At 48.7% G+C, this 56875-nt stretch carries 51 protein-coding genes, 1 tRNA gene and 13 pseudogenes (1 of these 65 cut by a window edge); 10 read left to right on the top strand and 55 right to left on the bottom strand.

Annotated elements, in window-relative coordinates; all coding sequences use genetic code 11:
• The 3 genes and pseudogenes from DWZ60_RS06795 to DWZ60_RS06785 all read right to left on the bottom strand — a co-directional run.
• Positions 1-1605, bottom strand: a pseudogene (locus DWZ60_RS06795) (ABC-F family ATP-binding cassette domain-containing protein); it reaches 25 nt to the left of the window's first position.
• A gap of 121 nt (positions 1606-1726) precedes the next feature.
• Positions 1727-3796 (bottom strand): LTA synthase family protein, encoded by a 2070-nt coding sequence (locus DWZ60_RS06790; RefSeq protein ID WP_118594690.1) that lies wholly within the window; start codon positions 3794-3796, stop codon positions 1727-1729.
• 31 nt (positions 3797-3827) lie between these two features.
• Positions 3828-4601, bottom strand: coding sequence for a DUF6062 family protein (locus DWZ60_RS06785; protein ID WP_117509116.1), 774 nt, complete (start codon positions 4599-4601; stop codon positions 3828-3830).
• Positions 4602-4838: 237 nt separating this feature from the next.
• Here DWZ60_RS06785 and DWZ60_RS06780 point away from each other — a divergent pair, with 237 nt between their 5' ends.
• Positions 4839-5072, top strand: a complete 234-nt coding sequence (locus tag DWZ60_RS06780) for a helix-turn-helix domain-containing protein (RefSeq protein WP_022462523.1) — start codon at positions 4839-4841, stop codon at positions 5070-5072.
• A gap of 88 nt (positions 5073-5160) precedes the next feature.
• Here the strand turns inward: DWZ60_RS06780 and metA are convergent.
• The 12 genes and pseudogenes from metA to nrdR all read right to left on the bottom strand — a co-directional run bounded on the left by metA (position 5161) and on the right by nrdR (position 16196).
• A pseudogene (gene metA / locus DWZ60_RS06775) lies at positions 5161-6091 on the bottom strand (homoserine O-acetyltransferase MetA).
• Between the two features lie 151 nt (positions 6092-6242).
• Positions 6243-8197 (bottom strand): annotated as a pseudogene (gene ligA, locus DWZ60_RS20685) (NAD-dependent DNA ligase LigA).
• A pseudogene (locus DWZ60_RS20680) lies at positions 8194-8924 on the bottom strand (pseudouridine synthase). The pseudogenes ligA and DWZ60_RS20680 overlap by 4 nt, the downstream one beginning before the upstream one ends.
• 45 nt (positions 8925-8969) lie before the next feature.
• Positions 8970-9848 carry a hypothetical protein gene (locus tag DWZ60_RS06760; RefSeq protein WP_119221424.1) on the bottom strand — a complete coding sequence of 293 codons (879 nt, stop codon included), beginning with the start codon at positions 9846-9848 and terminating at the stop codon, positions 8970-8972.
• A gap of 144 nt (positions 9849-9992) precedes the next feature.
• Positions 9993-10065, bottom strand: a tRNA-Arg gene (locus DWZ60_RS06755).
• A gap of 127 nt (positions 10066-10192) precedes the next feature.
• On the bottom strand, positions 10193-11104 hold the full coding sequence (locus DWZ60_RS06750; RefSeq protein WP_147397730.1) for a DUF5688 family protein: 912 nt from the start codon (positions 11102-11104) through the stop codon (positions 10193-10195).
• A gap of 269 nt (positions 11105-11373) precedes the next feature.
• A complete protein-coding gene (gene efp / locus DWZ60_RS06745) occupies positions 11374-11931 on the bottom strand; it encodes an elongation factor P (RefSeq protein WP_022462517.1) in 558 nt (185 codons plus the stop codon).
• An 84-nt stretch (positions 11932-12015) separates the two neighbouring features.
• Positions 12016-12539, bottom strand: a pseudogene (locus DWZ60_RS06740) (YqeG family HAD IIIA-type phosphatase).
• Between the two features lie 74 nt (positions 12540-12613).
• Positions 12614-13501 (bottom strand): patatin-like phospholipase family protein, encoded by an 888-nt coding sequence (locus DWZ60_RS06735; protein ID WP_055218274.1) that lies wholly within the window; start codon positions 13499-13501, stop codon positions 12614-12616.
• 104 nt (positions 13502-13605) lie between these two features.
• A pseudogene (locus tag DWZ60_RS06730) lies at positions 13606-14963 on the bottom strand (citrate/2-methylcitrate synthase).
• A 130-nt stretch (positions 14964-15093) separates the two neighbouring features.
• On the bottom strand, positions 15094-15729 hold the full coding sequence (locus DWZ60_RS06725) for a DUF3786 domain-containing protein (protein WP_117509119.1): 636 nt from the start codon (positions 15727-15729) through the stop codon (positions 15094-15096).
• A 14-nt stretch (positions 15730-15743) separates the two neighbouring features.
• A complete protein-coding gene (gene nrdR, locus DWZ60_RS06720; RefSeq protein WP_022462512.1) occupies positions 15744-16196 on the bottom strand; it encodes a transcriptional regulator NrdR in 453 nt (150 codons plus the stop codon).
• A gap of 142 nt (positions 16197-16338) precedes the next feature.
• Between nrdR and DWZ60_RS06715 the strand changes: the two genes are divergently transcribed.
• Positions 16339-16590: a YlmC/YmxH family sporulation protein gene (locus tag DWZ60_RS06715; protein ID WP_022462511.1), complete on the top strand. Its 252-nt coding sequence runs from the start codon at positions 16339-16341 to the stop codon at positions 16588-16590.
• Here DWZ60_RS06715 and DWZ60_RS06710 read toward each other — a convergent pair whose 3' ends face one another.
• The 3 genes from DWZ60_RS06710 to DWZ60_RS06700 all read right to left on the bottom strand — a co-directional run bounded on the left by DWZ60_RS06710 (position 16591) and on the right by DWZ60_RS06700 (position 20824).
• Positions 16591-16896 carry an acylphosphatase gene (locus tag DWZ60_RS06710; protein ID WP_022462510.1) on the bottom strand — a complete coding sequence of 102 codons (306 nt, stop codon included), beginning with the start codon at positions 16894-16896 and terminating at the stop codon, positions 16591-16593.
• 27 nt (positions 16897-16923) lie between these two features.
• Positions 16924-18090, bottom strand: coding sequence for a GNAT family N-acetyltransferase (locus tag DWZ60_RS06705; protein ID WP_119221422.1), 1167 nt, complete (start codon positions 18088-18090; stop codon positions 16924-16926).
• A gap of 193 nt (positions 18091-18283) precedes the next feature.
• Entirely contained in the window at positions 18284-20824 is a 2541-nt protein-coding gene (locus DWZ60_RS06700; protein ID WP_119221421.1) for a heavy metal translocating P-type ATPase, read from the bottom strand.
• Positions 20825-21077: 253 nt separating this feature from the next.
• On the opposite strand from DWZ60_RS06700, the gene DWZ60_RS06695 reads away from it, so the two are divergent.
• Entirely contained in the window at positions 21078-21965 is an 888-nt protein-coding gene (locus DWZ60_RS06695; RefSeq protein WP_117509122.1) for a LysR family transcriptional regulator, read from the top strand.
• A gap of 100 nt (positions 21966-22065) precedes the next feature.
• On the opposite strand, the gene DWZ60_RS06690 is transcribed toward DWZ60_RS06695, so the two are convergent.
• From DWZ60_RS06690 to DWZ60_RS06610, 17 genes and pseudogenes are all read right to left on the bottom strand, one after another.
• Complete coding sequence (locus tag DWZ60_RS06690) at positions 22066-22347, bottom strand: hypothetical protein (RefSeq protein ID WP_117760421.1); 282 nt, start codon at positions 22345-22347, stop codon at positions 22066-22068.
• 35 nt (positions 22348-22382) lie between these two features.
• Positions 22383-23002 (bottom strand): annotated as a pseudogene (locus DWZ60_RS06685) (YoaK family protein).
• A 322-nt stretch (positions 23003-23324) separates the two neighbouring features.
• Complete coding sequence (locus tag DWZ60_RS17470; RefSeq protein WP_199669405.1) at positions 23325-23528, bottom strand: hypothetical protein; 204 nt, start codon at positions 23526-23528, stop codon at positions 23325-23327.
• Positions 23525-25222: an ABC transporter ATP-binding protein gene (locus DWZ60_RS06680; protein WP_199669404.1), complete on the bottom strand. Its 1698-nt coding sequence runs from the start codon at positions 25220-25222 to the stop codon at positions 23525-23527. The genes DWZ60_RS17470 and DWZ60_RS06680 overlap by 4 nt, the downstream gene beginning before the upstream one ends.
• A 2-nt stretch (positions 25223-25224) precedes the next feature.
• On the bottom strand, positions 25225-26310 hold the full coding sequence (locus DWZ60_RS06675; protein WP_119221420.1) for an ABC transporter ATP-binding protein: 1086 nt from the start codon (positions 26308-26310) through the stop codon (positions 25225-25227).
• Positions 26310-26996, bottom strand: coding sequence for an ABC transporter transmembrane domain-containing protein (locus tag DWZ60_RS06670; RefSeq protein WP_158576339.1), 687 nt, complete (start codon positions 26994-26996; stop codon positions 26310-26312). The genes DWZ60_RS06675 and DWZ60_RS06670 overlap by 1 nt, the downstream gene beginning before the upstream one ends.
• 388 nt (positions 26997-27384) lie before the next feature.
• Positions 27385-28851: a Na+/H+ antiporter NhaC family protein gene (locus DWZ60_RS06665; protein ID WP_119221418.1), complete on the bottom strand. Its 1467-nt coding sequence runs from the start codon at positions 28849-28851 to the stop codon at positions 27385-27387.
• Between the two features lie 34 nt (positions 28852-28885).
• A pseudogene (locus DWZ60_RS06660) lies at positions 28886-30132 on the bottom strand (3-isopropylmalate dehydratase large subunit).
• 18 nt (positions 30133-30150) lie between these two features.
• A complete protein-coding gene (locus DWZ60_RS06655; RefSeq protein WP_118659113.1) occupies positions 30151-30642 on the bottom strand; it encodes a LeuD/DmdB family oxidoreductase small subunit in 492 nt (163 codons plus the stop codon).
• A 45-nt stretch (positions 30643-30687) separates the two neighbouring features.
• Positions 30688-31938, bottom strand: a complete 1251-nt coding sequence (locus DWZ60_RS06650; RefSeq protein ID WP_055218299.1) for a 3-isopropylmalate dehydratase large subunit — start codon at positions 31936-31938, stop codon at positions 30688-30690.
• Positions 31939-31943: 5 nt separating this feature from the next.
• The gene (locus DWZ60_RS06645) at positions 31944-32426 is read right to left on the bottom strand and encodes a LeuD/DmdB family oxidoreductase small subunit (protein ID WP_055218301.1); all 483 of its coding nucleotides are present in this window, start codon (positions 32424-32426) and stop codon (positions 31944-31946) included.
• A gap of 134 nt (positions 32427-32560) precedes the next feature.
• Positions 32561-33204, bottom strand: a pseudogene (gene pcp / locus DWZ60_RS06640) (pyroglutamyl-peptidase I).
• 48 nt (positions 33205-33252) lie between these two features.
• Positions 33253-33525 carry a hypothetical protein gene (locus tag DWZ60_RS06635; protein ID WP_191892600.1) on the bottom strand — a complete coding sequence of 91 codons (273 nt, stop codon included), beginning with the start codon at positions 33523-33525 and terminating at the stop codon, positions 33253-33255.
• 333 nt (positions 33526-33858) lie between these two features.
• Positions 33859-34854, bottom strand: coding sequence for an asparaginase (locus DWZ60_RS06630; protein WP_117509129.1), 996 nt, complete (start codon positions 34852-34854; stop codon positions 33859-33861).
• 416 nt (positions 34855-35270) lie between these two features.
• Positions 35271-35486, bottom strand: coding sequence for a hypothetical protein (locus DWZ60_RS06620; protein ID WP_022462490.1), 216 nt, complete (start codon positions 35484-35486; stop codon positions 35271-35273).
• 211 nt (positions 35487-35697) lie between these two features.
• Positions 35698-35844, bottom strand: coding sequence for a hypothetical protein (locus DWZ60_RS17250; RefSeq protein ID WP_158576337.1), 147 nt, complete (start codon positions 35842-35844; stop codon positions 35698-35700).
• A 174-nt stretch (positions 35845-36018) separates the two neighbouring features.
• Positions 36019-37320 carry an MFS transporter gene (locus DWZ60_RS06610; protein ID WP_119221417.1) on the bottom strand — a complete coding sequence of 434 codons (1302 nt, stop codon included), beginning with the start codon at positions 37318-37320 and terminating at the stop codon, positions 36019-36021.
• A 631-nt stretch (positions 37321-37951) separates the two neighbouring features.
• On the opposite strand from DWZ60_RS06610, the pseudogene DWZ60_RS20675 reads away from it, so the two are divergent.
• Positions 37952-38787: pseudogene (locus tag DWZ60_RS20675) on the top strand (4Fe-4S binding protein).
• Positions 38788-38836: 49 nt separating this feature from the next.
• Here the strand turns inward: DWZ60_RS20675 and DWZ60_RS06600 are convergent.
• The 11 genes from DWZ60_RS06600 to DWZ60_RS17975 all read right to left on the bottom strand — a co-directional run bounded on the left by DWZ60_RS06600 (position 38837) and on the right by DWZ60_RS17975 (position 47375).
• Entirely contained in the window at positions 38837-39016 is a 180-nt protein-coding gene (locus tag DWZ60_RS06600; protein WP_119188740.1) for a hypothetical protein, read from the bottom strand.
• 153 nt (positions 39017-39169) lie between these two features.
• Positions 39170-40204, bottom strand: a complete 1035-nt coding sequence (locus tag DWZ60_RS06595; RefSeq protein ID WP_055228476.1) for an alcohol dehydrogenase — start codon at positions 40202-40204, stop codon at positions 39170-39172.
• A gap of 4 nt (positions 40205-40208) precedes the next feature.
• Complete coding sequence (locus DWZ60_RS06590; RefSeq protein WP_055228477.1) at positions 40209-40859, bottom strand: vWA domain-containing protein; 651 nt, start codon at positions 40857-40859, stop codon at positions 40209-40211.
• 189 nt (positions 40860-41048) lie between these two features.
• The gene (locus tag DWZ60_RS06585; protein WP_055228478.1) at positions 41049-42065 is read right to left on the bottom strand and encodes an O-acetyl-ADP-ribose deacetylase; all 1017 of its coding nucleotides are present in this window, start codon (positions 42063-42065) and stop codon (positions 41049-41051) included.
• Between the two features lie 467 nt (positions 42066-42532).
• Positions 42533-42697, bottom strand: a complete 165-nt coding sequence (locus DWZ60_RS19425; RefSeq protein WP_022462483.1) for an oxidoreductase Fe-dependent alcohol dehydrogenase family — start codon at positions 42695-42697, stop codon at positions 42533-42535.
• A 138-nt stretch (positions 42698-42835) separates the two neighbouring features.
• A complete protein-coding gene (locus tag DWZ60_RS06575; protein ID WP_117760428.1) occupies positions 42836-44179 on the bottom strand; it encodes an MATE family efflux transporter in 1344 nt (447 codons plus the stop codon).
• A gap of 20 nt (positions 44180-44199) precedes the next feature.
• Positions 44200-44394 carry a DUF4224 domain-containing protein gene (locus tag DWZ60_RS06570; protein ID WP_022462481.1) on the bottom strand — a complete coding sequence of 65 codons (195 nt, stop codon included), beginning with the start codon at positions 44392-44394 and terminating at the stop codon, positions 44200-44202.
• A 113-nt stretch (positions 44395-44507) separates the two neighbouring features.
• Positions 44508-45398, bottom strand: a complete 891-nt coding sequence (locus tag DWZ60_RS06565) for a LysR family transcriptional regulator (RefSeq protein WP_022462480.1) — start codon at positions 45396-45398, stop codon at positions 44508-44510.
• 302 nt (positions 45399-45700) lie between these two features.
• On the bottom strand, positions 45701-46618 hold the full coding sequence (locus DWZ60_RS06560) for a radical SAM mobile pair protein B (RefSeq protein ID WP_118594679.1): 918 nt from the start codon (positions 46616-46618) through the stop codon (positions 45701-45703).
• Between the two features lie 254 nt (positions 46619-46872).
• Positions 46873-47193, bottom strand: coding sequence for a flavin reductase (locus DWZ60_RS17980; RefSeq protein ID WP_243038238.1), 321 nt, complete (start codon positions 47191-47193; stop codon positions 46873-46875).
• Positions 47133-47375: a hypothetical protein gene (locus tag DWZ60_RS17975; protein WP_242998468.1), complete on the bottom strand. Its 243-nt coding sequence runs from the start codon at positions 47373-47375 to the stop codon at positions 47133-47135. The genes DWZ60_RS17980 and DWZ60_RS17975 overlap by 61 nt, the downstream gene beginning before the upstream one ends.
• 154 nt (positions 47376-47529) lie before the next feature.
• Here DWZ60_RS17975 and DWZ60_RS06545 point away from each other — a divergent pair, with 154 nt between their 5' ends.
• Positions 47530-47883 carry a winged helix-turn-helix transcriptional regulator gene (locus DWZ60_RS06545; protein ID WP_055187091.1) on the top strand — a complete coding sequence of 118 codons (354 nt, stop codon included), beginning with the start codon at positions 47530-47532 and terminating at the stop codon, positions 47881-47883.
• A gap of 167 nt (positions 47884-48050) precedes the next feature.
• On the opposite strand, the gene DWZ60_RS06540 is transcribed toward DWZ60_RS06545, so the two are convergent.
• Genes DWZ60_RS06540 through DWZ60_RS06530 form a run of 4 tightly spaced genes read right to left on the bottom strand, consistent with a single transcriptional unit; the run spans position 48051 to position 50761 of the window.
• Positions 48051-48887, bottom strand: coding sequence for an NAD-dependent protein deacetylase, SIR2 family (locus tag DWZ60_RS06540; RefSeq protein ID WP_117509141.1), 837 nt, complete (start codon positions 48885-48887; stop codon positions 48051-48053).
• Between the two features lie 16 nt (positions 48888-48903).
• Positions 48904-49326, bottom strand: coding sequence for a hypothetical protein (locus DWZ60_RS17970; protein WP_243038237.1), 423 nt, complete (start codon positions 49324-49326; stop codon positions 48904-48906).
• The gene (locus DWZ60_RS17965) at positions 49323-49784 is read right to left on the bottom strand and encodes a hypothetical protein (RefSeq protein WP_243038236.1); all 462 of its coding nucleotides are present in this window, start codon (positions 49782-49784) and stop codon (positions 49323-49325) included. The genes DWZ60_RS17970 and DWZ60_RS17965 overlap by 4 nt, the downstream gene beginning before the upstream one ends.
• The gene (locus tag DWZ60_RS06530; protein ID WP_173841546.1) at positions 49781-50761 is read right to left on the bottom strand and encodes an NAD-dependent protein deacetylase; all 981 of its coding nucleotides are present in this window, start codon (positions 50759-50761) and stop codon (positions 49781-49783) included. The genes DWZ60_RS17965 and DWZ60_RS06530 overlap by 4 nt, the downstream gene beginning before the upstream one ends.
• A gap of 127 nt (positions 50762-50888) precedes the next feature.
• On the opposite strand from DWZ60_RS06530, the gene DWZ60_RS06525 reads away from it, so the two are divergent.
• Genes DWZ60_RS06525 through DWZ60_RS06515 form a run of 3 tightly spaced genes read left to right on the top strand, consistent with a single transcriptional unit; the run spans position 50889 to position 52893 of the window.
• Complete coding sequence (locus tag DWZ60_RS06525; protein ID WP_243002012.1) at positions 50889-51431, top strand: Rrf2 family transcriptional regulator; 543 nt, start codon at positions 50889-50891, stop codon at positions 51429-51431.
• Between the two features lie 53 nt (positions 51432-51484).
• Entirely contained in the window at positions 51485-51871 is a 387-nt protein-coding gene (locus tag DWZ60_RS06520) for an ArsR/SmtB family transcription factor (RefSeq protein WP_055228485.1), read from the top strand.
• Positions 51868-52893 (top strand): helix-turn-helix domain-containing protein, encoded by a 1026-nt coding sequence (locus DWZ60_RS06515; protein WP_117804004.1) that lies wholly within the window; start codon positions 51868-51870, stop codon positions 52891-52893. The genes DWZ60_RS06520 and DWZ60_RS06515 overlap by 4 nt, the downstream gene beginning before the upstream one ends.
• 95 nt (positions 52894-52988) lie before the next feature.
• Here the strand turns inward: DWZ60_RS06515 and DWZ60_RS06510 are convergent, their stop codons facing one another.
• Positions 52989-53111 (bottom strand): hypothetical protein, encoded by a 123-nt coding sequence (locus DWZ60_RS06510; RefSeq protein ID WP_442857796.1) that lies wholly within the window; start codon positions 53109-53111, stop codon positions 52989-52991.
• A 288-nt stretch (positions 53112-53399) separates the two neighbouring features.
• Between DWZ60_RS06510 and DWZ60_RS06500 the strand changes: the two are divergent.
• Positions 53400-53555 (top strand): annotated as a pseudogene (locus DWZ60_RS06500) (winged helix-turn-helix transcriptional regulator); the annotation flags it as partial.
• A 177-nt stretch (positions 53556-53732) separates the two neighbouring features.
• A pseudogene (locus DWZ60_RS18625) lies at positions 53733-53930 on the top strand (transposase); the annotation flags it as partial.
• 261 nt (positions 53931-54191) lie between these two features.
• Here DWZ60_RS18625 and DWZ60_RS06485 read toward each other — a convergent pair.
• From DWZ60_RS06485 to DWZ60_RS06470, 4 genes and pseudogenes are all read right to left on the bottom strand, one after another.
• Positions 54192-54607 (bottom strand): annotated as a pseudogene (locus tag DWZ60_RS06485) (AAA family ATPase); the annotation flags it as partial.
• Positions 54604-56100, bottom strand: a complete 1497-nt coding sequence (mobQ, locus tag DWZ60_RS06480) for a MobQ family relaxase (protein ID WP_119221416.1) — start codon at positions 56098-56100, stop codon at positions 54604-54606. The gene mobQ and the pseudogene DWZ60_RS06485, both read right to left, overlap by 4 nt.
• Positions 56066-56410, bottom strand: a complete 345-nt coding sequence (locus tag DWZ60_RS06475; protein WP_117814639.1) for a DUF3847 domain-containing protein — start codon at positions 56408-56410, stop codon at positions 56066-56068. The genes mobQ and DWZ60_RS06475 overlap by 35 nt, the downstream gene beginning before the upstream one ends.
• A 250-nt stretch (positions 56411-56660) precedes the next feature.
• A partial coding sequence (locus DWZ60_RS06470; protein ID WP_147397729.1) for a tyrosine-type recombinase/integrase occupies positions 56661-56875 on the bottom strand: 215 nt, incomplete at its 5' end.

The following is a 56875-nucleotide window of genomic DNA, read 5'->3' as shown; positions in this document are numbered from 1 at the left end:
TAGACATGACGTTTTCTTGCCATCTCATCGCTTGCAAGATACTCGTCGTAGGTGGTCATCTTATCGATCAGCGCGCCGTTCGGAAGGATCTCCATGATACGGTTTGCTGTAGTCTGTACAAACTGATGGTCGTGGCAGGTGAACAGCAGCACGCCCGGGAATTTGATCAGACCGTTGTTCAGTGCAGTGATGGACTCCATATCCAGATGGTTGGTCGGCTCGTCAAGAACGAGAACGTTTGCACCGGAAATCATCATCTTGGAGAGCAGGCAGCGCACTTTCTCTCCTCCGGAAAGGACTCTGACACGTTTCACGCCGTCCTCACCGGCAAAAAGCATTCTTCCGAGGAATCCGCGGACATACGTTACGTCCTTGATCTCGGAATACTGGGTCAGCCAGTCTGCGATCGTCAGGTCGCAGTCGAATTCTGCGGTGTTGTCCTTCGGGAAGTAAGCCTGTGTAGTGGTTACGCCCCATTTGTAGTAACCGGAATCCGGCTCTTCTTCTCCGGTCAGAATCTTGAACAGCATGGTGATCGCCTGCTCGTTGCTTCCGACGAAAGCAACTTTATCTTCTCTTCCGAGGGTGAAGCTTAAGTTATCCAGGATTTTCACGCCGTCTACGGTTTTGGTCAGTCCCTCTACCTGCAGAACGTCGTTTCCGATCTCACGGTTCGGACGGAAATCGATGTAAGGATATTTCCGGCTGGACGGTTTGATATCGTCGAGCTGGATTTTCTCCAGGGCTTTCTTACGGGAAGTAGCCTGTTTACTCTTCGATGCGTTGGCGCTGAATCTAGAGATGAAGTCCTGTAACTCTTTGATCTTCTCCTCTTTCTTCTTGTTCGCCTCTTTCATCTGTTTTACCAGCAGCTGGCTGGACTCAAACCAGAAGTCGTAGTTTCCGGCATAGAGCTGGATTTTTCCGTAATCTATATCTGCGATCTGGGTGCAGACTTTATTCAGGAAGTAACGGTCGTGGGATACGACGATAACGGTATTCTCGAAGTTGATCAGGAACTCCTCAAGCCACTCGATCGCATCGAGGTCCAGGTGGTTGGTCGGCTCGTCGAGAAGAAGGATGTCCGGGTTTCCGAACAGGGCTCTTGCAAGAAGAACTTTGACCTTCTGGCTGCCGGTCAGGTCTGCCATCTGTGCGTAGTGCAGTTCCGGCTCAATGCCAAGGCGTTTAAGAGCTGCTCTGCATCGGTCTCTGCCTCCCAGCCGTTCATCTCTGCAAACTCACCCTCGAGCTCGCTCGCTTTGATACCGTCCTCATCGGTGAGTCTTCTTTTGCGTACAGCGCCTCTTTCTCTTTCATGATCTCATAGAGACGGGCATTTCCCATGATAACGGTGTCGAGTACCGGATAGCTGTCGTATTTGAAGTGGTCCTGCTCGAGGAAGGAAAGACGCTGGCCCGGTGTGATGGTTACGTCTCCGTTTGTCGGTTCAAGCTGGCCGGACAAGATTTTCAGAAAGGTTGATTTTCCCGCTCCGTTGGCACCGATCATGCCGTAGCAGTTTCCCTCGGTGAATTTGATATTGACATCTTCAAACAACGCTTTTTTTCCGACACGAAGTGTCACATTATTTGCTGCAATCATACTTTTTAAAACCTCATTTTCTTATTCTTAATTGTAAACGTGAAGTTACCGCCGGGGTTTCCCGGTCATACGGAGTATAGTCTACCATAGGTTTCCGTTTTCTGGCAAGTAGGGAAAGCCCTTATTCTTCGTCTTTTTCACCGGAAATTGTAAAAAAGCTGTCATCCCGGTCTTTTTTGTCGATCAGTTCATTGTACTGCAGGCATTCATACTGCCGTTCGTACTCGAGATCCTCCTCCGGCGCATCGCTGTCGTTCCAGCGGTACCAGGTTCCGTCACTTGCTAAAAAGCCGAGGTGATTGAGCGCCGGCATCTTCTCGCGCAGATCAAGCAGATACTCGTTGTACGGCGTCAGTTCCAGGCCGGTAAGGCTTAACGCATAGCTTGAGAGATAGTTTGTGCTGATCCAGACATTGCTCTCGGATTTCATGCTGTAGTTGGTCCAGATGAAGAACGGGGTTCCATAGAACTTCTCCTGATCCTCGACCGAAAGATTCTGATAGGCGTCTCCGGCAATCCATGTTTCAAACGCATCCGGCAGTTTCGGGGAATGATCGCCGAACATAATGATCATCGTCGGCTCGTCCACCTGCTGGAAATACCGGATCAGATAGGAAATTGCCTCATCGGAAAGCTTTAACAGGGAGAAATACTGATCGGCCTCATCACTGTCGTAGCCGTTGCAGTTGATATCCGCCTGGAAATAACGGTTCGTGTAGCCGCTGTGGTTCTGCATCGTCACATCAAAGAGGAAGAACGGGCTGCCCGGCTCCTTGTTCTCGTAGGTTTCCACGATCTTCTCATAGTTCGCCTGATCGCTGATCATGCCGCGGTACCGCTTGGCCGTATCGGAGAACTGATCAATCGAGATGAAATCATCAAAATCAAGGAAACGGTATGCCGTGCTCCGCTTCCAGTTTGTCGCCTTGTTCGGATGCATCGCAATTGCCTGATAACCCTGGTCTTTTAACGTCGTGACAAGGGAATACTGGCTGTGCGTAAAGTAGCTGACGTACGGCACCATGCCCGGGAACCGCTTGCAGGAGTTTCCGGTCAGGAACTCATACTCCGTTTTTGCTGTTCCGCCGCCCTTGGTACACGTCAGCGTGTGCCCTTTGATGATATTTTCGGTCAGCGAATCGAGGAACGGCATGTAGCTCTCGCTCGTCTGCGGATCGCCGACGGAACGGTAGTCAAACCACGACTCGTTCATGATCGCGATGATGTTGACGGGTGTCACGCTATCCGCATTATCTTTTCGAAGATCTTCTGTTTTCGTCTCTTTCTCGCTCGTATCGGCAATCGCTGTCACTTCGTCTTTCGAATAGCCGTCCGGCGGTGTCAGGCGCATGTATTTGGCGACCGCGGTAAAACCGACTGTCGTTCCGTACTGGCGGTATGTCTTCGCCGGATTCCAGAGGTCACTGATGACACCGAACTCGGCGTTCCAGTTCAGATTCATATACGCCAGGTATGTTCCGAGCGTCAGCGCAGCAGCAGCCACGCGGAGCAGAATTTTATTCCTCGTTTTCCGTGCAAAACGGTATTCCCGGCTCTGCAGCCAGAGGCGCACAACGAGCATCATCGTGATAAACGAAGTCACGATTTCACCTGTGATCTCGAATTTGTAGCCGCCGACTACGTCCGCCGCCGTCGCAATGCTGTACAGGTCGATGAGCTGGAACGCTTCTCCGCGGAACAGATAAACATAGTAGAATACCAGACTCATGCAGAAATAAAAGATGTTCATGAAAATCATCGCGCGGCGGATGGAGTTCAGAAAGAGGGAAACGAGAATGGAAAGTACGAAAATGACACCGATATTCAACAACGCATAATACCATTTCATCTCCCGGAACTGGCTGTTTGTGACAAATTCCAGTGTGGCAAACAGATAGGCTGCGTTTGCCAGCATCAGAATCGGCTGTTTCCATCCCACATAGCGCGGTTTTGGTTTCTGGTCCGGCTTTGCAGCAAACCGGCAGAAACTGACAACTGTCGTCAGTATGATACACGCCAGCAGGCACGGGAACAGAAAGTGAATACTCCACTCCCGGTCTGCCGCCGTCGTATCCAGCAGCGGGCGCGCCAGAAACAGCAGCACCGCCAGCACGCCGAAATACAAAACAAGAAACGCGCACCGGGCGCGCTCCTTTTGATTCTCTTTTAATCTCTGATAAAACTTCTGCATCGAAACTTTATGCTCCTTTTATAAACAAGAATTATAATCCTTCCGTAAACGGCTCGTCCGCCGGATAGCCGCCGCCTAATTTTTGCATACAGCGCTGGATGGAATCTTTTGAATTTCCCCAGTCCTTATCCTTGTTGCGGTAATCGAATTTGTCAGTAAACCATGTTACCTCTTCCTGCAGCCGCTGGTAATTTTCTTTCATGATTTTGAACAGAGTCGGGTAAAATTCCGCTTTCTGTTTATCATTCAGCTTTTTCTCCGCCGTTTCTACCAGATCCGCAAAATGCGGCAGACAGAAGCCTTTTCCCTCGCGGAACAGTCTTGCAAACTCCTCGTCTTTTTTGTAGAGATCAAAGAACGTATCAAGATAGCGGTTATAGTTTGCCTTGAAGTGATCGCAGACGTAGCACGAATGCGTCTTCTCATCAATCCACTGGCCGATCGCAGTCTCACGGCCCTGTTTGTCGAGGGATGTCTTCTGCATCCGCTTGAACACCGAGGATTTTCCCGGTGCAAACAGATCCATCTGTGCGGCAAGCTCCTGGTTCAGTTTTTTCAGATGGGTGGATAAAATCAGACCGCTTCCGAGACGGTTTCCGTAATCGTACATCATTTTATAGTGGTGGCGGCAGAATCCCATCGCGTCTGTTTCCGCACGCACATCATCCTCCATGTAGGATGCGCCGGAACCAAGCGCAAACGAAATCGCATGCTGCTCTGCTTCCCGCTCCAGATAGCAGAACGGGCACTCATCTTCCGCCTTAAATGCATCCATCAGCGGAATGGTATGGATCGACTCTTTCATATGCAAAAACCTCCGATTTTATTTGTTGGTGCTTTCTACAGCATACACAAAAACCTCTCATTTGTCAAAAGAACTCTTTTTCCTGTTTTTCTATTATTCTGATGGATAATTTCTATATTTTGCACAATTTACATGTGCATTATAAAAATTTAAAGTTGTTTCTTTTTGGTATTTAATCGTTTAAGATAAATATTATATAAGTCTTTGTATCACTCTGTTCAGAAAGGAGCCGCAGCAATGGGAGAACGTCATACGGAGGAGATGCGCCTCCTCGGTCTTACCATCGCTTTTTATCGCAGAGCACGCGGATTAACGCAAAGTGAGCTTGCCGAAGCTGTCCAGATCAGCCGTACACATATGAGCAACATCGAAGCGCCAAACAGTCATACCTCTCTGTCTCTAAACAAGCTGATGGATATTGCGGAAGCACTCGAAATTCCGCTGAAAACATTATTTGATTTCAAACGGTAAGCCCGGAAAGCTTTCCGTTTTTTATAGCAGATTTTTACAGCAACCCCCCGCAGCCGGTGTGCGCCCGGTGCGGGGGGCTTTTTCTCTCTTATTTTCCCGAAAAATCCGGAGTTCCGTCAAGATTATACGGGGTCACCTGGTATACATAGTAGTTCAGCCAGTTCGTGTACAGATTGTTCGCATGTGACCGCCATAAAAGCACTGGTTTTGTATTTGGATCGTCGTTTTTATAATAGTTCTTCGGAATCTCAATCGGGAGTCCTTTGTCTTTATCGCGGTGGTACTCGCCGTCGAGCGTCATACGGTCGTACTCCGGATGACCCATCACAAAAATCTTTCTTCCCTCTTCCGCCATGCCAAGATAGAATCCGGCTTCGTCGGACTCTGCGAGAATCGTGACATCTTTGCAGGCACGGATATCGTCGATCGGTACTTCTGTGTGGCGGGAATGCGGTGCCAGAAATTCGTCATCGAAGCCTCGCACAAGCGGGATCTTGCGGTTGTTGACTTTGTGCCAGAACAGCCCGAATTTCTTCTCCGGAAGCATCCGTTTCTTCAGTCCGTAGAAATGATACAGACTCGCCTGGGCTCCCCAGCAGAGGAACATCGTGGAGGTAACATGTGTGTTCGTCCAGTCCATGATCTTTGTCAGTTCATCCCAGTAGTCAACTTCTTCAAATTCCATCTGCTCGACCGGTGCACCGTGATGATCATACCGTCGTAATAATTTTTCCGCACATCCTCAAATTTCACATAGAACGTGTTCAGATGGCTGGTCGATGTATTTTTCGCCTCGTGGCTTGCCACCATCAGAAAGGTGACATCAACCTGCAGGGAGGTGTTGGAAAGGGAGCGCAGAAGCTGCAGCTCGGTATCTTCTTTGAGCGGCATCAGATTCAGGATCATAATCTTCAGCGGACGGATGTCTGATGAACCGCTCTTGTCTCGTCCATGACGAATATATTTTCGCTTTCGAGTATTTCTTTTACAGGTAAATCTGCCTGAACTTTAACCGGCATATTCTTTTTCCTCGTTTCTATTCTTCTTGATCTGCCGCGCTTTTCTCTGCGCAGACAGGCGGTTTGCTTTTTCCGGCAGGAATTTCTGCCGTCTGCTTCCGATTATAGCAGATTCCGCGCGGGATGGCAAACCGCCTTTGCAGATATTTCGTTATTCTTCTGTCATCTTCAGAAATTCCTCTTCTGAGATCACCGGCACGCCGAGTTCGCGCGCTTTCCGGTTTTTGGAGGAACTGGATGTCGTGTCGTTGTTGATCAGATAGCTCGTCTTTCCCGTTACACTTCCGGTGGCTTTTCCGCCGAGCTCCTCGATTCTTGCCTTTAATGCATTCCGGTTCGGGAAATGTTCCACACTTCCGGTGATGACGAAGGTAAGACCGGCTAATTTCTGTTCTTCCTGGCTTGCCTGCGGCTTCTCAATCGTCAGATACGACAGAAGGCGCTCAAGGCGTTCTTTATTTTCCTCATCCGCAAAGTAATCCACGATGCTTTTTGCAATCACTTCTCCGACACCGTCGATCTGCGCGAAATCCTCCGCCGATGCATTCCGGATCCGGTCGAGATCGAAATCGAAGGCTTTGCAGATCATTCTCGCGTTTGCAAGACCGATATTTAAGATGCCAAGTCCGAAAATCAGACGGGGCAGCGTTGTGTTTTTCGCGCGCTCGATGCTGTCGATCAGATTCTGGTATGATTTTTCACCGAAACCGTCCATCTCCACAATCTCGTCGCGGTAGCGGTCGAGACGGAAAATATCGGCAAACTCACGGATGAAGCCGTGGCCCACGAATTTTTCGAGCGTTGCCTCCGACATGCCGTCGATGTTCATCGCGTCGCGGCTTACAAACAGGGTGAATGCCTCATGAATTTTGCCGGGCACTCCGGATTCGTACAGTAGAGGGTCTCGACATTGTTCATCATCTGAATCCGGGTGGCACCGCCGCAGGCAGGACACGTTTCCGGAATATCGCGCACACCGCTTCTCGTCAGATTCTCTGAGATCTGTGGAATGATCATGTTTGCTTTGTAGACAAGGATTTTATCACCCACACCGAGATCCAGCGAACGCATGATACTGATGTTGTGGACGCTTGCGCGGGAAACCGAAGTTCCTTCCAGCTCGACCGGCTCAAAAACCGCAACCGGATTGATGAGACCGGTTCTCGACGGGCTCCACTCAATTTCAAGCAGAGTGGTCTCCTTCTGTTCATCCGCCCATTTGAAGGCGAAAGCGTTCCGCGGGAATTTCGCGGTTGTGCCGAGTGATTCTCCGTAGGCGATATCGTCATACAACGCGACAAGGCCATCGGACGGGAAATCGTTTGTCTCGATTTTCGTGGAGAAATATTGCATCGCCTCGTCGAGGTTATCTTTGGTGACAACCTTGTATTCCACCACCTCGAAGCCCTGCTCTTTCAGCCACTCCATCTGACGGATTCTGGAATTTTCGAAATCCTGTTCCGGAGCGCTCACAAGCGCAAATGCCATAAAATGAACGTGGCGTTTTGCCGTAATCTCATTGTTCAGCTGGCGCACAGAACCGCTGCAGAGGTTCCTCGGATTCTTGTATTTCGCATCGACATCCTCAATCTCCTCGTTGATCTTCTCAAAATCGGAATAGCGGATGATCGCCTCGCCGCGCAGAACCAGCTCTCCCTGGTACGGGATTTTTAAGGGAATATTTTCAAACACTTTTGCATTGTTCGTGACAACCTCTCCGATCACGCCGTTTCCACGGGTGACGGCCTTTGCGAGGGTACCGCCGCGGTACGTCAGAACGACGGTCAGACCGTCCATCTTCCAGGATAGCAGCGTTTTGTGATCCCCGATGAAGCTGCGGAGCACTTCCACATCTTTCGTTTTATCAAGGGAAAGCATCGGCGACTCGTGCGCTTCTTTCGGCAGTTCGTCCATCGCCTCGTAGCCGACTTTTGTGGTCGGGCTTCCGGCGAGTGTTACGCCTGTTTTTTCCTCTAATACCTGCAGTTCGTCATACAGCGTGTCGTACTCCAGGTTGCTCATGATCTCCCGGTCTTCCTGGTAATAGGCTTTTGCCGCTTCGTTCAGCTTTTTGACCAGTTCCTTCATCCGTTCTGTCTCGTTCATCGCTTTTCCTCCCCGATCTGCTTTTTCAGTTCTGCTAATTCTTTTTCCGTTAAAGGGCGGTACTCCCCTGTTTTCAGGTCTTTCAAGTGAATATTCATGATCCGCACACGTTTCAGCTTTGTGACACGATATCCTAATGCTTCGCACATCCGCCGGATCTGACGGTTCAGCCCTTGCGTCAGAATAATCGTAAAGCTGCGCTCTCCCGTTTTCTGGATCCGGCACGAGCGCGTCACGGTATCGAGAATCGGCACGCCGGATGCCATTTCTTTCAGAAATTCCGGTGTAATCTCTTTGTTTACCTCGACCTGGTATTCTTTTTCGTGGCGGTTTCTGGCACGCATGATACCGTTTACGATCGCACCGTCGTTCGTCATCAGAAGGAGGCCTCGGAATCTTTATCGAGTCTTCCCACCGGGTAAATCCGCACCGGGTAGGACAGATAATCGATGACGTTGTTTTTCTCCCGTTTTTCCGCAGTACAGACGATGCCGCGCGGTTTGTTGAAGGCGAGATAGACTTTTTTCTCCTCCGGGACAACGGTTTTGCCTTTCACGACAACAACGTCGCCAGACTCCACCTGCATGCCGGTTTCCGCGCGTTTTCCGTTTACCGTAATCTCGCCCGCTTCTGTCAGACGGTCCGCCTCCCGCCGCGAGCAGACGCCCGCATCACTTAAGTATTTGTTTAAGCGCATGGTTTTATCCTTCCAAAAAAGCAGTTTCATAAAAACCAGAAACTGCTTTTTTTGTTTTGTATTATTCTATTGTTCCTACTGAATGCTCTCTACATATACTCTCAGGGAAGCATCTGCATCGAGTGCATTCCGATAATCGTTCTGAACCTGTTCGATCAGATTTTTGACTTCTTCGTTTTCGAGCGCCGCTTTCATAGCCTCGGTTACGGCCGCATCGCTGTCGGTATCATCCATGATTTTCAGGCTGCCGTCTTCTGTCGTGTAGAGATAATACTCCGAAAGCATCGGCAGGGTCTGGTTGATTCCCAGATATTTGCATCTGCTGCTGACAAACGCGATGTACGTTCCGTCATTTGGAGCGCTGATCGTGTAGGCCTTTACATCTCCGTATGACTCCACATCGCTTTCTGCCTCAATCTGCGCCTGCTCCTCCGCGGTCAGATTATCTGTTACTGCAAAAAGACCGTTGATATCCCTTGCACCGAGCGCGGTGTAATACTGCTCCAGCACGGTGCTTACTTCCGGGACATTGTCCGCGGCAAAGGAGACAGCCGTATTATCGGTATTCTCTGTATTACTGGTATCGTCTGCCGCTTCCGGCTCACTTGTCGGCTCAGCCTCTGCATCCGGCGCGCTGGCAGTATCGGTACTGGAAGCATCTGCACTGGAATCATTCGCGGAATCCGAAACGTCCGATGAAATGCCTGTGCTGTCCTCAGAATCTGCTTTGCTGTCTGCTTTTACCTGTGTCTTTTTATCCGGCACATTGTTTCCGGTGCTGCTGCTTGTTACGGTTCCGCCGCTCGATTTTCCATCGTTTTTTGGTGATACCAGATGAACGATGAGAAGAACCGCTGCCACAATCAGGAGAATTGCTCCGATCAGAAGCATGTAGCGCAGATTATCGGAAATCCATTCCCGGATTTTATCTTTTGTTGTCATTGGTTTTGCCATATTTTTCCTCCTTCATCAAAACTGATCCGCCGGATCAGTTATTGATATGCTCAGTAAGCAAAAAAACCTCTACTTCACACCGAAGCAGGGGCTTTCCTTGTCCTGCGCCGGTCCTGCCCGCCGCAGTATGCCATGTAGCAAAAACGCGTCTGGAGGGATTCGAACCCCCGACACACGGTACCGGAAACCGTTGCTCTATCCCCTGAGCTACAGACGCTGATGTGATCTGTTTTCTCAACCACACTATGATAGTTTACCACAGACTCCTGCAATTGTAAAGTATTTTTCCCACCCAGCCGCCCATTTTTTTCTTAAATTATTCGCAGACTATTCTGCCACACAGCTTACGTTTCTTCCTCACACAGCGTCAGTTCCCCGCTTTCCCGGTGGTAATAATAAACGTGATCCGACAGAATCTCCTGCGGCTTGACCGTCTTTTCATTCACGTCCCGTACCATGTCGGAAAGACACTCCTCCGGGAACACATCATAATCCGGAATCACCATGCACTCGTGGATACTGCTCGGAATCACATAAAGACTTGCCTCAAAGCGCTGCGAAAGACTCTCCAGCACGCCGGGATAGCACATGCAGATTGCACCCAGCTTTCCTCTGCGGTTGCTGACCAGGTAAAACTGTTCCGCCAGCGGACCAAGCTCGAACCGGGGAAACGTTACTCCGTACTCCTCTTTCAAATACACCATAAGGCTGTCTGTGCGCACCGGCAGATCCCGCAGGGTGTTCTCCCAGGCACGGGCATCCAGCTCCTCCGCCGAAATTCCCCACAGCTCCCGGTGCGTCTCGTGGATCAGAATTGTCGCATCCGGCACGCGGTTTCCCCGCATCTGGTAATAGTACACGACCGCGAGATCGAGAAATTTTCTGTGCGGAACTTCGGAGAGCAGCGTACGGTTTTTCTCCGCATGAATGAGCTCGCAGTAGATCTGCGGCGCAGCATTTTTCCAGTTGGTAAAAAAGGCAGCTTTCTCCGGTCTTCTCGCCTCCGCTTCCACTTTCCGGTACTGCTCCAGTACCTTTTCTGCAATCTGAGAAAGCGGCACGCCCTGCAGACAGCATTCATACAGAAGCTCCACGTAGATCGTCGGTGCAATCCAGTCCTTCTTTCTGCTGATGACAAACGCCTCTTTTTCGATACCGTTCAGCTTCTGCACCGATTCTATCTTCACCTCAAAATCATCGCCGGCTTTTCTTTTCAGCAGCGCGGCAAGCTGCTCTTTGAACATCTGATAGTCCATTTTTTCCCACCTTTCCTGTTTGATTGCCTTTTGTATTTTTGCTTTACGGAACAAAAAAAGCTCCGAAAAACACAACTTAAAAACCTCTGTACAGATCTGTATATGCCAGAGATTCGTTGGTTCGCGGAACTTCGAACGATGAGAAAAACGGGCCCGGACTGCTTCCGACAGCCTTTATCAGCCATTTTTCAGACGAATATTCTATTTATTTAGAAAACCGTGTCCGCCACAAAGAAAGTTGTGACGGACAACGGCGGGAACAGTCTTACTTATACACGGGACAGATATTCACCTGTTCTGGTATCAATTTTGATTTTGTCTCCCTGGTTTACGAACAGCGGAACGCTTACGGTAGCACCAGTCTCAACGGTAGCCGGTTTGGAAGCACCCTGTGCGGTATCTCCCTTGAAGCCTGGCTCAGTCTCGGTGATCTCAAGCTCTACAAACAGAGGCGGTTCGATTGCGAATACATTTCCGTTGTAGGAACATACTTTAACCATTTCGTTTTCTTTTACAAATTTCAGAGCATCTCCGATGGTCTCTTCGTTCAGAGCGATCTGCTCATAGTTTTCTACGTTCATGAAGTAGAATAAATCACCATCGCTGTACAGATACTGCATGTCTACACGCTCGATACGAGCCTGCGGGAATTTCTCAGTCGGACGGAAGGTACGCTCTACCACACCACCGTTGATGACATTTTTTAATTTTGTTCTTACGAATGCAGCTCCTTTACCAGGTTTTACATGCTGAAATTCAAGAATCTGAACGACCTGACCATCGATCTCGAGGGTAACGCCGTTTCTAAAATCTCCTGCTGAAATCATTCTGATTTTTCCTCCTTAACATAGTACGATGCGCCAAATGCGCACCATAGGCTTATCTTATAATATAATATTTTTCCCGATTTTTCAACTGTTTTTTTTCGTAATCCTGCCGCGGGCCAGATCACGCTCATAAAAGAACAGTACAATGTGCTCCAGATACCGTTTCAGAACGATCTGAATTTCCTCTTTCGGATTGATCGGCTCGGTCAGAATATTGTAAAGTCCGGTCCGTTTTGCACCGTACACATCGGTGAAAAGCTGATCCCCGACAAAGACCGCCTGCTCCTCTTTGATCCCCATTCTCCGGCATGCTCCTGGTAGTTTTTCACCGAAGGCTTGTGCGCATTTTCGATATAGATAGAACCGACCGCATCGGCAAACGGAGCCACACGCGGTTTCTGATTGTTGGAAAGCAGACAGGTGGAAAAACCAGTCTCCCGAAGAGACGCAAAGAACGCAGCCGCCTCCTTCGTTGCCGGCGCACCGTGCGGAACAAGCGTATTATCGATATCAAAAATCACGCCCCGGTATCCTTTCCGGTACAGATCCGCGTAATCGATCGTATAGGCACTTTTTTCTCTCCGGTCCGGGTAAAACATCCGCATCAGTATAGTTCCCCGGTTCTTCTGGTTTTTTCCACTCATCTTCTTTCTCCAATCCTCTTTTCGTTTATACAGTAACTTTATTCTTCTTTCAGAAACTCCTGCAGAGCCTCAAAATTTGCTTTCATCTGGTCATAGCCGTGCTGGTAAAATTCCCGCAGCTTCTCCTCGTCCTTTTCGAGACGCGATACCGCCGGTATCTCCGGGCGGATCACAAAGACGGAGCCTTCTTCTTCCCATTTTTCGATGCATTCGAGTACCTGGTTATAATGTTTCGCGCGGTTTACAAGCGCACGCACGAGATTCGGGTATTTGCGGAATGCCGCCACATACAGCTCCCAGCCTCTCGTTCCCTCTTTTTTGCGGTAACCGAAATTCCGTGTCAGAATAATGACATTTTTTCGGTGTCCCGTCTTTAAGGAACGGATAATCGGGATCGAATCGGCAACACCGCCGTCGACGTACTCGTTTCCGTCGATCTCCACCATCGGGCAGGCGATCGGCATGCTCGATGATGCACGGCCAATTGCAAGCAGACGTTCTTTATTTTCGCGGTCATCCAGATATTCCGCGCGTCCCGTCTCACAGTTTGTCACAACCAGCTCACACGTCTGCGGCGATGCAAAATACGTATCAAAATCAAATGGAAAAATCTCATACGGATACCGTTCGAACACCATATCCATGTCGAGCAGTGCTTTTTTCTCAACGATTGTCTTGATATTCTTATTGACGTAGCGGTTTTTCTCATCCGTGACAATCATACAGTCCCTCGTTCTGCCAATCTGGCGCGATACATAGTCCAGCGCATTGCAGGCTCCGGCGGAAACGCCGATCACATGAGGGATATAATACTCCTGCTCCATCAGAAAGTCCAGCGCTCCTGCTGTAAAGACGCCGCGATTGGCCCCTCCTTCCAATATGACTGCTCCGGATTTTGTTATGCTGTAATTTTTTGTCTCATTCATTCTCCTGCACTCTCCTATTTTTCACAATGACACATTACTTCCTGCACAGAGCAATGCCGGAGCAGATCGGAAAATCCCGACACGCTCCGGCCCTTCTGCCTGTTTTATCTGTTTTCCAGCGGAACATAGTCCACTTCATCTTTGACACTCTTGTACGCCGGGCGGATGATCTTGTCGGTGTTGATCAGTTCCTCCATCCGGTGTGCACTCCAGCCGACGATACGCGCGCAGGCGAACATCGGGGTGTAGAGCTCCAGCGGAAGATCCAGCATGCTGTAAACGAAGCCGCTGTAGAAGTCGACGTTTGCGGATACACCTTTGTAAATATGGCGCTCCTCGCCGATGATCTTCGGAGCCAGTTCCTCGACCATAGCGTACAGCCGGTAATCTTTCTCTCTGTGTTTTTCTTTTGCCAGCTGCTCAACGAAGGTCTTGAAGATGCGCGCACGCGGGTCGGAAATGGAGTAAACCGCATGGCCCATACCGTAAATCAGACCTTTCTGGTCGAACGCCTCTTTGTGCAGCAGCTTTCTTAAGTAATTCGATACTTCTTCCTCATCCGTCCAGTCTTTGACGTGTGACTTCATATCGTCGAACATCCGCACAACCTTGATGTTTGCACCGCCGTGCTTCGGTCCCTTTAAGGAGCCGAGCGCCGCTGCAATTGCGGAGTACGTATCGGTTCCGGAAGAAGAAACAACATGTGTTGTAAAGGTTGAGTTGTTACCGCCGCCGTGCTCCATGTGGAGGACGAGGGCAAGATCGAGGATCTTCGCCTCCAGCGGGGTGTATTTCTGATCCGGGCGGAGCATCAGCAGAATGTTTTCTGCGGTGGAAAGCTTCTTCGACGGATTGTGGATATATAAACTTTTTCCCTTGATATAATGGTTGTACGCCTGATAGCCATAGACGGACAGCATCGGGAAAACAGAAATCAGGTTAATGCACTGGCGAAGCACATTCGGAAGGGAGGTATCATCTGCGTGGTTGTCGTACGCGTACAGGGTCAGAACGCTTCGGGACAGAGTGTTCATCATGTCCTTGGTCGGCGCTTTCATAACAACGTCACGCACAAAGTTCTTCGGCAGGGACTGCTGCTGTTTTAAAATCGTCTTAAAATGCTTAAGCTGCTCTTCATTCGGCAGATTTCCAAACAGGAGCAGATAAGCGACTTCTTCAAATCCCATACGGTTTTCACTCAAAAATCCCTGGGTCAGTTTTCCACGTTGATGCCGCGGTAGTACAGACGTCCGTCACACGGTGTTTTGACGCCGTCAATGATATCCGAAGACACAACGTTTGAAATCTGTGTCAGTCCCGCAAGGACGCCAACGCCGTTGACATCGCGCAGTCCGCGTTTTACATCGTATTGCCCATACAGCGAAACATCCATTTTGGAGTTATCCAGACAGATGTTTGTCAGTTCCTCTATTTCCGGTGTTACTTTCATGCTAAAAGCCATATGCATTCCCCTTTCTCTTCTCTTTTTTTACTCACTTTCGCTCATTATAGCATTAAACCAAGGGATTCGTATACTGAAATTTTTATAAACATTCGAAAAATTTTCGTAAGATTTTGTCTCACAAAAGGTATCAGGCTTCTGTTTTACATGCATCGAAGGCTTGATCCAGTGCGTCCAGGAAATCTCCCATCACGTAATACAGCGTCTCAAACCGCAGATAATCGAGGACGTTTTCATCCCACATAAACTTCAGCACCGGCGGGAATTCCTCATCGGACTCCCAGAACTGGAAGACGAGCGGCAGAAACGGAAAGACATGAAAAACAAAAGCAGCGTCTCCCGGGAAATATGGTTTTCCGCCAAGGGAAACGCATGCTTTTTTCAGCTGTTCCACATGCCCGTCATACCGTGCGGCGCGGCTGTCGTGAACGCCGGACGCAATCGTGCGGCCTTTGATCGTTCCCTTTAAGGAATTGGTACGCGCATACGTGCCGGCGAGCACAATCTCCTTCTTTCCGCAGCAGAGCAGGTCGAAAATCGTCAGCGTCTCATTGAAACTGCCCTGATGTACATGAAGAAAATGGTCTTTTGATCCCTCTACAACGCCGGTATGGCGGTTCACTCTCCATTCTTCAAAAAGATACGGCACATAGAAATAATCGCCATCAAACGCAAAGCCATACTTTCCTTCGATCTCCTTCTGATCGTATGTCAGAAAACGTTCCTGCATCTGATCACGCATTTTAATATAGTTCGACACTTCCATTTTTTTGCCTCCCGCTATTTGTCGAGCATCTTTTTCAGCTCGTCCATGAACGTGTTGACGTCCTTGAACTCACGGTAAATCGACGCAAAGCGGACGTACGCCACCTGATCCAGGTCTTTTAAGTAATGCATGACCTTCTCTCCGATCACAGAGCTTGGAATCTCGCGTTCCTCGCCGTTGAAAAGCTCCGTCTCCACCTTGTTGACCATCTCGTTGATCTTCTCGGCGGACACCGGCCGTTTGTGGCAGGCGCGCAGGATACCGGTCTCGATTTTCGAGCGGTCATACTGCTCGCGGTTCATATCTTTTTTGATGACGATCAAAGGGATCGTCTCCACTTTTTCGTATGTCGTAAAGCGTCTGCCGCAGACATCGCACATCCGGCGGCGGCGGATCGCATTGCTGTCTTCAATCGGGCGTGAATCCACAACCCGGGTATTATCCTGATTACAAAATGGACATCTCATATCTTTCGTCCTCGTTTCTAAATAAGTATTTCGGAAAGTTTTCTACTTTTACAGTATACGCATTTTTCCGTGAAATTCAAGTCAACTGCAGCAACATTTTCGCATATGTTTTTCCATAGGAATCAGTAAAAAGGAGCACCGCATGCGCGTTGTAGATCTCCGCCAGAAAGAAGTTATCAATATCTGCACCTGCAAAACGCTCGGCTGTCCGATTGATGTGGAATTCAATCCAAAAACGGGACATCTTACCGGACTCGTTCTTCCGGGTCCTGTGAAATTCTGCGGCTTTTTCTGCCACGGCGAGGATTTTGTGATCCCATGGGACCGCATCTGCCAGATCGGCAACGATATCATTCTCGTCGAAATTCCGGAAAAAGAGAAAAAACAGCCCTGATCAACGGATATGAAAACCGAATTCCGATTCCAGCGGAATCTTCGTCCATTTTGCATCCGTGATTTCGATGTAGCTGGAGGTGCGGATCCTTTTGATCATCTCCGTGATCGTCTCCTCATCACCCTGCACCTCCATCTCCACCGTCTCATCCCAGCAGTTTCTCACCCAGCCTGTCAGTCCGAGCTGGTAGGCAGCATAATACGCCCGGTAACGGAACCCCACGCCCTGCACCTGGCCGTAGAAAATCACATGGTACCGGATTTCTTCTTTTTCGTCTCTTCTGTCTCGTTTCGCTGTCTCGTTCATATTTCTCTGCCTCCCAACAGTCATTGCCTAAAATTCGTCTGCCGTCGCACAGTACAGCGGAAGCGGGAACCAGTCGGATGGAATGTTCTTCCAGATTTCAGATGGAACCTTGCTTCCCTTACTTGCCAGCGGTGAAAGAAGCAGTTCCTGCGCCTGCTCCCGGTTGAGTACATCTGCCCTCGGATGGGCTTCCCGTGTCACGGTCACAGTTCCATCTTTTACCGTCACGGTCACCGGCTGTCCCTCCAGTACGGCAGACCACGTTCCATCGCTGATGCCCATCGTCTCTGCTTTCATGGTCAGCATTGCCTCGATGACGTCTGCAAATTGGAAAATACGGTACATCGCGGAACCGCAGCGCTCTTTTGTGAAGCTTTCGCAGACTTCCGATAACGCTGCTGCTTTTCCGGTCTCATACACCGGAATGGAAATGAAAAGAGAGTCAAGCGCATTTTCTTTTAAATAAGCGGCAAGTACAGGAACGAAATCCTGTTCCTCCAACACTTCTGCTTCCACAACCTGGTTTCCGCCGCAAAGTGCCAGATATCCGATCCGCTCACCGTTTTTCCAGATTGCAATTGCCTGCTCGCCGAACGTTTTCAGGCAGGCTTTCACATCCTCTCTTACCACGTAAAGCGGTTTTTCCTCATTCAGCTTCTTTGCAAAGGCTGCCGCCTCTTCGTCCGCTTCGCCGTTTTCCGGAAACAGCGGCGCAAAGGTGTAAGCGGAGAGTTCCCCGTTTTTCCAGGTATGGCGCACATTTGCCACATCCAGGTAAAACGTGTATTTTTCACTTCCCGGCGTAAAGCCAAAGTAGGCATACCGCTGTCTCTGGCCGTCCAGTGCCAGAAGATCACACGTTCCTTCCAGATCCGTAATCCAGTCGCCAAGAAGACGCTTCATGTGGCCTTCGCCCCTTGCCTTTGGATGCACGGAAACGCTTCCCACATATCCTGCGCGGAGCAGCTTACCCCCTGCTGCCATTTGCTGCGGAAGCACCGCAATCTCGGCCCGGAGTCTGCCGTTTTCCGCAACAGCGACGCGGTGGATCCGTGCCATTTCCGGTCCTGCCTGATAAACCCTTGGAATTAACTGCTCAAAGTCGTGCGGACGGTGTGCCGTGCTGAACACGTAGTTTGCAAGTTCGATGCAGTCCTCCCACTCTTCCGGCTTTGCAAGTCTGTACTCTGTCATAATGTAAAAACCTCCTGATCCTAAAAACCCTTTTGTTTTTGCTCTTCTTTTTCTCTATCCTAACGGATTTTTGTCCTTTTGTCACGAAAATTCCGAACAAATTGCAATATTTTTGCTATATCTGGTAAAAAAAAGAAACGCGCCCGGAAATTTTCATTCCAGGCGCGTTTCCCTTTTCTCAACGTTTCCTGTTTTACTGGATTCCTTTTACGGTGTAATCCTGTGCCTCTACGGCTGTTTTCAGCACATCGTCTGATACCGGAGCTGTCAGTGTTACAACGGCTGTTCCTTTTTCATGGCTTACTTCTGCGGATGCAACACCCTCGATTGCCTCAAGTGTTTTCTTCACTCTTGCCTCGCAGTGGCCGCACATCATGCCCTCGATTGTCATGGTTTTTACCATTCCCTGTTCTGTTGTCATGTTCAGATCCTCCTTTAGAATTTCGTTTTTGATTCTTTTATCTTTTGACGCGTCGTGCATCCGAAACAGATTCAGACGCAGGGCGTTTGTCACAACGCAGAAGCTCGAAAGGCTCATCGCCGCCGCACCGAACATCGGGTTCAGCTTCCAGCCGAACAGCGGGATCCATACGCCCGCAGCCAGCGGAATACCGATGATATTGTAAATGAAGGCCCAGAACAAATTCTCGTGAATGTTCCTGAGGGTCGCACGGCTTAAGCGGATCGCTGCCGGTACATCGGAGAGGCGGCTCTTCATCAGGACAACGTCTGCCGCATCGATCGCGATATCGGTTCCTGCTCCGATGGCAATACCGATATCCGCACTGGTCAGAGCCGGTGCATCGTTGATGCCGTCTCCTACCATCGCTACTTTTCCTTTTTCTTTCAGGCGGCTGATGACCGCTTCTTTTCCATCCGGCAGAACGCCTGCGATGACTTCGTCCACACCTGCCTCAGCGCCGATGGCACGCGCGGTGCGCTCATTGTCTCCGGTCAGCATCACGACACGGATTCCCATATTCTGCAGCTCTTTCACCGCACGCGGGCTGTCCTCTTTGATGACATCCGCAACCGCGATCATACCGAGCATCTTTCCGTCTTCACTGAAGAACAGCGGTGTCTTTCCTTCTTCGGAAAGTTTTGCTGCCTGCTCTTCCATCTGTTTCGAGAGAACCGCTTTTTTCGTAATCAGTGCGCGGTTGCCTCCGCAGAGCTCTTTTCCGTTCCGTTTTGCCACAAGGCCGTTTCCAGGAAGCGCAGAGAAATCACTGACTTCTTCGCGGGCCAGGCCTTTTTCCTCTGCAAGTGCAAGAATCGCACGGGCCAGCGGATGCTCACTTTTCTGCTCCAGTGCAAAGGCACCTTTTAAAAGCTCCTCCTCACTTACACCGTCCGCCGGGACAAGATCGGTTACCTGCGGCTCTCCGCTTGTGATGGTTCCAGTCTTATCGAGTGCAACGATCTGTGTTTTTCCTGTCTCCTCGAGAGAAACTGCGGTTTTGAACATCGTTCCGTGTTTTGCTCCCATTCCGTTTCCGACCATGATCGCAACCGGTGTTGCAAGGCCGAGCGCACACGGGCAGCTGATAACGAGAACGGAAATACCTCTTGCAAGAGCAAAGCCGACGCTCTCTCCTGCAAACAGCCAGATCACAATCGTAGCAAGTGCAATGCAGATAACGGCCGGCACAAAAATACCGGAAACTTTATCGGCCACTTTGGCGATCGGCGCTTTTGTCGCTGCCGCATCGCTGACCATCTGAATGATCTGGGAGAGTGTTGTGTCTTCTCCGACTCTCGTCGCCTCACAGGTCAGGAAACCGGACTGGTTTAAGGTCGCCGCCGATACGCGGTCGCCGGCCTCTTTATCCACCGGAATACTCTCGCCAGTCAGCGCGGATTCGTTGACGGCACTCGTTCCCTCCAGGACAACGCCGTCCACCGGAATATTTTCGCCCGGGCGGACGATGAAATGATCGCCCTTTTTCACCTGATCAATGCCGACTTCCACTTCTTTTCCGTCTCTTAAGAGAACGGCGGTCTTCGGAGCCAGCTTCATCAGACTCTTTAACGCATCGGTCGTTTTTCCTTTGGAAATCGACTCCAGCATTTTTCCGACGGTAATCAGGGTCAGAATCATGGCTGCGGACTCGAAGTAAAATTCATGCATATAGCTCATGACTGCATCCATGTCCCCCTGTACCTGCGCTCCCGTCATGGCAAACAGGGCGTAGACGCTGTATACAAACGATGCGGTAGAACCAAGCGCTACCAGCGTGTCCATGTTCGGTGCTTTATGCCAGAGACTCTTGAAACCGCTGATAAAGAATTTCTGGTTGATGACCATGACCGCAATGGTAAGCAGGAGCTGTACCAGTCCCATTGCGATGTGATTTCCTTCAAAGAATTTCGGCAGCGGCCATCCCCACATCATATGGCCCATGGAGAAATACATGAGCGGAATCAAAAGAAGAACGGAGCTCACCAGACGGCGTTTCATGACCGGTGTTTCCTTGTCTTTCAGCATCTCTTCGTATTCTGCTGTGGAAGCCGACTGTGATGTGCTTCCCTTCTCGCCTTTTTTCGACGCACCGTAGCCTGCATTTTCCACGGCGGCAATAATCTCTGCCGGGGAGGCCGTTCCCTCCACGCCCATGGAATTTGTCAGAAGGCTGACTGCGCAGGATGTGACACCGGGTACCTTTGACACGGCTTTTTCGACACGGCTCTGGCAGGCGGCGCAGCTCATGCCGGTTACATTGTACTGTTCCATCGTATGTCTTCCTTTCTGTAGTTCTGGATTTTCTATTTCATATACCCTAATGGGGTATCTTGTTTTCTTCTACACTATATACCCTGTCCGGGTATTTTGCAAGTGTTTTTTCAAAAAATTTCCACTTCTCTTCTGCCATCCCCCGCACAATCCGGCCGGACCATCCTCAGAAATCCCTTGACAACCCGGCGCATGTATTTTATATTGAAGCAATCATGGATGATTTTTTCTTCTTCATCCTTCGGAGGTTTTTATGATTACATATGATTATTATCGCATTTTTTACTTCGTAGCACAATATCACAGCTTTACAAAAGCCGCGGAAATTCTGAAAAACAACCAGCCCAACATCACACGGTGCATGAACAATCTGGAAAGTGAGCTTGGCTGCAAACTTTTTATCCGTTCCCACCAGGGTGTCACACTGACAGCGGAGGGCGAAAAGGTGTATGAGCGTGTGGCCGTTGCCTACGAACAGCTCCGCACGGTTGAGGAGGAGCTGGCTCTTGAGCGGTCTCTTGAGAGCGGCCTTATCACAATCGGTGCGAGCGAGACGGCACTTCGTCTGATGCTGCTCTCCCGCCTGGAGCACTTCCACACCCGCTATCCGCACGTCCGCCTGCGCATCTCCAACCACTCGACGCCGCAGGCCATCCAGGCGCTCGAAAACGGTCTGGTCGACTTCGCAGTCGTCACAAGCCCGGTGGAAATCCGCAAACCGCTGCACAAGATCCCGATTTTCCCATTCCAGGAAATTCTGATCGGCGGATCGAAATATGCATCCCTTTCCGCAGAGCCGCATCATCTCGGCGAATTGTCAGAATATCCTTTTATCTCGCTTGCCAAAGACACCGGCACGCGGGAGCTGTACGCCGAGTACTTTCTGAATCACAACCTCGCCTTCCACCCCGATATGGAGGCGGCGACGACGGATCAGATTCTTCCTATGGTCGAGTATAACCTCGGCATCGGATTTTATCCGGAGGAGCTGGCACGCGATGCCTTAAAGAGCCGTACCGTCTGTCGGATTCCGCTCATCGAGGAGGCCCCCAAACGTGAAATCTGTCTTATCATCAACCCGCGGCAGCACCAGAACGCGGCGGCAAAAGAGCTGATCGAGGAGCTTCTGGAACGCGTATAAGATTTTATGGACTTTTGTTTGAAACAGAAAAAGACCCTGTCTACCGGCGGACGGAACATTGCTGCTCCATCCTTCCCGTACACAGGGTCTTCTTTTTCGTTTATGCCTGCTGTCCGGCAATCTGCTCTTTTTTATGCGGCATGGCAAAGACCATCGCCGTATAGGAAAGCATTGCGCCTGTGATGTAGAAGAACATCAGAAATCCGCTCCGGTTCAGCACAGCGATGCGGACGATTCCAATCCAGAAACCGACGTTGGACGCCAGGGAGAACACACGCGCAAACATCATGTTTTTCTCCTCACCCTTTGCCAGGCGGACGATCATCAGCAGCATGGCCGCTGAAAAGAATAGTGTCATACAGCACTCCAGAAATACTTCCATTTTTTCAGCCTTCTTTCTTCACTCTCTCTTATTTCTCAGCGGTACTTTTCCAGTGACATCAGAAGGAAGCTCACCAGAAGAAGTCCGCAGGAAATCCAGATTACATGGATTCCATACAGCATGGAGAACACGCCTCCGATTCCGGCGCCGATGGCGAAAGCCAGAATCACGCCGAAATAGTATCCGGCCTGACGGAGCTGTTCTTTTTTCTTATCCCGCATATACATAGACAGCGCTGCGGTTCCGCTTCGCAGGTTTCCGATGCACATGGTGCTTGCATACGAATAACCGCCGACCTTGCGGAAGGTCTGTACCTGAATCGCGCACGCAAACGATACAAGCATCGCCGCGAGCATATTATAAGAAGACGGAATAAATCCGACGATCGCAAGGATCACAATTTCCGCCGCGAGAAGTACCTGCGCCAGTGCAGCCTCTTTGCATACCGGTAATGCTCCTGGAAATTTTCTGCCAGAAATACACCCATCGCAAAAAAGAGGATCGGGAAGAGATACCGAAGACCTGCCGTAAAGTTTCCTTCCAGAAAGTTCTGGCTCATCAGCACAACGTTTCCCGTCTGGGCATTTGAGAATACTTCATCTCTGCAATTGTACGTGTAGGCATCCTGAAAACCGCCGGACAGCGCCAGAAACATACTGTTGATAAATGCTTCCGACATCTGATTTTCCGAGAGCAGGCGTCCTACAAGGCTTGCTTTCTTTTCCATAAATTTTCCCTTTCTTTCAACAGACGGCCCGGCTTTTTGGTGCCTGCCGTTTTGCTTCCCTTATTATAACCGCCCGCTTTTTGAGATGGAAAAACGGATATCGTATTATGCTCATATTTTTTTCATATGACTATATTGATTTAAAATCATTTTAATATGATACACCGTAAAAAAAAGGAGAAATTTTGTCACTTTGCACAAACAAAATTTCTCCCTTTTTGTAAATTTTCTTTATTGTTCTAAAATTTTCTTACTTTCTTCCTCTCTGTTTCTCACTCTGCTCGCGGTGGTACTGCAGCGTGTAGAGCTGGTAATATCTTCCCTGCGCTGCTAAAAGCTCCTGATGCGTTCCATGCTCCACGATTTTTCCGTGGGACAGTACGATAATCTCATCCGCATGCTGGATCGTCGAAAGACGGTGCGCTACGATCAGCATCGTTCCGATGTTCTTCATCTTTTCCATGGATCCTGGATCAGAAGCTCGGTTTCGGTGTCGATGTTCGCCGTCGCCTCGTCAAGGATCATGACCGAAGGCTTATGGATGATGGTACGCGCAAACGAGAGAAGCTGGCGCTGTCCGGCGGAGAAGTTGTTTCCTCTCTCCCGCACCGGCTCGTCGAGGCCGTGATCCAGCTTGTTGATAAACTGGTCAGCATTCACGTAATGGCAGACGTCCATGATCTCTTCATCGGAAATCCCCTCCTCGCGGAGAATAATGTTACTGCGGATCGTTCCCGAGAACAGGAAGACATCCTGCAGCATCTGGCCGAATTTTTTCCGCAGGGAATCGATTTTGATCTTTCGGATGTCGATGCCGTCGATCAGAATCTCACCCTTCTGAAACTCGTAGTTCCGGCAGATCAGGGAAAGAATCGTCGATTTTCCGGAACCGGTGGAACCCACAAATGCGATTGTCTCTTTCGGATTGACGTGGAACGAAACGCCTTTTAACACCCACTCGCCCGGGATATAGGAAAACCATACGTCGCGGAACTCAATTTCGCCCCTGATGCCGGTAAGCTCGATCGCATCCGGCGCATCCTGCATTTTTGGCTCAAGATCCAGAATCGAGAATACTTTCTCGGCGGATGCAAATGCAGACTGCAGCCAGTTGAACTGCTCCGCCAGGTTCTGGATCGGGTTGAAGAATTTTGAAATATACATGTAAAAGCTGACGATCATACCGCTGGTAAGCGTCTGGCCGAGGAACGACATTCCCTCCAGATAGCCCTTGCCGCCTAAATACAAAAGGCAGAGCACGGAGCTGATATACAGCATGTAGACGAGCGGACGGAAAATACCAAACACGAAAATCTGCTCCTGCTGTGCGCGGCCGAGTGCGTTGCTCTTGTCGGTAAACTCGCGCATCTTGGCATCCTCGCGGTTGAAGATCTGTGTGATTTTCATACCGGAAAGGTTCTCCGACAGATACGTATTGATGTCCGTAGTACAGTCTTTTACTTTTCGGTGTGCTCTTCGCGAGAATTTGCGGAAAATAATCGAGAACAGCACGATAAACGGCACGAAGCAGAGCACCATCAGCGTTAGCTCATAGTTCAGAAACAGCATCGCAATCAGAATACCGATGATCACGAAGAAGTTCTTCAGAAGATTGACCAGAAGGTTGGTGAACATCAGTGAAATCGCGTTCGTATCGTTTGTCGTTCTCGTGACAAGCTTTCCGACCGGAATCTCATTTAACTGCTCGTGGGAAAGGCGCTCGATGTGGACGAACAGATCCTCCCTCATATTGGAAATAATTTTCTGACCCGTCTTCTGCAGAATCACGGCCTGGAAATACGTGCACGCCATCGAGACAAGAAGGATTGCCGCATAGCCCGCTACCCACAGAAACAGGGTATTCAGCGCGAATTTTCCAACGACGAGCTCCTCAATTTTGCCGACGATCAGCGGCGAAATGATATCGTACGCGATCGAAAACAGCATCAGAAAACCAACAACGATAAACTGGCGGTAAAACGGCTTTGCGTAATCCATCAGACGCTGCATGATTTCACTGTCTTTCATGTTCCGCTCAAAGCCGGTTTCTTTTTCTCCATCTTTCACTACAAACGCGGCCACAATCAGCAGGGTGGAAATCACGCCGATGATCGCGCCGACCCAGAGAATCGGATAATAATTGTGCATTTCTACTCCTCCCCCGCTTCCTCTTCAAGTTTCTGCAGATCGACCATCTTGCGGTACGCCGTGCAGGTCCGGTACAGATCCTCGTGTTTTCCGACTGCATGGACTTCTCCGTCCTCGACGAACACGATCTTGTCCATCTGCTCCACCGTTGAAATCCGGTGTGCGATCAGAATTGTCGTCAGTCCCTCACGTTTTTTGAGATTGTCGAGAATCGTGCGCTCTGTTCTGGTATCGACCGCAGAGACGGAATCATCGAGAATCAGAATCGGTGCGTGTTTCATCAGCGCACGCGCAATCGAGATTCGCTGCTTCTGTCCGCCGGAAACCGTCACACCGCGCTCGCCAAGAACGGTGCGGTAGCCCTCTTTGAACTCTGCGATATTGTCATGGACATCGGACATCATCGCCGCATCCTCAATGGCCTCCTGGTTTTCGTCATCAAAGGCGAAAGAAATATTGCCGGAAATCGTGTCGGAGAACAGGAAGTTGTCCTGCGGCACGTAGGCACAGCCCTCACGCACGGTGTGGATGGAAACGGTGTTGACATCGTGGTCATCAATAAACAGCGTTCCGTCCGGCACGTTGTAGGTGCGGAGCAGCAGATCGACGATGGTCGTTTTTCCGGAACCGGTCTTTCCGACGATGCCGACACTCTCGCCTGGCTCAATGGTAAACGATACGTTTTTCAGCACATCGTACTCCCCGTCCGGATAGCGGAAGGTCAGATTGCGGAACTCGATTTTTCCATGGATGGACGGCAGATCCTGCACACCGCCGCGGTCCTTCACATCGACTTTTGCGTCAAGCAGTTCCGTAATACGATTTAAGGACGCTTTTCCACGGGATGTCTTCTCAATCAGCATGGAGACCGCCATGATCGGCCATACAACGGCCGAGAAATAGCCGATATACTCGACAAGCTGGCCGGCGTCGAAGCTTCCGCAGTAAACGAGATAGCCGCCGTAGCCTAAGATTACACAGATGACGGACTCGACGAACAGCGTTACCATAATATTCAGCAGTGTGGAAATTTTGGTATATTCTACGTTGATGTCCTCGTTCTCGCGGTTCAGTCTACGGAACATCATCAGCTCTTTCGTCTCTTTGACGAATGCTTGATGACAGCAAGACCGGAATAGTTTTCCTGCGCGAAATCGGACAGCTCGGAAAAGGCCGCCTGGCGCTCTTCCCACTTTTTCATCAGGTATTTGCCGAGCGTTGTGCCGGCGGCCATCAGAAATGCCATCGGGATCATGGAAAGGCCGGTCAGGAAGTGGTTCATGCGCCACATTTTGATCACGGCAAGCAGGCCTAAAAACAGCGCATCGCAGAACATCAGAATACCGTCGCCGAAGCACTCCTGCACGGTATCGAGATCGTTCGTGTAAAGACTCATCAGGTTTCCGACTTTGTTGTCCTGATAATACTCCTGGGACAGCTCCTTGCTGTGCGCGAACATGCAGGTACGAAGATCGGTCACCACGCGGATCGCGGAGCCGAAAAAGCAGACTCGCCACAGGAAACGGCCGACTACCATGACGATAATGGTAATAATCATGGGCCGGCAGACCTGATCCAGCAGAAATTCCATATCAAACACCGCCGCCTGGCCGTTGACCAGAACAGGGTCGCCGTTCATGCCGTTGATGACCATGCGGTACAGCTCCGGTATGAAAAGCTGGAAATAATCTACGAGAATCAGCGCTGCAAGACCGAGAATCAGAATGGGCGCATTCTTCAGGTAGTATTTGTTAATGTACTTTCCAAATATCATATATTTTCTCCCTCTTTTTGTTTTTGCCATTGTCTGCTATGATCTTTCTGACCATAACAGTCCTTCCCTTTTCCAAAGCGTTTTCGCCCCGGAATGCCTCCTTTCTTCTCCTGCATTTCACAGCTCCGATGCAATTTTAACAGAGATAAACAGAAGGAACTGGACTTTGAAAAATCCAATTCCTTCTGTTCCAATTCACATTCCTGCTCCAAAAGCGTTCCGCTTCTTCTTTGCAGGACACCGTTGTCCTGTGAATGTTTGTTCTATTTTTTAGTATACGGTTCTTTTTCTCTCCCGTCAAGCATTTCACGCGTTTTTCTGTTTTCTTTTTTATTTTTTGCCGTTTTCCGCTTTTTTTGCGCAAAATCTGCGCATTCCGGTAAAACAGTCAAAAGAAGAAAAGGCTGACGCCAAGTGTGATCCACCACGTTCTGGTCACGGCTGCAATCAGATATCCCACCAGGCAGACACACGCCGTAACGGCCGCATACTGCATCTGCGTCGATACGTGGTTCAGATGGTTACTCTGCGCACCCGCACTTGACATAACCGTCGTATCCGAGATCGGCGAAATATGGTCACCGCAGACCGCCCCTGCCAGGACGGCGGATACCGAGATAATCATCATCTCCAGATTTGTTCCGGCTGCGAACATGCCCGTTGCAATCGGCACAAGAATCGCGAACGTTCCCCAGGAGGTTCCCGTCGAAAAGGAAAGGAACACCGCCACGGCGAACAGCACCACCGGGATAAAAATACTTGCGGATGCATGGTCTCCCACGACGCTTCCGACAAACTGGGCCAGACCCATCGCATCACCGACGCCTTTTAAGGTCCACGCAAAGACGAGAATCGTAACCGCCGGAACCATCAGCTTGAAGCCCTCGGACAGGCTGTCCATAAAGCTCTTGAAGGTGATGACCTTCCGCGGCAGATACAGCGCCATCATAAACAGGATCGTCACGACGGAGGCAAAAATCAGACTCGTTTCTGCATCACATCCTGCGAACGCGGAAATCACATTGTCCGCGCCGCCGAGGAAGCCAGTGTAAACCATCGCTCCAATCGCTGATACAATCAGCACGGCAACTGGGAGCACGAGGTCGATGACTTTTCCGTTCGGATTGACCTCCTGCTCGGAAACCTGCTCAAACTCCTCACCTCCGGTCGTGAAAAGATCACCTTTGGCGGCATTATCCTCGTGGAGCTTCATCTGACCAAAATCAAAGCCGGTGTAGCAGATGTAAAAGACCATCGCAATTGTAAGGATCGCATACAGGTTATACGGAATTGTCCGCAGAAACAGCTGGAATCCGCTGATTCCCGCATCCGCCGGCACATACGAGTTGACGGCTGCCGCCCAGCTTGAGATCGGCGCGATAATGCAGATCGGCGCTGCGGTGGAGTCGATGATGTATGCGAGTTTCGCGCGGGAAACCTTGTGGCTGTCCGTGACCGGGCGCATGACAGAGCCGACTGTCAGACAGTTGAAATAGTCATCCACAAAAATCAGAACACCAAGCCCCATCGTTGCCAGAAGCGCACTCCGCTTCGTTTTGATCTTCGTCCCCGCCCATTTTCCATACGCCGTCGAGCCGCCGGATTTCGCCATCAGCACGACAACCATGCCAAGCAGGATATCGAAGATCAGAATGTTGATGTTCATGCTGTTCCGTAAAATTTCAAAGAAGCTTGTGAACGCATCCCACGGATGGAAGCCAGTGTACAAAAGGACACCGACTGCCGATCCGATGAACAGGGAACTGTAAACTTCTTTTGTTACAAATGCAAGCAGAATTGCAAGCAGCGGCGGGACGAGTGCCCACCAGGTTCCGATAAACATTGAACCATTCATGTCGTCTGTTTTCCCTTTCTGCTGTTAAGTTCGTTTACACTTCCGGCGTTACAATTTTTCCGGCTACTGCACATGCTGCCGCTGTCTTTGGAGATGCCAGATAAATTTCAACTTTAGAAGTACCCATTCTTCCAAGAAAGTTTCGGTTGTTCGTTGCTACAACACGCTCGCCGTCAGAGAGGATTCCGCCCGCTCTTCCGCAGCACAGGCCGCATCCCGGATGTGTAATCATGCGCCGGCCTCTGCCAGTGTATCGAGAATGCCCATTTTGCTTGCCTGCAGATAAATCTTGCGGCTTGCCGGTGTTACGATCAGTTTTACGTAGTCGGCTACTTTTTTGCCTTTTAAAACCTCGGCTGCCGCCTGCAGATCCTCGAGACGGCCGTTCGTACAGGAACCGATGAAGACCTGATCGATCGGGGTTCCCTCGAGAACGCTGGTATCACGGATCTTGTCTACCTGGGACGGGCATGCCATAACCGGCACAAAATCCTCGGCGCGGTAGGTGATGGTACACAGATATTTTGCATCCTCATCGCCTTTTAAGCTCTTCTGATAGTCATTGAGTTCGATCTCGCAGTATTCTGCGGTCTTCTCATCCGGGGTAAAAAGTGCACATTTGGCACCTGCCTCGATCGCCATGTTGGCAATCGTCATACGGCTTGCCACGGTCATATTTTCTACGGTGCTTCCTGAGAACTCCAGTGCGCGGTACGTTGCGCCGTCTGCACCGAGGTCACCGATCAGACGCAGGATAATGTCTTTTGACATCACATTTTTCGGCAGCTCGCCTTCGATGACAACTTTGATCGTCTCCGGCACTTTGATCCACATCGTACCCGTTCCAAGGATGCTCGCCATCTCTGTGTAGCCGATTCCGGAAGAGAATGCACCGACACAGCCGTATGTCGTCGTGTGGCTGTCGGTTCCGAAAACAACGTCGCCCGGTTTTACGTAACCTGCCTCTGTCATTAACTGATGGCAGATTCCGTCGCTTCTGTGTACGTTTTTCATGCCGTATTTCTTTGCAAATTCATCGCCTTTGTGGAAATGTCTCGTATCGTCCACCTGGCTTGCCGGAACGAGGTGGTCGTAGATCAGAACGACTTTATCCGGGTCCCACAGTTTGGTAAAGCCCATCTCCTCGAATTTATCGCCGACAAACGGGATGAAGATATCATGAATCATGACTCTGTCCACGTTGACCGTCACAATGTCGCCCGGTTTTACGTCTTTTCCGGTGTTGTGGCGGATGATTTTTTCAATTACTGTATTGCCCATCGTTTCTTCCTCCCGCTCTTAATCCAATCCGTTGCGCTTGCGCATTGCCTTTACCAGGCCGCCTGCCTGAATGATATCCATCAGGTTCTCCGGCAGAGCTGCGATCGGGTATGTTTTTCCGTTGTAATCAACATGCTCATTCATCTTGACGGTGATGGCGTCGCCCTCTTTGATATCGTCGTGCAGATCCGGCTGCTCGATCAGAAGAAGGCCGTTATTGATGGAGTTGCGGAAAAAGATCCGAGCAAAGGATTTCGCGATAACGCAGGAAATGCCGAGCGCCTTGATGATCTCCGGTGCCTGCTCTCTCGAGGAGCCGCAGCCGAAGTTCTTTCCTGCCACGATGATGTCGCCCTTTTCAATCTGTCCGGCCAGTTCCGGGCGGAGCGGGGAAAAGCCGTACTGTTTCATATCGTCAATTGTCTTTAAAGCAAGATACTCGGTCGGGATAATGATATCGGTATCAATATCGTCTCCAAGCACCCATACTTTTCCTGTAAATGCTTCCATATGTTTATTCTCCCAAAAATATTATGTATCCCTCAAAGAAAATGGTCAGATCTGATCTGCCGTCGCAATCTTTCCGGCAATCGCGGATGCGGTTACCGTAGCAGCGGATCCCAGGTATACTTTGGAGCTTGGATGACCGGCACGTCCCTTGAAGTTACGGGTTCCGGTGCTGATCAGCACTTCGTTCTCACCGATGACACCCTGGCAGCTTCCCCAGCAGACGCTGCAGTTCGGGTTCATCACAATGGCTCCTGCCTCCATGAAGGTATCGATGATACCCTCTTTTAATGCCTGACGGTAAATCGTCTGACTCGCCGGAACGACAAGGAAACGGACGCCCTCTGCGACTTTCTTTCCGCGGATGATCTCTGCGCCGACGCGGAGATCTTCGATTCTTCCGTTGTTGCAGGATCCAAGGAATGCTTCATTGATCGGCGTTCCGCAGGTCTCTTCTGCCGGAACAACGCGGTCTACGAAATCCGGTTTTGCAACAACCGGGCGGACTTTGGAAAGGTCAAAGGTGTACTCTCTGACGTATTTTGCGTCCGGATCGCTGTGAAAGATTTCTTTTGGCTCTCTTCCGTGCTCTTTCAGGTACTCGATGGCTTTCTCATCTGCCTCAAAGATACCGGTCTTGGCGCCGGCCTCAACTGCCATGTTGCAAAGTGCCATACGGTCGCTGATGCTTAAAGTCTTTGCACCCTCACCGGTAAACTCCATCACCTGGTAGTTGCATCCGTTTGCGCCGACCTCGCCGATGATGGTGAGGATCAGGTCTCTCGCATAAACGCCCTCCGGCAGTTTTCCTACAAGATTGAATTTTACGCTTTCCGGTACGAGTACCCAGGAAGTTCCCGTTACCATGCCGTACAGGAAATCGGTACAGCCGACACCGGTGCCGAATGCGCCGAGTGCTCCGTAAGAGCAGGTATGGCTGTCAGCACCGAAAATCAGCTCGCCCGGGCGGACATAGTTCTCAATCATCACCTGATGGCATACACCTTTTCCTTCCCAGAAGTCAATGTTGTTCTCTCTTGCAAAATCACGCATCTTTTTCTGGGATGCTGCTGTTTTCGGGCTGTCGGACGGCACGTTGTGGTCGACGATGAAAACGAGCTTTTTCGGATCCGCAATGTGCGGGTGGTTTAATTTATTGCGATACATATCAACCGTCAGATGAGTAGTTCCGTCGTTGCTCATCAGACGATCCAGTGTTACGGTGTGGATATCTCCCGGCTTTACTTCCGGAACGCCGGCTGCAGCGGCGATAATTTTCTCTGCAATTGTCATTCCCATGGTTCTTACTCCTCCTCGCGGTTCAAAGAGGCAATCAAGCCTCCCTGATTCAGTATGTTCTGCATATATTCCGGCAGTTTGGTGCAGGTGTACGTTTTGCCGTTCACCTCTGCGGTTCCCTCGGACATATGGAGGACCATGGTGTCCCCGTCTTCTACGGCATCCGGCAGGTCTTTACAGACAATCGCCGGCAGACCGATGTTGATGGCATTGCGGAAAAAGATTCTGGCGAAGGATTTTGCGATGACTGCCTGCACACCCAGTGCTTTTAAAACACCCGGTGCCTGCTCTCTTGAAGAACCGCAGCCGAAGTTTTCTCCTCCTACGACAAAATCTCCCGGTTTTACTTTTTTTGCAAAGTCCGGATCTAACGATTCAAACGCATGACCTTTCATCTCATCCAGATTCGGCAGAAGCAGATACTGGGACGCGATGATCTGGTCTGTATCAAGGTCATTATGAAATTTAAAAATTTTACCCTGTTCCATTTTCTTTCGTTCCTTTCGCATAAAAATTCTGACAAAATCTATTGTAACACAAAAGATATGGTTTGCAAAAGGAAAAAAAGCAAAAAATATAGGCCGCCTCACCTTTTTCCGGTAAGACGGCCTGAAATGCTTCTTTAGTGGGTCGTTCCCATTGCCTCTTTTACTTCTTCTTTGTTGGTTACGACTGCCTCGATGCAGTATTCCAGAGATTTTGCAATCGTTTCCAGCGGCATGCTTGCATGGTGCTTGCTTTTCCGACTACCTGCTCGCATGCGAACGGTACGTGGATGAAGCCTGCGCGGATGTTCGGATATTTCGTTGCGCACAGGTGAAGCACATTGTACATGACGCAGTTGCATACGTAGGTGCCTGCGGTGAAGGATACGTGGCACGGAAGGCCGTGTTCGCGGACGTTCTGAACCATTGCTTTGACCGGAATCGTTGCAAAGTATGCGGTCGGGCCGTCTGCCTGCAGCGGTTCATCGGACGGCTGCTCTCCGGCGTTGTCCGGGATTCTTGCGTCTGCAAGGTTGATGCCGACTTTCTCTACGGTTACGCATGCGCGTCCGCCTGCCTGTCCGACATCGATGACAACGTCCGGATTGTGCTCTTTGATGGCTGCTTCCACGCAGGAAATACTTCTGGTAAACTCGGTCGGGATCTCAACTTTTACGATCTCTGCTCCGGCGATGGTATCCGGCAGAAGTTTGATGGCCTCGAATGCCGGGTTCACGCTCTCTCCTCCAAATGGGTCAAATCCTGTTAATAAAACTTTCATCGTCTTTTCTCCTTTTGTCTCTTAATTTTTGTCTCCTGGTTCTGTCCTTTAGTATAACACAGGCTCGGGTGCAATAATCTTTCCCCGGTCCATAATCTGACGGTTATCGGTAAAAATATCGGGTTCCCGGCAGACCAGGTCGAAGTGGCCTTTCGCATTCTGCACGCCGCCGAGCGCGATATTGCGTCCAAGCCCTACGTGGAAAGTTCCATACGCGGATTCATCCTCAATGTAGCAGTTGCCGAGGCAGTTCGAGCACGAATTCAGTCCGATGCCAAGCTCTCCTGCGATATAAATCCGTGGATCGAAATATTTCTCCATGTACTTCTTTAAGCGGATGCCGGTCGGTGTCTCCTCGATATCGACATATGTTGTAACTGTAACCAGCGGTTGGATTCGTCATCCAAAATCCGCCGTTTTCCGCACTGCATCATGAATTCAATTCTACTAAAATATTCAAAAGATATCAACCTGTTTCTGATTTTTCTATGAAATTTGCACAATTCTTCCAATAAAAATCAATTTTGCGTCCGTACTGTCTGAAAATTTTGTGGAAAATTTCTTTTTCCTCAAAAAGAAAAAGAGGCGTTCACAGCCAGCAGAAACATTTCTTTCCTGCGGACCGTGACAGCCTTTTTGCCGTCTTTCTTTTTCTTATTTCCAGACCGTATCGTAGTTGATCGGTTTATAGAATGCTTTTTCCCGGCTCTCATGATCATCCGGACGGTTGCCGAGAAGCCACATGGTTTTAGTTGCGACTGCCTCCGGGGTCATATCGTATGACTCGAGAATGTTGCACAGAGTTTTCATCTCATGGCCGACTTCATAGACGGTCATATCGCTTCCCTCGTGAGAAACCTGGGTACACATGATGATGAGTTTTTCCGGGTACTTCTGGCAGAGCTCGTAAAACGGCTCCTTGATGCTCGCCGGAATACCGCCGACACCGAAGCTCTCCACAATGATCGCATCATAGTGCTCAAAAATCGCCGGAAGCAATACCGGGCTGATTCCCGGGATCAGTTTCAAGAGAAAAACGTTATCGCTTAAGTTTTCATAAAAACGAACCGGCTTTTCATACGGCAGCATCGGCAGATACCGCAGAATCCGGCGGTCCTGTATTACCGCAAGGTACGGGAAATCGATGCTGGAAAAGGCATTGTAGCTCTTCGTCCGCACCTTCTTCGCGCGCGTTCCCGCGATGACTTTTCCGTCGAACACAATCTGTACACCCTGGGATGCATCATCACAGGCGTAATAAAAGCTGTCGGACAGGTTTGTCTTTGCATCCGTGATATCCAAATTGATCGGCCGCTGTGCTCCGGTGATGACGATCGGCTTTTCCGAATTCTGAATCATATAGGAAAGCGCCGCCGCGGTGTACGCCATCGTATCAGTTCCGTGCGCGATGACGAAACCGTCGTAATCCTCGTAATGCTCCTTCGCCACTTTCACCAGCGTGCTCCAGTTCTCCGGAACCACATTCGAGCTGTCCAGATTAAACGGATTCACCGCCGTAATCTCACAGAGGCCTTCCACCTCCGGAATATAAGACAATAACTCCTCCGGCGTAATCTGCGGAGTCAGACCATTTTCCGTCTTCTTCGAAGCGATTGTGCCGCCGGTTGCGATAAATAAAATCTTTTTCAATGTAAATCACTCCTGTTTTCTCGTTTGGTAACAAGTTTTCTTTATCTTAGCAGACTTTGGGGACGGCGTAAATGATGAATTTGGAAATCGAGAAACCAATCCTTTCCATTGACGCGAAAAATTCCGTTTGCTATACTGAATTTTAGACACAGAAAATCCTTATCTACGAATTTTACATTCAGAAAGCCAGGCTTCCTATGAATCATGAAAATCATCCCGGTCATCCATATCTTTATTCTTTTCTTCTTGTTTTCGGTCTGACGCTGATCTGCGCTCTGCTTGCGGGATCTTCGTATTGATCGGAGCGTGAAAAACAGGAAGCTGCCGAACAGCGCAGAATCCAGGAGCTGCATAATGAATTTCTGACTCAGAAAGATTAAACACATGTTAAACATACGTGAAACGCCCTTTACCGGCTACGCCTTCAGCAACACCTTCTGCCCGCAGACCGGGATTTCCTCGAGATACTTAAAATACCACTTCTTCCTCCGCGCCGAATACCGCACCACCACCGGAATCCAGCAATTTTCCACTTTCAGATACACATACTGCCCGGAAGCCACTTCCACCTCGCCGTTCTGCTGCTCTACAAATGCACGGTTTTTCTTTATTTTTACAATGCCTTTCGTCATAATGATCATCCTTTCTGAACGGGTTTGAAAAGATACTCTACCTGTATTGTATGCAGAGGGGATAGGAAATTTCCACTTTTCAGGGGCAAAAAAACAGGACACGGGATTCCCCCATTGTCCTGTTCTCCTTTTATCACACACCTGCTTACCCCTCAGCATCGTTCTGCTGCCAAACTTTATCGCTCGAATCAGAACAGCTGCCCCAGCAGTTTCAGCTTTTCCTTTTTGGGGAATGCGGCTTCAAATTTTTCAAAAGCTTCCGGGTTCTTCTCACAAATAAAATTCCCTCTGCCAGCGTCGTTTTTCTCGCATCCACATGGGCGAGAATGCCTAATGCCAGTTTCTTGGTCTGTTCCATATTTTTTTCATCCTGTCTGTGCTTTTTTCAGGCAGCCACATTCCCAGCAGCCCGACTCACTGATTATCGTAACACGTAACCTCTCTTTGTGAAACCCCGGAGTCAAAAGCAAAAAATCTCAAAACCAGTTGCTCTTGTTCTCCTGGTTTTGAGATTTTTTATGCTGTGTATCTTTTATTTTTCACCCGCCATCGGCTGATGGTCTGCAATTTTCAGAAAAACAAATCCAAGTGCAAAGAAAACCGCCAGACATGCAACCGCTACGTTGATCGTTCCTCCCGCCAGCTTTACAACTGCAATGACTACAGATCCAAGGAAGGAAGCGCCCTTGGCAAAAATATCGTAGATGCCAAAATATTCTCCCGAATTCTCCGCCGGAATAATTTTGGAATAATACGACCGCGACAACGACTGAATCGATCCCTGAAAGCATCCCACTCCAAATGCCAGAATCGCAAAGTGCACCAGCGTCCGCAGTGTCAGCGCATAGAGGCAGATGACAAAATAGCCTGCGATGCAGATCAGAATCAGGGATACCGTATCTTTTTTCCGCGACAGTTTTGCAAAAAACAGAGATCCTCCAAAAGCGACAACCTGCGTGGCAAGCAGGAAAACAACCTGTCCGACCGTATTCAGGTTCAGATCGGTTCCGATGTTGATGCAGTTGTCAATGATAGTTCCGACCCCATCAATATAGAGAAAGAATCCAATCAGAAAGAAAAATACTTTCCGGTCCGAAACTGCGATTTTTTTCAGAGTTCTGAATATTTTTCCAAATGTCTGACCGACGGTAACCGTTCTCATTTCCACGTAATTCTTCTGCCGATACTCCTTCAGCAACGGCAGCGTCACCACCAGCCACCAGAGAGCCGTTACGCAAAAGCCAATCATCTTAGAGACAAAATCCGGCAACACCCCGACCATATCCGGCCCCAACACATAAGCAATCAGTGCTACAAGAAACGGAATGCAGGATCCCAGGTATCCCCACGCATAGCCATAGGAGGATACCTCATCCATACGTTCCTCCGTTGTCACATCATTCAACATGGAATCGTAAATCGTCAGCGATGCATTATAGCAGACTCTTGTCATAATATAAATGACCAGAAACAGCACCCAGCTCGTTGCAACGCCATTCAGCACACATCCTGTGATGCCAAGACCTGCCGTTGTGGTAAAAAAGATCTTTTTCTTATCCTTACGATCCGCCAGCACACCGCAGACAGGACCGATCAGTGCCACCACCACCGTAACAATGGAAATGGCAATCGAATAATACGCCGTCGCCTGATCCGAACTGATTTTTCCCGGCCCTGTACCGATTGCCAGACTCTTAAACCAGATCGGAATCAGCGAACAGGCAAGCATAATAAATGCCGAATTTCCCACATCATATAAAACCCATGCAAACTCCTGCTCCGTCAGATTTCGAAACACTTTTGTCCGATGAAGAGCACGAAACAGACCACTCATACTCCAATCCCCACTTTCTTTTATTTTGTCATGCAGTATCAGTGTAGCATAGATTTCTTGATATTCAAAGTATTTTTTATATGAAAACAGGCAAAATCATTTGCGAAACGCCAGTTTTCCCATCCTTCCATGATCCGCCGGAAATTTCACAGCAGATCATTTCGATTTTTCAGATTAATGCCGGTGTCTGCGCCAAAACGGAAAGGATCGCAATCACCGCAAAAATCACAGCAGCTGCCACTGCAGCAATCATAATTTTTCTTTTCATAGCATACCTGCTTTCTCTATCATGTTTGCGGAATATTTTGTTTTCGTAATCATATCTTTTTTCCTAAAGATATTATACCCTATGCATAGGAATACATCAAACTTTTCCAGTCCAGGCCATTTCCAGACAGCTTTTAAAAACAGTCTGGCATGACTCCAAACGATTACAGGCGCAGGCGGTCATAACCGTCTGCGCCTGTAGTCGTTTTCACTTTTTTTTGCAGATGTTTTATAAGAATCTGATTACTATTTTTTTATTTCTCTGCTATACTTATGCTAAGATACCAGACACGCTCTTGCACCGGCCTGGCAGTCCGTACATTGAGAAAAAATAAGAAAGCAGAGGATCAAAGAGATGACGAAAATCCCAAACAGACTTCACAAATACGTGCCATCTATGCTGCTGTTTCTGCTGTTTGAAGCAGTGGCAGTTACGCTGTGGCTCACAAAGGACAATTTTTTCTATCTGCTGAATTTCAGCTACATCGGAGCCTGCCTTGGGCTTGGAACGGCACTGTTTACCGCCGGGAAACGGTATGCCCGGCATTTCGTCCAGTTGGCGGTGGGCAGCTATATGTTGCTGTACCTTGGCGTGATTTCCCGTGAAAATATGCAGATCGAAGGTTCTGGTACTACCTGTTTCTCGGCGTTTTCGAAGCAGCAACTATCCACTACGCGGTTGCAAAAATTTTCGGACCGTTGCTTTTTGGGCGTGGCTGGTGCGGTTACGCCTGCTGGACAGCTATGGTGCTGGACTTTCTGCCCTACAATCAGCCGCAGAAGCCACGAAAAGAAAAGCTGGGCTTCCTTCGCTATGTGATGTTTCTTCTGTCTCTGGCGTTGGTGTCTGGGCTGTTTCTGATGCATGTGGCACATCTGGAGCAAATCATGTTCTGGCTTTTCCTGGCCGGAAATGCGCTTTATTACCTTGTCGGTATTGTGTTCGCCTTCCTGTTTCAAGATAACCGGGCATTCTGCAAGTACCTGTGTCCCATTACGGTTTTTCTCAAACCTATGAGCTATTTTTCTCTTCTGCGCGTCCACTGTGATGAGGATAAGTGTGTCCATTGCAGGAAGTGTCTGCAGGTCTGCCCCATGAACGTGGAGGTTAATAAGGAAACCCGCAAGCGGAAAAACGGAACAGAGTGTATTCTCTGCTATGAATGCACGAAAGTTTGTCCCTCAAAAGCACTGCATTAACCGTTTTTCTCTTCCGTAAATTTATTCCTCGCTTCAGCCGTCAGATCATTCAGCTCAGAGAAAACAGCGTGGCAATTAATTCCTTCTCTTCCTCTTCGGTCGGCAGATCTGCCATATCCATCCATCGTTCATATTCTCCGGCAAATCCTCCGGCAGCCATTGCTCCATGCGAAAAGACGATACAGCCAGAAGTACGGATTGTCGCCACATCCGGACCCAGCGGATTCATAAAACCGATCCCTTAATTACCTATACATAATTTTACCTGATTTTTCATGGATCGTATATACTAATGGTTGGAAATCCCCCTGTTATAACAAAATTCCAATCATTATCATACCATATATAGTACATTAATGATTGGAATTATCTATATCTTCTTTTAGCATTCTACTGCTACCTTAATTACACCGTCCCGCTTACCTTCAAAGAGTTCATAGGCTTCCTCTATCCTTTCTAAGGGATAGGTATGGGTGATAAGCGGCTCTGTGTTCAGTTTTCCCTCTGCAATCAACCGTAATGTTTCTTCACAGTCACAGCCATCCACCCCTCCGGTTTTAAAGGTAAGATTTTTTCCATACATATCCGGAAGCGGCAGGATTTGTGCCTGATCATAAAGAGCAACCACCGTCACCAGACCATTGGGTCTCGCGCATTCCCAGGCCAGACGGAAGGTAGCTTCCGCCCCCGCAACCTCCAGCACAACGTCAGCTCCCCCATGATCGCTGTTTGCCCGTACAAACGCTTCACACTTCTCCGGAGAAACCAACAAAATCTCCGGATAATGCTGTCGGATAAACTGCAGACGATTTTTATCCTTTTCACACACAATAATCCGTCTTGGTTTTTTCAGCATTACCGAAAGCAGGGTACAGATACCGGTGGGGCCGGCTCCGATGATCAGCACCGTGTCCTGCTCTGAGATCTCTGAAATACGCGCTGCCCAGTAACCGGTAGCCAGAACATCGCCCACCAGCAATGCCTGTCGATCCGTAACGCCATCCGGAATCTTATTCAGTCCCTGATCTGCAAAGGGCACACGCACATATTCCGCCTGGCCGCCATCAATCCGGCAGCCCAGCGCCCAACCGCCATTTTCATCTGTACAGTTATTCACATACCCTTTCTTGCAGAAAAAGCATTCACCGCAGAAGGTCTCCACGTTTACTGTCACCCGGTCTCCCGGTTTTACCTTGGTAACTGCCTTTCCAACCTCTTCCACAATCCCCACCATCTCATGGCCAACCGTGATCCCGGGTACTGCCCGCGGAACGCTGCCATGCTTGATATGCAGATCGCTGGAGCAAATGCTGGCGAGTGTCACTTTGACAATAGCATCCCGCTCCTGCATCAGGGTCGGTTTTGGCTTCTCTCTTAATTCGAATTTTCCTTTTGAAACGTAGGTATACGCCTGCATATTTCTATTTTCCTCCACGTTTTTTATAATCCTCATCTATACGTTTTTTCCAGTCTGCGTTCAACGGGGCACTGCACCGGACAGAGCTGATTGCTTCGCTGACCACCTCATAATTCAACGCAGTTCCTTCGCTGTCGCACTGATAGTTGACTGCACGGTCTGCACCGATTCCGAACTGGCTTGCGGTCTCTACCGCGTCAATATTAGCACCGAGGAACAAAAACTCCCAACCGTATTTCGCTTTCTGCCGCTCGATCATCTGCCTCACTTTTTCGCTGTTGTACCGGCGGCTGGCATTTTCCATTCCGTCCGTAGTGATTACGAACATGGTGTGTTCCGGTACATCCTCCGGTCTTGCATACTTATGAACATTTCCAATGTGATGAATCGCACCGCCGATGGCATCTAAGAGCGCTGTGCATCCGCGAACTGTATAATCCCGGTCGGTCATCGGTCGGATTTTCTTTACATCTACACGGTCGTGCAGGACTTCACTCACATTGTCAAACAGTACCGTTGAGATCAATGCTTCGCCCTCTGCTTTTTTCTGCTGCTCAATCATAGAATTGAATCCGCCGATGGTGTCCCGTTCCAGTCCGTTCATGGAACCGCTGCGGTCTAAGATAAAAACGATCTCTGTTAAATTCTTTCTCATATGCTTGTCCTCCTCCAAAAAGATCTCGCCCTTGCGGGCTCGCTGTCGCGGTATTCGCCAAGGTTTCGAGCAAGCTCGAACTTTGGCTCATTACACGCGCATATGGCTGCTCGGTTTTGTACCTTACAGTCATAGTATAGCGATTTTCTTTTGTGGAGTGGTCGCATGGAAAGCGACATTTCTTTGTTCTTATGCTCCGATCAGACTCTGGTCAAAGGCAAACAGTGCCTCGTTAATTTCATACACATTATAGTTTCCCCGTTCGACAAAATATTCTACAATGATGTCAAATTTACTTGAATGGGACAATGTGAATCCTGCCTTGCCGAGCATCTCCTGCATCTGGGCAAGCGGCAGCTCCAAAGCGAGGGCAAATGCCAGCACCGTAGGTTTGGATGGCTTATAGAATCTATCCGAACGGATTTTTGAGAAGAGCTTCCTGTCAATATTTGCTTTCTTGTAGCACTGTGCATCCGTCATACCGCTTTCCTCAATCTTTCGAAGCAGCATTTCTGAAAAGCTCTCATCCATCTGCCCCAGCGCCTCTTCCAGAGACTGACTGCTGCAGGATTTACAAATTGCTTCGGGCGGCAGCGGGACAGATGCAGCTTCAAAGCAGGATTCCTCTTGCCATGCTTCGGAACACCGACTCTGTTCTGCCCTCCTGTCGGTATGTTCTTCCACATACCTGTCATCTATGTACACTGCGATGTCATCAAACAGCTTTCCGCTAATCTGATATGTCTTTCGGTCAAAAATAACGATATAGACCATCATCTCGTTTTCCAGCAAAAATTCGCTGATGGTATCGACTGCAACCTTCAGAGCCTGGTCTTTTGGATAGCCGTAAACACCGGAGGAAATCAGCGGAAAGGCTACAGACTGACAGCCATTTTCTTTCGCCAGATTCAAAGATGTCCGATAACAGGATTCCAGAAGCTCCTGCTCCCGATGCCTGCCATCCCGCCAGCGCGGACCGACTGCATGGATCACATATTTGCAGGGCAGACGGTATCCCTTTGTAATTTTTGCACTGCCGGTTTCGCAGCCATGCAGCGTACGGCATTCTGCAAGCAGTTCCGGTCCGGCCGCACGATGAATGCAGCCGTCCACACCGCCGCCGCCCAAAAGGGACGTGTTGGCAGCATTGACGATTGCGTCAACGTTCATTTTTGTAATATCGTTTCTGATCATTTGCAACGGCATGAAGCACCCCTCCCATTCGTTCAGCAGTTGAAAATCAACATTAGTAAATAAAATATCCCATAACATAAGCTTCTTTAAAAACACTTTGATTCTTGACTCTAGGAACTTTATCGAGATATTCCATGTCATTACTTGCAATCTTAACTCTTTTTAAGTTAAGATGCAATATTTGAGTTAAAAGTAGTTGAAAATCAACATTATTAAAAATCATTTTCGAAAAAAGTCCGATGTAGCATGAGCATTACACCCACACTGCACCGGACATTCCACATCATCAACTGCTCTGTCTATTTTCTTCTTCCTGCTCATGCAGCTGCTCTTTTTTCTACTCGTCCCCTTTCAGGATTTCTTTGCCACAATGTCAAGTGATGAATTAAAAAAAGACAAGCAACATCAAAGAAAAATTTCTTTCACAGCACTTGCCTTTTTCTATTATATTATCGTTATAAAAGCTCCTACTTGAATGCTTACAAACTGTTCTTCAAAATCTCCAATACCTCATCATGATTCAACACCTTATATCCACCTTCCATGATGATGGTTCCATTTGCAATACCATGCAACATTTCTTCTGTTGCCCCCAACTCATGGAGATTCATTGTAAGTCCCAGTTCTTTCATCCAAACTTCCATACAGGAAAGCCCTTCTCTGGCAACCTGTTCATCAGCTTTTCCAGCAGGATTGACCTCCCACACATTCACAGCAAAACGGCAAAACTTGCTAAGACCATAAGGCATAATATACCGATATTGAACTTATTATAAATGAATCTATATCACCTGAAATGTTTTCCATTTTCCGGACTTCTGCCTCCAGAAGAAAATGACCGCCCGAATGCTCCAGTCACAAACCATTGCAATAGCAATCCCGATCACGCCCATTTTCAAAACAATTCCCAAGAGCCATGATAAAAGCAGACGCACCGCTATCGTGGAGATAACCGAAACATACATGGTAAATTTCACATCACCCGCTGCCCGCAGCCCATTACTAAGCGCACCGGAAAAGGGATATGCTGCTGCATTAAACACGTTATGGATTAAAACCAGCCAGATTACAAGCCGTTTGGTCTCCGGCTGCAAAGCATAAAATTTCATAAAGAATGGAGTCAGAAGAAAAATCAAAAGATTCCATGCCGATGAAATCAGCAATGTGATTCTTGTCAATCTCTTAAAATAATGCTCCGCAGCATCTGCATCCCCATTTCCCATACACTGTCCAATGACCGTTATAAATACGGGACCCATAGCGACTCCCGCCAGCGCAGCCAATGACCAGATACTTTGTGCAACACCATTTGCAGCAATCTGATATGTTCCAAAAAGTGCAACGATACCGCTTAATGCTACTTTGACTAACTGGAATATACCGTTTTCCATCCCATTTGGAATAGCGATTTTTAGAATTTGTTTCATGAAATCCACATTCCACCGGAAAATCCACTTGCAGCGATAGAACACTTCATTTTTTCTCTGAAAACAAAGTACTGTAATCATCACGGCTGAAAATGTCCGAGCGATCAGTGAAGGGTATGCAACACCTGCAACACCTGCACGCAAAACAAGTACACCAATGAAATTTCCAATAACATTGATGATATTGGAAATTACCGACAAATACATGGTCACACTGGTTTTTCCAATACTGCGAAAAAGGGCAGCGCCAGCATTGTAAACCGCCAATGCCGGATAGGAATATGCAGAAATCCTAAGGTATGTAATACAAGAGTGCATCACAGAATCTTCCACTTTACCGAACATCAGACGAAGCATCCCTTCATTTCCAATTAGAACCATCACTACGATCAGTATGGAAAAAATCGCAGAAAATGAAAGAAGCTGACTGGCGGATTCTCCAGCGTCATCATTTTTCTTTCTACCAATATACTGGCTGATCACAACCGCCCCTCCAGATGCCAATGCTGTAAACAGATAAATAAAAATAGTATTGAACTGATTTACCAGTGAAACACCGGATACTGCCGCTTCTCCTGCGTAGCTGACCACCAGTGTGTCCGCCATCCCTACAAGCATTATCAGCAGCTGCTCTAAAAACAGGGGAATAATCATAGCCATCAACTTCTCGTTTGAAAACAGAGTTGTTTGCTGATTCACGCCTTTTCCTCCTCTTATTGTTATTTTTTTGTTTTACAGATCATATAATCGATTGCATCAAGTGACTGCTGCTTTTCATGTACCTCATCAAGCAATTTGTACCGATATTTTCGCAACATCCTTATCTGCATTTCTTGATCTTCGCATCCTGAAATTTTTGCGATTTCTTCTTTGCTTAATCCGGCGTTTATACGGGAATCATAATCCGGTTTCATGAAATGGCACTCCCTCCTCAATAAAAAATATAGGTGCAGAAATTAAAGCTGTTTGCTTTATCTCTACACCTATATTATAATTTTCTAATTGAATTATATCAAATACTTAGTTTTTATGGTTTGTCCATGCCTAAAAAGCATTGAATATGTTTGATGAATTTTGTGGTTGCTAAGCTAAACGGCTGACCACGTTTCCATGCTAATACACTTGTTGCTGTAAGTGGCGGATCAAGCGGTCTGAATGTAACCTTTGATTGATTCCAGAACGGTACAGCCCCTTCAATCACCAATGAATATGCCAAGCCTCCATTCACCATAATTGCGCTGTTCGTACTTAAATTGCTGGTAAAAACAATATCCAGTTTCTCATAGTAGTTGCCAAACCAACTTGCCAACTCACTCTGCACATTCATACGCCTAGGAAGAATCAAAGGCAGTACAGACAAATCTTTTGCGCTTACCGTTTCTTTCTTGGAGAGTGGATCATCCGATTTCATCAGAACCACCCATTTTTCCCTTATATTCAAGCGAATAAATTCATATTTTTCCATATCAACCGGCTCAAGAAGCAAACCAATATCCAGTAGTCCCTTCTCCATTTGTTCCTTTACCAAATCTGCTGTGGCTGTAAAAATGTCAAAAGTAACACGGGGATATTTCCGACGAAAGGACTCAATTATTTTAGGAAGAAGTTGTACAGCAGCAATTTCTCCACACCCAATGGAAATTTTACCTTCCACCTGTTCCTCTTGCTCCACTAATTCTTTTTCTGTCTTATCTACAAGCTGCAAAATTTCTTCCGCACGACGGCGAAGAAGTATTCCTTCATTTGTCAATTTGATTTTCCGTGTCCCTCTATCAAACAGCTTTACACCAATATCTTCCTCCATCTGTGCAAGCTGACGTGAAAGTGTCGGCTGCGTGATATGTAAAACTTCTGAGGCTTTTGTGATACTTTCTTCCCTTACTACAGTCAGAAAATATCGAAGAACTCTAATTTCCACGAAAAATACCTCCCAAATTCATCATGCTTAATAAGTATATTATAACGTATCTATACTCGAAAGGCAATAAAAAACATCTGCTCATCGTATGCTTACCGGTAATATAATTTTATGTAAAACTTGATAAACACCTATCATTTAATCGTTCTGTCTACATTGTAGAGCGGGGAAAATCGAAAAACAATGGACGGAGTACAAGTCCTTCCAAGAGGGATAAGAAAACTTCTGAATGGGTAAACAGTGCTAAAAAAGGTTCTGACATTGAAGCACAGCTCCATGTCAGAACCCATTTATTTCACAAATTATTTTTTTGGGTTGCGTCGCCCGCTGTTTTCCGAGCCACGCACTTCCTCATGGTAAAAGTAATTCACAATGACCGGGTGCCCAGGCTCTGCCCGGCCGTAGGGCAGCTCGTTGTCCACGAAGGGACAGCTGTTTTCTTTCGCCAGCCGTTCCGCTTGATCCTCCAAACCACGGAAGTAGCTTCTGTCTCCCTTGTTGTAGATAGCGTCGTACAGCGGAACCAAGTCAGGATATTTTTTACAAATATAGTCCATGATGTCTTTTTTGAATCCGCCTCGCAGATTTAGATTTTCTAACCATATCAGGTCGCATTGATTTCTGACCTGATGGAAGATAGCCTCAAAATCCGTGATACCCGGAAAGACAGGGGCAATAAAGCAGACGGTGCGAATGCCCGCATCATAGATCTGCTTCATGGCATCCAGCCGTCGCTTGATGCTGACGGCATTGTCCATATCATTTTTAAAGCCTTCGTCCAATGTATTGATCGACCAAGAGACCGTGACCTTTCCCAATTTTTTCAGAAGGTCGATGTCACGGATTACCAAATCCGACTTGGTACAGATGAGAATTTCTGCCTCACTGCCCCGGAGCTGTTCAAGAAGCTTTCGGGTGTTCTGAAACTGAGCCTCCTGGGGCAGATATCCATCGGTCACTGAACCGATGACTACGCGCTGCCCTTTGTATTTTTGCGGATTTTTGATTGCTGGCCAATGTTTCACATCCAGGAATGTCCCCCACGGTTCGGTGTGCCCGGTAAATCGCTTCATAAACGAGGCGTAGCAGTATTTGCAGCCATGGGTACAGCCCACATAAGGATTGACGGAATAGCCTCCCACCGGCAGGGCGGATTTTGTCATAATATTTTTGGTTTCTACATCCTGAATCAGAATGCTGCTCTCTTTTACTTCTGTCATGTCTTCTGTTCCTCCAATACCCGGTAAAAAGCCAGGGGAAATTCTTGTACCATCTGTGCCTCTCCCATGATAGGAAGCAGATCTTCCTTCATAAATACAGGGATGCCAAGCTCATGGGCCTGATGTGTCAGGTTCCACACCCATTCCGGTTTCGATACGGCTTTGCCCTTCCTATGTCCGGTCTCAGTCCCAATGACGATCCACTCAATTTAATACAAACGGCCACCGCTGATGCCTCCTTTCCGTTTTAAGATTTAGCCTTCTACCGCAGGCGCAACTTTCCCGAAGCCGTTCCAGGCATACAGCCCCTTCTTGTCCTCATCGCCCAGGAACTTGTCCACCTGACATATGTGCAGGATATGGTCGCCAACTTCCACCGACTGCTGCAGGGTGGCCACCATCGCCAGACGAGTATCCACCGGAATCTGGATATCACTGCCATCCACAGCCATCATCTCGATGTTGTTGGCGGCCACCTTGTCGGTCTCGGCACCGGTAGATGCTCCGCAGGCCATTACTGCGCCTGCCAGACTCTCACCGGGAACAGTGACAATGACTTTGCCGGTCTCACGCACACGCTTGCCGGTGTGGGACTGTTTGCCAGTGGCGAAGCCACCATAGGCGGATTGAAGGAGAGGTAAGACACAAAGCAAATGGGAGCCAGGTTCGTAGAACCATCCTCCTTTTTAGAGCAGATCAGTGTCAGCGGATTGGGGGAGGTCAGAACAGTAGCCTCCATAATGTTCAGTTCTTTCATAAAATTCAGACCTTTCTAAGAGATTTCAGTCGTTGACTGTATGGCCAACCAGTGATATATTTATTATATCTGATAGTAATTTTTGTTCAAGTACGCAAATTATTTATACCTGGTATCAAAAAATATACTGCAAAAGACGAGGAACGATCCAATTATGACTTATGAAGAATTCAAAGAAAAGGTTGGCAGTGTCATTCTAACCGGCGAGGGAAACTGCCCGGTCACGCCGGTGGTTCAAATGCTGCAGGGCAAATGGAAACTCCAAATTCTCTATGAACTGTGCATCAAGTGTCCTATGCGGTTTGGGGAACTGAAAAAAGTTCTCAAACCCATTACCAACACAGCTCTGACCAACGCGCTGAAAGAGCTGGAAGCGGACGAATTGGTTCAGCGTATCCAATATAATGAAATGCCTCTGCGAGTGGAGTACTCCCTCACCGAAAAAGGGCGGGACCTGCTGCCGGTCTTTTACGCCATTTCCCAATGGGGAATGAAATATATACCATGATTCTAACTATATTAATATCTGCCTGATAATAGCCGGGAGGCATTGACAATTTGAGTCAACTTCCCGGCTTTTTATGCATTCTCTACTGCTGCAAAGGATTCAGGAAGCAACCTGATTCATGAGAGTTTATGCATTTGTATAGTCATTTTGAACCTGCTCCGAAATCGTCATACCTCACACGCCTCCCGGAGAGCAGGCAGCAGCTCATCCAGCCGCCCGTCCAGTCCGAAGGACTTCTCTTTGATATTGTCCGCAATGTAGATCTCCCCCAGATTGATGGTCACATAAGTGGCGTTTGGCTCGCCGGCCACCAGGCGCATCATCGGGGCCTTGATCAGCTGATTGCGCCAGCCAATGCCCAGCTCCAGAACCACCAGTTTCTTTCCGTGGTAGGTTTTCAGAAAGTTTTGGAACCGTGCCTGGGCAGCGGCATCCGGGATCATTCTCTGACCCGCGCCCATGTGGATGTCCATGGGACCTCCGCACTTGGGACAACGCGGCACCAACTCTGTAGGCACATGGCCGCCCTGTTCGGCAGCCGATAATTTTTCGGCCACCTCTAAACTTGAATAGAGGGTATCGTGGCAGGGGCGGGCACACTGCATAGTAATCCAGTTGCCCTCAATCTCATAGATTTTCGTCGGATCGAAGCCACACAGTTCAAAGTGACCTTCTCCGTTTGATGTGACGACAAAGTAATCTTTTTCTCCTACAATGGCCTTCAAATCGTTCATCACCGGCGTAGGCTGGTACTGCCCACAGTAACGATGGATGAGCCGGGCCCAGAAGGCCCATTTTTCCTCCTCGCTGGGCCATCCGGCCATCATGCCCTGCAAAATACAACGTAAGCCGTATTTTTGTTTGAAATCCCCAAACAGTCTTTCAAAAGTCGCATTGTCCGCAAACAAATGCAGTCCTTCGGTGATGGACAGGCCGTTACTGGCTCCGATCAGGATAGCGTCCGCTTCTCTGAATTTTTTCGCAATAGGGTTCCAATCAATCATATTTGTTCGCTCCTTTCTATTTTATGGTTGCTGCGATGGATCGCTCCTGCCGGAGGGCAGCCAGAGTTTCCGCCAAATCTCCTTGCAGATACAGGCTGCGTCCCCGCAGATGCTCTGGCCTATGAGCTGCCTCTCGATTAAGACATGCATAAAAGACGTTTTCGTTTTTGGCAGTAAGTTCCCAGAAGGGTAATTTGATGATACTGGGTGTCATCTCACCCACGCCAAGTTCCAACAGCAGGACTTTTTTGTCGGACTGATCCATTATCCAGTGTCGCAGGAATCTATGGTAGCGATGCAGACTATCCTGCCAGAAGGTTCCCTCCAGAAAGGTATCATCTCGTACCCAGGGCACCAGCACCCGCCCGCAATCCGGGCAACGAGGAACAGCCTCCTCCGGCAGGCGAACACCTGCCAGGCAACCAGTCAGTTCCTTCACCAGTTCGCGGTTTTCCCCAATATCATCCCGGCAGGCTGACTGCATTGGCAGTAGCTAAAGTCTCCCTGAAAGGCGCAAATTTGTTTCTGGGGAAATACTCGAAAAAACTGCTGATCCACATTGGTGGTCAGAACAAAAGCAGGTTTGTCCGCAACAAGCGCCTGCAGGTCCAGATAGGGCTGCCCAGTAGGGGCTTCCCACATGAAGCGGATATATTGACTGTAATACCCCCACTGTTCCCCATAGCTGGAAAAGCAATGGTAGAATCCAGCCAGCGGAGAGGTAAAGCCATACTGTTCGCGAAAGGGAGCCAATGCCTCCGAAAGTGCCGGGGACCAATGGTAGTGGTCGTATCCAGCCGCGCTTGACAGGCCGGAGCCGCCTCCGATCACAACAGCATCTGCTTGATCAATACGCTCGGCAAGTTCCTGAAGCGTCGCTTGGTTTGCAACCCTCATCGATCGTTATCTCCGCTGTCCATGGTATCCCGTGCATCCCGCAGCACTTGAGCAATGTCGGCCACAATGGTCATGCCCTTGTCCTCCAACTGCTTGGGCAGGAAGTCATACTTGTTGTTGACAGCAATATATCGAGCATGGGGAAAGCTGAGGGTCATGTTCCAGAAAGGTTCTTGGATAAACATGGGAGTCATTCGGCCCACGCCCAGCTCCAGGAACAGAATTTTGCTGTCTTTGTGTTCCAGCACATAGCGAGAAATTTTTTCGTACTGTTCTTCGTATTTCTTTCCTTGCAGAAAATTCCCATATCCTCGCACCCAAGGGAATGCCTCGCCGCCGCAGTGGGGGCATCGGGGAATGAGATCCGTGGGAATCTTCGTGTCACTCCCCATAGCGGCTACCATATCAGCCACCGGCTTTACCGCATCCCAAGTGTCATCGGTACAACAGGCGGCACACTGGAAGAAGCGGTGATCCCCCTGAATCTCTGCCACCTTCTCCTCCGGGTAGAGTTTGACAAACTGGGTATCCTGGTTCGTGGTGAGGATGAAGAAGTCCTTGCCTTTCAGCAAAGCGTCTAAATCCAAATAGGAATGACGCACAGGTGCGGTCTGGGTGGTGTGAAGGAATGTGGCGAGATACCCCCAATACTCTTCCCTTGTCTTCCAGGGGTGCATCATCCCTGCAAAAGCACCTTTGAAGTGGTACTTCTCGGCAAAAGGGCGGAAGTATTTGCGGTAAGAGTCGTTGTCCTCGTAGTAAAAATCTCCACCACCGGCAGCGGACAGGCCGGAGGCCCCGCCCACTACCACACAGTCAGCTTCCTTTACCTCCTGTACCAAACGATGGATCTGTTCGCTATACGGCAGCGGCTTTTTGTCAGTCAGCTGATAAGGCGTACCGCCGGAAGCATAGATATGATAGTGCCTGGAATAATTCATCTGGGTCTGCATGACCAGATCATCATAGAAGTTCATTGTCACCATTCCTTTCAAGTGGATGTTATTTTTATTCTTACTTCAAATTATTTTAGCATCCTCTTGCGTCACTGTCAATATGTTGTTATAATAAAAATAACATCAAAGCAAAAAAGGAGATCAGGCTATGAAATATTCTACCCGCCTTAGCGATGCTGTTCATATTCTGGCTTTTATCGCTCTGTACCCAGACTGCGACCTGACCAGTAACAAGCTGGCAGAGAGCATTCAGACGAATCCTGCCTATGTGCGCCAGCTCATGTCCGCCCTGCGGAAGGGAGGACTGCTGGTCAGCGTGAAGGGACATCCCCGACCTGCTCTGGCTCGTGAGCCGGAGAAAATCACTCCACTGGATGCCTATCGGGCAGTAGAGGGCAACAAGCCCCTGCTCCATCAGGACATCCACACCAATCCTGCCTGTGGCGTGGGTGTAAATATTCAACTGGTGCTGCGGGATTTTTACTTGGACATTCAAAAAACAGCGGAACAAAGAATGCAAGGAATCACGTTGAAAGATGTGCTGGAACAATATCACATGACTCCCATTGGTTACCCCTGTCCTTTTGCCAAACGTATGCGGGAGCTAGTGCAGAAAGAGATAGGTGATGGTGTCCGTATCTTGGATTACACCCATGACGCTGGTCCTGAACCAGAAATATTTCAGAAGTAAAGTTTCTTTTTCCTTCAGCCTATGGTAAGATAGACTTTAAGGAGGAGTGCTAAATGATTCAGAACCCCTTACCACACGACCACGGACAAACTATCGAGCAGGAACTGGAACATATGCCCAGCGTAGAAAACTTTCAAACCGTAGCTGATATTTTCAAGCAGCTGGGGGATGGCAGCCGTATTCGCATTTTTTGGTTGCTTTGCCACTGTGAGGAATGTGTTATCAATCTTTCAGCCATGGTAAATATGAGCAGTCCTGCAGTTTCTCACCATCTCAAGCAGTTGAAATCAGCAGGTCTGATCGTTAGCCGCCGGGACGGAAAAGAGGTCTATTATAAAGCGGCCGATACCGAGCAGGCCCGAAATTTCCATCATATGATTGAGTGGCTTGTAAAAATCGCCTGTCCGTCGCAAGTAGAAAAACAAAAAGGAACGCCATGAAAAAAGAAGAATCCAAAGTTATCGCTCAAAAATTTCAAAAGATTCCAAACGGCACCCTCGCCTTGAAGCATTGCCGGGCTGGCGGAACGGGTACCACACTCTTTGGAGAACAGTTTCGAGCGGTTACCGCTGGAAAAGAAGGGGTTATGGAGGCATATGAAACTTTTCCTGGAATAGAGGTATCCTTCAATGTTTTTCTTGCTTCAGAGATCAAGTTTCAGCATGATGCTTCGGATTCTGTTTTAGAAATTTACTATTGTCGCAGTGGTCGCGTGGGTTGGAATATGCAAGACGGTACTGCCGTCTATTTAGGTACAGGTGATGTGACAGCACATAGTATGGCCTGCTGCGCGGATTCCGCCATGATGTTTCCCCTAGGATATTCAGAGGGAATTTCCATTTCCGTGGATCTGAAACAGCTCTCTTCCATTTGCCCGGAAGTTTTAAAGAATGCCGGTGTGGAGGCAGACCAGTTACGGGATCGATTTTGCTCCGGAAAACCATCCGCAATCCCGTCCTGTTCCGATTTAGAGCACATTTTTGCCCCACTCTTTTCTGCTCCTGTATCCGTTCGAATTTCCCTCTTGAAATTAAAGGTGCTGGAAATTTTGATTTATTTGAGCAACATGAAATCGGAGCATAAAGAATTGACTCAATACTTCTCCCAGCAAACCGAATTGATAAAAGAAATTCATCAACAGTTGACAGAGCACTTGGATCAACGATTTACGATCGCAGAACTTTCCAAACAGTATTTGATAAATACCTCCACTCTAAAGGAGATATTCAAGGCAGTCTACGGCCAGCCTATCGCCACCTATATGAAGGAATTTCGAGTGCGTCAGGCTATGAAATTATTACGGGAAACAAATGACACTATCGCGGATATTGCTTCCCAGGTAGGCTACCAAACCCAGGGAAAATTTTCAAGCGCTTTTCAGTCTATAGTCAAAATGTCACCCAGAGAATACAGAAAAATCCAGGGTATAGCTCCATCGGATTCCTTTAGCAAAACACTGTAATGAAAAATTCTGGTAGACTACTGCCAACAAAGCCAAGTTCTTCACTTTTGATGTATAGTCGATCAGCGTTGTCATCCTAATCTGTGCTGACTGCATCAGCAGCCGTTTTCCACATACTGAACATAGGAGATCAAACCGTCTGTTCTTACAGCATCCAGTGTTTTTACGCTGATTCCCAGTATACTGGCTGCTTCCTTCCTTGTAATCAGTTTATCCATCGCCTTCTTCGTCATAGTTCATAGCGAAAGCTCCCTTCCTGTGATAGCTACATACTACCACAAAAGTAATTATCTTTCACTGACAACTATCCTAACACACAGGGATAACTTGAATAGAGTAAAATGCTCGCATCTATCATTTCAAGCAAGAGAAAATGAAGTGAAATGCTTGCATTCTCTAATGATTATTATGAATTGATTTTTAGGGCAACACAATCCGTCGAATTATTTTGCGCTTACTTTCAAAAAATCTTGAAACGCATATTTTTAAAAATGCAGATGTAGACTGTCAAGGAGCTGGAAGCGGATAAACTGATCGTCCGCACCGAGTATCCGCAGATTCCGCCGAAGGTGGAATATACGCTTTCGGAACGAGGAAAAACGCTGATGACTGTGCTGGATCAGCTCTGTGTCTGGGGCGAGGAGAATCGACTGACAGAGTGACAACTTCCAATGGAGCAGTGAAGCACACTGCCGCCTGTGAGAAATCCTACATCTCTGGGGTGATAAGAAAAAGTACAGAGAAACCATATTTTCAGAAAGCACTGCCGGGTGCTGTATCAGCATGATACTTGGCAGGCTTTATCCATATCAGTGTATGGAGATTGGAGACAACAGCAAATGAAAGAAAACTGTCTATGGTATTGGCAAAAAAAGAGACAGGGCAAATGTCGAAAGGATAGTCCAGAATTAAAGGATGCACTCCTCAGGAGGATGCTTCCACCAAACAATGAATCTATTACCAAGATATCCAGAGAAGAAGGAATCTCTGAACAGACACTTCGTAACTGGCGGGATAAAGCCAGAAAGGAAGGCTATGCTGCTCCTGGTACGGATGCTGTTCCTGATGGCTGGAGTACACAGGATAAATTTTTAGTTGTTGTTGAAACAGCAGGTATGAATGAAACGGAACTTGCCGAGTATGCCCGTAAAAAAGGTCTTTATATCGAGCAGATCAAAGCCTGGAAAGATGCCTGCATGAATGCCAATGGTGGCATCGCTAAAGAAGCTTCCCGGCTTAACCGCGAACTTAAGGATTCTGAGAAAGAACGCAGAAAACTTGAAAAAGAATTACAGCGCAAGGGCTACGTCTGCTTCCATCAATCGGGGCTTGACCGTATCGCCCAGACCGTCCTCGGCGGTCTGATAGATGATATTGAAAGGTTCAAGTGTCTCCATACCGGGCAAAGGCTTTCGATTGGTGCAAGCCGCCGCAAGGCGCATGGCAAAGTAGGTCTTGCCCTCGCCGGGATTCCCCTGGATAATTGTCAGCTTTCGGGAAAGGACTTGCCGTAAAACTCTATGACAAAATCAATGGGATAGCCGCCCTTGCTCTGGCTGTGGCGAAACCACTTGTTTCCCCGGACGGTCAGACTGTCATGTTCTTTCCAGCGGTATTCTCGTCCGCTTTTTATCAGTGTCTCTCCCTGTGTGCGGAGAAAATCTTCCAGACTGACGGCATTTGCCCGGTCAATCTGCGCTTGGGTATAATTCATCGGGATAGTTCCTCCTTTTTCTGTCGTGTTTGGGGTCGATTTTGGAGCTTTTGTTCCTCTGTACGCTCGTTAAATCGGGCGGCAGTATCTACACATGACTTGACCTTCCAAAGGCGGTGTAAATCGTCTCTGACAGCCTTAAACTCGCCGTAGGTGCTTTCGTGTGCCTGTTCCAGCTCGTCATACTCGTCGGACAGCTTTTTCATATCCACCTTGCCGTCCGGGAACTCCTCGGTCAGCTTTCGTCTGGCGGCGTAGAACTGTATCAGTTCCGCTTCATGCTCTGCCTTGTACTTGGCTCTGGGCTTCTCAAACTTGATTTTCTGCAAGCCGTCATAGACAGGCTTCAAGTTCTGGAAAGCGGCGGAGCTGTCATAGAGTTGCTTAATTGCTTTCATTCGGGCGGTCTGTTCGTCCAGCGTTTTCTTCAAGCTCTCTGTGGCAGCACTGTGTTCGCTGACACGGCTTTCCAAATCTTCAAGGGAGTAAATGCCGTTTGCCCGGAGATAATTGAAAGTCTCGTTCATCTCCTTTAGATTGCTGGCCTTGCCTTTCTGCGAATATGCCCCGGCTCTGCGCTGGGTGTAATAGGCGCTCAGCAGCGAAACAAGGTCGGGTGCCTGCGGCTTGGCAAGCTCCGCTTTTGCTTCGGCAATCCAATCAAACAGGAGAGCGATTTTCTTCTTGATGTCCCGGATAACGGCATTGGTGGCTCTGATCCAGCGGTTGAACTCGCCTTTCTCGGTGCGTATGCCTTTCTTCTCCATTGCCTGGACGGTTGCGCCCTCATGGACGGTGGGAAAAAGCTCCACGCCCTGACGCTCATAGCTCCGGTGGTCGATACGAACATCAATACCTTTTTCCGCAAACTTGGCATTGCATAGCTCCGCCCATGCTTCACGCCAATGTTCCAGCGTTTCGGGACTGCCCCAGTCGGTAGTGGGAACGGCGTTGAACACAAACTTTCCGTCTGCGTCTCGGATACGGTTGCCGTCCTCGTCCAGCTCATACACCCGGCGTTGCTTTAGTCCCCATTTGCCGTTCTGCTCGATGGGGCGGATGGGGCAAAGCACATGAAAATGCGGATTGGGTACGCCGCCGTCCTCCCGGTCTGGCTGGTGTACGGCGAAGTCAACCACCATGCCACGGCTCACAAAGTTCTCCAATAAAAATTGCCTTGCAAGAGCGATGTTTTCCTCAAGGGAAAATTCATTCTGCAAGGCAATGTCAAAGCTGTATGCAAGCTGGGCGTTCTTTCCACGCTCGGCTTTTTCCACGGCGTTCCATAGGGTTTGGCGGTCTGCGTATTCTGGCGGTGCATGGGACGGCAAGAGAATGTCAGAGCAGATCACGCCGCCCTTTCTGGTGTAGTCGCTGTATTCGCCGTAATACTCGCTATACAATCGCTCCCCGGCTCGGTAGGCAGCAGAAGCGATAGCGGACTGTCCTGCGCTTCGCTTAGTCTGCGTGACGCTTAGATGAAATAGTGCCATCGGCTTTCAACTCCTTTTCTCTGTTTGCTTGGCTGATATGGGTAATCGCCATGTGACGGACGGCTCGCTGGACTTCGGACAGGGAAAAGATGTGTTCCATCAGCTCTGTCATTTCGGTGCGTGTGAGATCTTTGACCTCCGGGGCAAGGCTCTCAATCGTTCCGCCCAGATTGCAAAGGCGGTGGGTGCGCTTGGTGCGTTCGCCTTTCTCCAGATACTTCTTTCTGTTCTCCAGACGCTCCAGCTTGTGCTGTTCCTGTGCAAGCTGCGTCTCGGCTCGAAGCTGTTCAAGAGTTTTCGGTTTTGTCATTGTAATTGACCTCCTTTTTTGATTTTGCGGATAAAAAAAGACCGTCAACTTTTCGCATAGTGCGACCAGTCAACGGTCTGATTTTCGGTATTCGGTTTTTGTGTTCAGTTAGACAAACTGAAATTTATATAATTATCTCTCTAACTTTCCCTATTTTATAGGCTTTCCCGCATGTCCATTAGTGAAATGATATGTAGTTTCCCTTATTTTTGCCCTTATGAGATAATCACAAGGGAAATAAGGGAAATTTTTAGTCATTGCCCACCACTTTATCAAGAAGCCGAACCGATTTTCGTTTCGCATCTCTTGTGGAGTGAGCATAGACGTTCATTGTGGTACTGACATCTGAGTGTCCCAACAATTCCTGCACATCTTTTGGGGCTGCTCCATTTGCTAAAAGGTTGCTTGTATAGGTGTGACGTAACTGGTGGAAATGAAAGCCTTCAAATCCCTCTAATGTTTTTG

The sequence above is a fragment of the Blautia sp. AF34-10 genome, from assembly GCF_003477865.1.
Lineage (GTDB): Bacteria > Bacillota > Clostridia > Lachnospirales > Lachnospiraceae > Fusicatenibacter > Fusicatenibacter saccharivorans.
This window is presented reverse-complemented; position numbering and strand designations above follow the sequence as displayed.

Bases quoted from the DNA above. Each gene is read 5' to 3' on its own strand.
- DWZ60_RS06665 (WP_119221418.1), bottom strand. From the start codon at position 28,851: ATGAATGGTTCAATGTTTATCGGAACCTGGTGGGCACTCGTCCCGCCG.
- DWZ60_RS06610 (WP_119221417.1), bottom strand. From the start codon at position 37,320: ATGAGTGGTCTGTTTCGTGCTCTTCATCGGACAAAAGTGTTTCGAAAT.
- DWZ60_RS06705 (WP_119221422.1), bottom strand. From the start codon at position 18,090: ATGACAGAGTACAGACTTGCAAAGCCGGAAGAGTGGGAGGACTGCATC.
- DWZ60_RS06635 (WP_191892600.1), bottom strand. From the start codon at position 33,525: ATGGAGAAATATTTCGATCCACGGATTTATATCGCAGGAGAGCTTGGC.
- efp (WP_022462517.1), bottom strand. From the start codon at position 11,931: ATGATTTCAGCAGGAGATTTTAGAAACGGCGTTACCCTCGAGATCGAT.
- DWZ60_RS06760 (WP_119221424.1), bottom strand. From the start codon at position 9,848: ATGGCAAAACCAATGACAACAAAAGATAAAATCCGGGAATGGATTTCC.
- DWZ60_RS06695 (WP_117509122.1), top strand. From the start codon at position 21,078: ATGATTACATATGATTATTATCGCATTTTTTACTTCGTAGCACAATAT.
- DWZ60_RS06510 (WP_442857796.1), bottom strand. From the start codon at position 53,111: ATGGATAAACTGATTACAAGGAAGGAAGCAGCCAGTATACTGGGAATC.
- DWZ60_RS06735 (WP_055218274.1), bottom strand. From the start codon at position 13,501: ATGAATGAGACAAAAAATTACAGCATAACAAAATCCGGAGCAGTCATA.
- DWZ60_RS06725 (WP_117509119.1), bottom strand. From the start codon at position 15,729: ATGGAAGTGTCGAACTATATTAAAATGCGTGATCAGATGCAGGAACGT.
- DWZ60_RS06560 (WP_118594679.1), bottom strand. From the start codon at position 46,618: ATGACAGAAGTAAAAGAGAGCAGCATTCTGATTCAGGATGTAGAAACC.
- DWZ60_RS06475 (WP_117814639.1), bottom strand. From the start codon at position 56,410: ATGACAAAACCGAAAACTCTTGAACAGCTTCGAGCCGAGACGCAGCTT.
- DWZ60_RS06780 (WP_022462523.1), top strand. From the start codon at position 4,839: ATGGGAGAACGTCATACGGAGGAGATGCGCCTCCTCGGTCTTACCATC.
- DWZ60_RS06710 (WP_022462510.1), bottom strand. From the start codon at position 16,896: ATGAACGAGACAGCGAAACGAGACAGAAGAGACGAAAAAGAAGAAATC.
- DWZ60_RS19425 (WP_022462483.1), bottom strand. From the start codon at position 42,697: ATGGAAGTTTGGATGAAAGAACTGGGACTTACAATGAATCTCCATGAG.
- DWZ60_RS06690 (WP_117760421.1), bottom strand. From the start codon at position 22,347: ATGGAAGTATTTCTGGAGTGCTGTATGACACTATTCTTTTCAGCGGCC.
- DWZ60_RS17470 (WP_199669405.1), bottom strand. From the start codon at position 23,528: ATGAAGAACATCGGAACGATGCTGATCGTAGCGCACCGTCTTTCGACG.
- DWZ60_RS06590 (WP_055228477.1), bottom strand. From the start codon at position 40,859: ATGAGAAAGAATTTAACAGAGATCGTTTTTATCTTAGACCGCAGCGGT.
- DWZ60_RS06620 (WP_022462490.1), bottom strand. From the start codon at position 35,486: ATGACGAAAGGCATTGTAAAAATAAAGAAAAACCGTGCATTTGTAGAG.
- DWZ60_RS06675 (WP_119221420.1), bottom strand. From the start codon at position 26,310: ATGATGTTCCGTAGACTGAACCGCGAGAACGAGGACATCAACGTAGAA.
- DWZ60_RS06595 (WP_055228476.1), bottom strand. From the start codon at position 40,204: ATGCAGGCGTATACCTACGTTTCAAAAGGAAAATTCGAATTAAGAGAG.
- DWZ60_RS06525 (WP_243002012.1), top strand. From the start codon at position 50,889: ATGAAATATTCTACCCGCCTTAGCGATGCTGTTCATATTCTGGCTTTT.
- DWZ60_RS06790 (WP_118594690.1), bottom strand. From the start codon at position 3,796: ATGCAGAAGTTTTATCAGAGATTAAAAGAGAATCAAAAGGAGCGCGCC.
- DWZ60_RS06670 (WP_158576339.1), bottom strand. From the start codon at position 26,996: ATGATATTTGGAAAGTACATTAACAAATACTACCTGAAGAATGCGCCC.
- DWZ60_RS06750 (WP_147397730.1), bottom strand. From the start codon at position 11,104: ATGGACTATCAGATGTTCAAAGAGCAGCTTGCCGCGCTGCTGAAAAGA.
- DWZ60_RS17250 (WP_158576337.1), bottom strand. From the start codon at position 35,844: ATGGAACAGACCAAGAAACTGGCATTAGGCATTCTCGCCCATGTGGAT.
- DWZ60_RS06650 (WP_055218299.1), bottom strand. From the start codon at position 31,938: ATGGGAATGACAATTGCAGAGAAAATTATCGCCGCTGCAGCCGGCGTT.
- DWZ60_RS06530 (WP_173841546.1), bottom strand. From the start codon at position 50,761: ATGAACTTCTATGATGATCTGGTCATGCAGACCCAGATGAATTATTCC.
- nrdR (WP_022462512.1), bottom strand. From the start codon at position 16,196: ATGAGATGTCCATTTTGTAATCAGGATAATACCCGGGTTGTGGATTCA.
- DWZ60_RS06515 (WP_117804004.1), top strand. From the start codon at position 51,868: ATGAAAAAAGAAGAATCCAAAGTTATCGCTCAAAAATTTCAAAAGATT.
- DWZ60_RS06700 (WP_119221421.1), bottom strand. From the start codon at position 20,824: ATGGAACAGTACAATGTAACCGGCATGAGCTGCGCCGCCTGCCAGAGC.
- DWZ60_RS06645 (WP_055218301.1), bottom strand. From the start codon at position 32,426: ATGGAACAGGGTAAAATTTTTAAATTTCATAATGACCTTGATACAGAC.
- DWZ60_RS17965 (WP_243038236.1), bottom strand. From the start codon at position 49,784: ATGAGGGTTGCAAACCAAGCGACGCTTCAGGAACTTGCCGAGCGTATT.
- DWZ60_RS06545 (WP_055187091.1), top strand. From the start codon at position 47,530: ATGACTTATGAAGAATTCAAAGAAAAGGTTGGCAGTGTCATTCTAACC.
- DWZ60_RS17975 (WP_242998468.1), bottom strand. From the start codon at position 47,375: ATGAAAGAACTGAACATTATGGAGGCTACTGTTCTGACCTCCCCCAAT.
- mobQ (WP_119221416.1), bottom strand. From the start codon at position 56,100: ATGGCACTATTTCATCTAAGCGTCACGCAGACTAAGCGAAGCGCAGGA.
- DWZ60_RS06570 (WP_022462481.1), bottom strand. From the start codon at position 44,394: ATGAAACCGGATTATGATTCCCGTATAAACGCCGGATTAAGCAAAGAA.
- DWZ60_RS06600 (WP_119188740.1), bottom strand. From the start codon at position 39,016: ATGAATCCGCTGGGTCCGGATGTGGCGACAATCCGTACTTCTGGCTGT.
- DWZ60_RS06585 (WP_055228478.1), bottom strand. From the start codon at position 42,065: ATGCCGTTGCAAATGATCAGAAACGATATTACAAAAATGAACGTTGAC.
- DWZ60_RS06520 (WP_055228485.1), top strand. From the start codon at position 51,485: ATGATTCAGAACCCCTTACCACACGACCACGGACAAACTATCGAGCAG.
- DWZ60_RS06785 (WP_117509116.1), bottom strand. From the start codon at position 4,601: ATGAAAGAGTCGATCCATACCATTCCGCTGATGGATGCATTTAAGGCG.
- DWZ60_RS06680 (WP_199669404.1), bottom strand. From the start codon at position 25,222: ATGCACAATTATTATCCGATTCTCTGGGTCGGCGCGATCATCGGCGTG.
- DWZ60_RS06540 (WP_117509141.1), bottom strand. From the start codon at position 48,887: ATGATTGATTGGAACCCTATTGCGAAAAAATTCAGAGAAGCGGACGCT.
- DWZ60_RS06715 (WP_022462511.1), top strand. From the start codon at position 16,339: ATGCGCGTTGTAGATCTCCGCCAGAAAGAAGTTATCAATATCTGCACC.
- DWZ60_RS06655 (WP_118659113.1), bottom strand. From the start codon at position 30,642: ATGGAAGCATTTACAGGAAAAGTATGGGTGCTTGGAGACGATATTGAT.